Annotated in this window: 53 protein-coding genes, 1 tRNA gene and 1 pseudogene (1 of these 55 running past the window's edge); 28 read left to right on the forward strand and 27 right to left on the reverse strand. The window is 65.8% G+C overall.

Going from position 1 to position 53,266, the window contains the following annotated elements:
* The 6 genes from PHR85_RS07235 to PHR85_RS07260 all read left to right on the forward strand — a co-directional run.
* Nucleotides 1-1,368 carry the 3' portion of a site-specific recombinase gene (locus tag PHR85_RS07235; RefSeq protein ID WP_300052367.1) on the forward strand. 699 nt of this gene lie to the left of the window's left edge, so 1,368 of the gene's 2,067 nt are visible here — the last part of the coding sequence; its start codon lies beyond the left edge, outside the window; the stop codon is at nucleotides 1,366-1,368.
* A complete protein-coding gene (thiL, locus tag PHR85_RS07240) occupies nucleotides 1,355-2,326 on the forward strand; it encodes a thiamine-phosphate kinase (protein ID WP_300052370.1) in 972 nt (323 codons plus the stop codon). Before PHR85_RS07235 ends, thiL begins: the two co-directional genes overlap by 14 nt.
* Nucleotides 2,327-2,332: 6 nt before the next feature.
* Nucleotides 2,333-3,199 (forward strand): NUDIX hydrolase, encoded by an 867-nt coding sequence (locus PHR85_RS07245; RefSeq protein WP_300052372.1) that lies wholly within the window; start codon nucleotides 2,333-2,335, stop codon nucleotides 3,197-3,199.
* Nucleotides 3,200-3,213: 14 nt separating this feature from the next.
* Nucleotides 3,214-3,750: a phosphatidylglycerophosphatase A gene (locus PHR85_RS07250; protein ID WP_300052375.1), complete on the forward strand. Its 537-nt coding sequence runs from the start codon at nucleotides 3,214-3,216 to the stop codon at nucleotides 3,748-3,750.
* Nucleotides 3,751-3,766: 16 nt separating this feature from the next.
* The gene (locus PHR85_RS07255; protein WP_300052378.1) at nucleotides 3,767-4,273 is read left to right on the forward strand and encodes a CinA family protein; all 507 of its coding nucleotides are present in this window, start codon (nucleotides 3,767-3,769) and stop codon (nucleotides 4,271-4,273) included.
* A gap of 144 nt (nucleotides 4,274-4,417) precedes the next feature.
* Nucleotides 4,418-5,059 (forward strand): hypothetical protein, encoded by a 642-nt coding sequence (locus PHR85_RS07260; protein ID WP_300052381.1) that lies wholly within the window; start codon nucleotides 4,418-4,420, stop codon nucleotides 5,057-5,059.
* Between the two features lie 2 nt (nucleotides 5,060-5,061).
* Here the strand turns inward: PHR85_RS07260 and PHR85_RS07265 are convergent, their stop codons facing one another.
* The 4 genes from PHR85_RS07265 to PHR85_RS07280 form a co-directional block, all read right to left on the reverse strand.
* Nucleotides 5,062-5,640 carry a FlgO family outer membrane protein gene (locus PHR85_RS07265; protein ID WP_300052384.1) on the reverse strand — a complete coding sequence of 193 codons (579 nt, stop codon included), beginning with the start codon at nucleotides 5,638-5,640 and terminating at the stop codon, nucleotides 5,062-5,064.
* 41 nt (nucleotides 5,641-5,681) lie between these two features.
* Entirely contained in the window at nucleotides 5,682-6,326 is a 645-nt protein-coding gene (locus tag PHR85_RS07270) for a FlgO family outer membrane protein (protein WP_300052387.1), read from the reverse strand.
* A gap of 28 nt (nucleotides 6,327-6,354) precedes the next feature.
* The gene (locus PHR85_RS07275) at nucleotides 6,355-6,612 is read right to left on the reverse strand and encodes a hypothetical protein (protein WP_300052389.1); all 258 of its coding nucleotides are present in this window, start codon (nucleotides 6,610-6,612) and stop codon (nucleotides 6,355-6,357) included.
* 179 nt (nucleotides 6,613-6,791) lie between these two features.
* Nucleotides 6,792-7,595, reverse strand: coding sequence for a UPF0149 family protein (locus PHR85_RS07280; protein WP_300052392.1), 804 nt, complete (start codon nucleotides 7,593-7,595; stop codon nucleotides 6,792-6,794).
* A gap of 123 nt (nucleotides 7,596-7,718) precedes the next feature.
* Between PHR85_RS07280 and PHR85_RS07285 the strand changes: the two genes are divergently transcribed.
* Both PHR85_RS07285 and PHR85_RS07290 read left to right on the forward strand, forming a co-directional pair.
* Complete coding sequence (locus PHR85_RS07285; protein ID WP_300052395.1) at nucleotides 7,719-10,184, forward strand: Lon protease family protein; 2,466 nt, start codon at nucleotides 7,719-7,721, stop codon at nucleotides 10,182-10,184.
* 111 nt (nucleotides 10,185-10,295) lie between these two features.
* Complete coding sequence (locus PHR85_RS07290; RefSeq protein ID WP_300052398.1) at nucleotides 10,296-10,760, forward strand: hemerythrin domain-containing protein; 465 nt, start codon at nucleotides 10,296-10,298, stop codon at nucleotides 10,758-10,760.
* A 4-nt stretch (nucleotides 10,761-10,764) separates the two neighbouring features.
* Here the strand turns inward: PHR85_RS07290 and PHR85_RS07295 are convergent, their stop codons facing one another.
* Nucleotides 10,765-11,718 (reverse strand): LysR family transcriptional regulator, encoded by a 954-nt coding sequence (locus PHR85_RS07295; RefSeq protein WP_300052400.1) that lies wholly within the window; start codon nucleotides 11,716-11,718, stop codon nucleotides 10,765-10,767.
* Between the two features lie 377 nt (nucleotides 11,719-12,095).
* Here PHR85_RS07295 and benA point away from each other — a divergent pair, with 377 nt between their 5' ends.
* The 4 genes from benA to PHR85_RS07315 are packed head-to-tail and all read left to right on the forward strand — an operon-like array spanning nucleotide 12,096 to nucleotide 15,823.
* Nucleotides 12,096-13,460 (forward strand): benzoate 1,2-dioxygenase large subunit, encoded by a 1,365-nt coding sequence (gene benA, locus PHR85_RS07300; RefSeq protein ID WP_300052402.1) that lies wholly within the window; start codon nucleotides 12,096-12,098, stop codon nucleotides 13,458-13,460.
* Nucleotides 13,461-13,478: 18 nt separating this feature from the next.
* On the forward strand, nucleotides 13,479-13,967 hold the full coding sequence (benB, locus tag PHR85_RS07305) for a benzoate 1,2-dioxygenase small subunit (protein WP_300052405.1): 489 nt from the start codon (nucleotides 13,479-13,481) through the stop codon (nucleotides 13,965-13,967).
* A gap of 2 nt (nucleotides 13,968-13,969) precedes the next feature.
* Nucleotides 13,970-14,986 carry a benzoate 1,2-dioxygenase electron transfer component BenC gene (gene benC, locus PHR85_RS07310; protein WP_300052407.1) on the forward strand — a complete coding sequence of 339 codons (1,017 nt, stop codon included), beginning with the start codon at nucleotides 13,970-13,972 and terminating at the stop codon, nucleotides 14,984-14,986.
* A gap of 57 nt (nucleotides 14,987-15,043) precedes the next feature.
* Nucleotides 15,044-15,823 (forward strand): 1,6-dihydroxycyclohexa-2,4-diene-1-carboxylate dehydrogenase, encoded by a 780-nt coding sequence (locus tag PHR85_RS07315; protein WP_300052410.1) that lies wholly within the window; start codon nucleotides 15,044-15,046, stop codon nucleotides 15,821-15,823.
* Nucleotides 15,824-15,980: 157 nt separating this feature from the next.
* On the opposite strand, the gene PHR85_RS07320 is transcribed toward PHR85_RS07315, so the two are convergent.
* A complete protein-coding gene (locus PHR85_RS07320; RefSeq protein WP_300052413.1) occupies nucleotides 15,981-17,327 on the reverse strand; it encodes an aromatic acid/H+ symport family MFS transporter in 1,347 nt (448 codons plus the stop codon).
* A gap of 251 nt (nucleotides 17,328-17,578) precedes the next feature.
* Between PHR85_RS07320 and pcaD the strand changes: the two genes are divergently transcribed.
* Nucleotides 17,579-18,352 (forward strand): 3-oxoadipate enol-lactonase, encoded by a 774-nt coding sequence (gene pcaD / locus PHR85_RS07325; protein ID WP_300052415.1) that lies wholly within the window; start codon nucleotides 17,579-17,581, stop codon nucleotides 18,350-18,352.
* A gap of 109 nt (nucleotides 18,353-18,461) precedes the next feature.
* Here the strand turns inward: pcaD and PHR85_RS07330 are convergent, their stop codons facing one another.
* The 3 genes and pseudogenes from PHR85_RS07330 to cynR all read right to left on the reverse strand — a co-directional run bounded on the left by PHR85_RS07330 (nucleotide 18,462) and on the right by cynR (nucleotide 21,870).
* On the reverse strand, nucleotides 18,462-19,736 hold the full coding sequence (locus tag PHR85_RS07330; RefSeq protein WP_300052418.1) for a transposase: 1,275 nt from the start codon (nucleotides 19,734-19,736) through the stop codon (nucleotides 18,462-18,464).
* Nucleotides 19,737-20,213: 477 nt separating this feature from the next.
* Nucleotides 20,214-20,912: pseudogene (locus tag PHR85_RS07335) on the reverse strand (DEAD/DEAH box helicase family protein); the annotation flags it as partial.
* Nucleotides 20,913-20,991: 79 nt separating this feature from the next.
* The gene (cynR, locus tag PHR85_RS07340) at nucleotides 20,992-21,870 is read right to left on the reverse strand and encodes a transcriptional regulator CynR (RefSeq protein WP_300052420.1); all 879 of its coding nucleotides are present in this window, start codon (nucleotides 21,868-21,870) and stop codon (nucleotides 20,992-20,994) included.
* 132 nt (nucleotides 21,871-22,002) lie between these two features.
* Here cynR and PHR85_RS07345 point away from each other — a divergent pair, with 132 nt between their 5' ends.
* The 7 genes from PHR85_RS07345 to PHR85_RS07375 all read left to right on the forward strand — a co-directional run bounded on the left by PHR85_RS07345 (nucleotide 22,003) and on the right by PHR85_RS07375 (nucleotide 28,686).
* A complete protein-coding gene (locus tag PHR85_RS07345; RefSeq protein ID WP_300052423.1) occupies nucleotides 22,003-23,184 on the forward strand; it encodes a muconate/chloromuconate family cycloisomerase in 1,182 nt (393 codons plus the stop codon).
* A 29-nt stretch (nucleotides 23,185-23,213) separates the two neighbouring features.
* Nucleotides 23,214-23,492, forward strand: a complete 279-nt coding sequence (gene catC, locus PHR85_RS07350) for a muconolactone Delta-isomerase (protein WP_300052426.1) — start codon at nucleotides 23,214-23,216, stop codon at nucleotides 23,490-23,492.
* Nucleotides 23,493-23,514: 22 nt separating this feature from the next.
* Nucleotides 23,515-24,492 (forward strand): tripartite tricarboxylate transporter substrate binding protein, encoded by a 978-nt coding sequence (locus PHR85_RS07355; protein ID WP_300052430.1) that lies wholly within the window; start codon nucleotides 23,515-23,517, stop codon nucleotides 24,490-24,492.
* Between the two features lie 390 nt (nucleotides 24,493-24,882).
* Nucleotides 24,883-25,815 carry a dioxygenase gene (locus PHR85_RS07360; protein ID WP_300052432.1) on the forward strand — a complete coding sequence of 311 codons (933 nt, stop codon included), beginning with the start codon at nucleotides 24,883-24,885 and terminating at the stop codon, nucleotides 25,813-25,815.
* A 260-nt stretch (nucleotides 25,816-26,075) separates the two neighbouring features.
* Entirely contained in the window at nucleotides 26,076-27,632 is a 1,557-nt protein-coding gene (locus tag PHR85_RS07365; protein WP_300052435.1) for a PAS domain-containing methyl-accepting chemotaxis protein, read from the forward strand.
* 93 nt (nucleotides 27,633-27,725) lie between these two features.
* A complete protein-coding gene (locus tag PHR85_RS07370) occupies nucleotides 27,726-28,556 on the forward strand; it encodes a transposase (protein WP_300052437.1) in 831 nt (276 codons plus the stop codon).
* Nucleotides 28,441-28,686 carry a transposase gene (locus tag PHR85_RS07375; RefSeq protein WP_300052440.1) on the forward strand — a complete coding sequence of 82 codons (246 nt, stop codon included), beginning with the start codon at nucleotides 28,441-28,443 and terminating at the stop codon, nucleotides 28,684-28,686. Before PHR85_RS07370 ends, PHR85_RS07375 begins: the two co-directional genes overlap by 116 nt.
* A 67-nt stretch (nucleotides 28,687-28,753) precedes the next feature.
* Here the strand turns inward: PHR85_RS07375 and PHR85_RS07380 are convergent, their stop codons facing one another.
* A complete protein-coding gene (locus PHR85_RS07380; protein WP_300052443.1) occupies nucleotides 28,754-29,560 on the reverse strand; it encodes an IclR family transcriptional regulator in 807 nt (268 codons plus the stop codon).
* 107 nt (nucleotides 29,561-29,667) lie between these two features.
* Between PHR85_RS07380 and PHR85_RS07385 the strand changes: the two genes are divergently transcribed.
* Genes PHR85_RS07385 through pcaF form a run of 3 tightly spaced genes read left to right on the forward strand, consistent with a single transcriptional unit; the run spans nucleotide 29,668 to nucleotide 32,285 of the window.
* Nucleotides 29,668-30,381, forward strand: coding sequence for a 3-oxoacid CoA-transferase subunit A (locus PHR85_RS07385; protein WP_300052446.1), 714 nt, complete (start codon nucleotides 29,668-29,670; stop codon nucleotides 30,379-30,381).
* Between the two features lie 16 nt (nucleotides 30,382-30,397).
* Nucleotides 30,398-31,042: a 3-oxoacid CoA-transferase subunit B gene (locus PHR85_RS07390; RefSeq protein WP_300052449.1), complete on the forward strand. Its 645-nt coding sequence runs from the start codon at nucleotides 30,398-30,400 to the stop codon at nucleotides 31,040-31,042.
* 40 nt (nucleotides 31,043-31,082) lie between these two features.
* Nucleotides 31,083-32,285, forward strand: coding sequence for a 3-oxoadipyl-CoA thiolase (gene pcaF, locus PHR85_RS07395; RefSeq protein WP_300052452.1), 1,203 nt, complete (start codon nucleotides 31,083-31,085; stop codon nucleotides 32,283-32,285).
* On the opposite strand, the gene PHR85_RS07400 is transcribed toward pcaF, so the two are convergent.
* Together PHR85_RS07400 and PHR85_RS07405 are read right to left on the reverse strand one after the other, a co-directional pair.
* Nucleotides 32,286-33,680: an aminopeptidase P N-terminal domain-containing protein gene (locus tag PHR85_RS07400; protein ID WP_300052454.1), complete on the reverse strand. Its 1,395-nt coding sequence runs from the start codon at nucleotides 33,678-33,680 to the stop codon at nucleotides 32,286-32,288.
* Nucleotides 33,677-34,456, reverse strand: a complete 780-nt coding sequence (locus tag PHR85_RS07405) for a nucleotidyltransferase family protein (protein WP_300052457.1) — start codon at nucleotides 34,454-34,456, stop codon at nucleotides 33,677-33,679. The genes PHR85_RS07400 and PHR85_RS07405 overlap by 4 nt, the downstream gene beginning before the upstream one ends.
* A 112-nt stretch (nucleotides 34,457-34,568) precedes the next feature.
* Between PHR85_RS07405 and PHR85_RS07410 the strand changes: the two genes are divergently transcribed.
* The gene (locus tag PHR85_RS07410) at nucleotides 34,569-35,297 is read left to right on the forward strand and encodes a hypothetical protein (RefSeq protein ID WP_300052460.1); all 729 of its coding nucleotides are present in this window, start codon (nucleotides 34,569-34,571) and stop codon (nucleotides 35,295-35,297) included.
* A 24-nt stretch (nucleotides 35,298-35,321) separates the two neighbouring features.
* Here the strand turns inward: PHR85_RS07410 and PHR85_RS07415 are convergent, their stop codons facing one another.
* Nucleotides 35,322-35,798 (reverse strand): hypothetical protein, encoded by a 477-nt coding sequence (locus PHR85_RS07415; protein WP_300052462.1) that lies wholly within the window; start codon nucleotides 35,796-35,798, stop codon nucleotides 35,322-35,324.
* Nucleotides 35,799-35,838: 40 nt separating this feature from the next.
* A tRNA-Arg gene (locus tag PHR85_RS07420) sits at nucleotides 35,839-35,914 on the reverse strand.
* Between the two features lie 139 nt (nucleotides 35,915-36,053).
* On the opposite strand from PHR85_RS07420, the gene PHR85_RS07425 reads away from it, so the two are divergent.
* Complete coding sequence (locus PHR85_RS07425; RefSeq protein WP_300052464.1) at nucleotides 36,054-36,530, forward strand: c-type cytochrome; 477 nt, start codon at nucleotides 36,054-36,056, stop codon at nucleotides 36,528-36,530.
* A 72-nt stretch (nucleotides 36,531-36,602) separates the two neighbouring features.
* Here the strand turns inward: PHR85_RS07425 and PHR85_RS07430 are convergent, their stop codons facing one another.
* From PHR85_RS07430 to PHR85_RS07480, 11 genes are all read right to left on the reverse strand, one after another.
* Nucleotides 36,603-37,154, reverse strand: coding sequence for a DUF2946 family protein (locus tag PHR85_RS07430; RefSeq protein WP_300052466.1), 552 nt, complete (start codon nucleotides 37,152-37,154; stop codon nucleotides 36,603-36,605).
* A 12-nt stretch (nucleotides 37,155-37,166) separates the two neighbouring features.
* On the reverse strand, nucleotides 37,167-37,604 hold the full coding sequence (locus PHR85_RS07435) for a nuclear transport factor 2 family protein (protein ID WP_300052469.1): 438 nt from the start codon (nucleotides 37,602-37,604) through the stop codon (nucleotides 37,167-37,169).
* An 89-nt stretch (nucleotides 37,605-37,693) separates the two neighbouring features.
* Nucleotides 37,694-38,110, reverse strand: coding sequence for a F0F1 ATP synthase subunit epsilon (locus PHR85_RS07440; RefSeq protein WP_300052471.1), 417 nt, complete (start codon nucleotides 38,108-38,110; stop codon nucleotides 37,694-37,696).
* A gap of 121 nt (nucleotides 38,111-38,231) precedes the next feature.
* Entirely contained in the window at nucleotides 38,232-39,638 is a 1,407-nt protein-coding gene (atpD, locus tag PHR85_RS07445; protein WP_300052474.1) for a F0F1 ATP synthase subunit beta, read from the reverse strand.
* Between the two features lie 42 nt (nucleotides 39,639-39,680).
* Nucleotides 39,681-40,550 carry a F0F1 ATP synthase subunit gamma gene (gene atpG / locus PHR85_RS07450; RefSeq protein WP_300052476.1) on the reverse strand — a complete coding sequence of 290 codons (870 nt, stop codon included), beginning with the start codon at nucleotides 40,548-40,550 and terminating at the stop codon, nucleotides 39,681-39,683.
* Between the two features lie 33 nt (nucleotides 40,551-40,583).
* Nucleotides 40,584-42,140, reverse strand: a complete 1,557-nt coding sequence (gene atpA / locus PHR85_RS07455) for a F0F1 ATP synthase subunit alpha (protein WP_300052479.1) — start codon at nucleotides 42,138-42,140, stop codon at nucleotides 40,584-40,586.
* Between the two features lie 49 nt (nucleotides 42,141-42,189).
* On the reverse strand, nucleotides 42,190-42,720 hold the full coding sequence (locus PHR85_RS07460) for a F0F1 ATP synthase subunit delta (protein WP_300052482.1): 531 nt from the start codon (nucleotides 42,718-42,720) through the stop codon (nucleotides 42,190-42,192).
* A 20-nt stretch (nucleotides 42,721-42,740) separates the two neighbouring features.
* The gene (locus PHR85_RS07465) at nucleotides 42,741-43,211 is read right to left on the reverse strand and encodes a F0F1 ATP synthase subunit B (protein WP_300052485.1); all 471 of its coding nucleotides are present in this window, start codon (nucleotides 43,209-43,211) and stop codon (nucleotides 42,741-42,743) included.
* 99 nt (nucleotides 43,212-43,310) lie between these two features.
* The gene (gene atpE, locus PHR85_RS07470) at nucleotides 43,311-43,562 is read right to left on the reverse strand and encodes a F0F1 ATP synthase subunit C (protein WP_105728181.1); all 252 of its coding nucleotides are present in this window, start codon (nucleotides 43,560-43,562) and stop codon (nucleotides 43,311-43,313) included.
* 74 nt (nucleotides 43,563-43,636) lie between these two features.
* The gene (gene atpB, locus PHR85_RS07475) at nucleotides 43,637-44,521 is read right to left on the reverse strand and encodes a F0F1 ATP synthase subunit A (RefSeq protein WP_300052489.1); all 885 of its coding nucleotides are present in this window, start codon (nucleotides 44,519-44,521) and stop codon (nucleotides 43,637-43,639) included.
* Nucleotides 44,522-44,542: 21 nt separating this feature from the next.
* The gene (locus tag PHR85_RS07480) at nucleotides 44,543-45,073 is read right to left on the reverse strand and encodes an ATP synthase subunit I (protein ID WP_300052492.1); all 531 of its coding nucleotides are present in this window, start codon (nucleotides 45,071-45,073) and stop codon (nucleotides 44,543-44,545) included.
* A gap of 192 nt (nucleotides 45,074-45,265) precedes the next feature.
* Here PHR85_RS07480 and PHR85_RS07485 point away from each other — a divergent pair, with 192 nt between their 5' ends.
* Genes PHR85_RS07485 through lipA form a run of 3 tightly spaced genes read left to right on the forward strand, consistent with a single transcriptional unit; the run spans nucleotide 45,266 to nucleotide 47,248 of the window.
* Nucleotides 45,266-45,550 carry a DUF493 family protein gene (locus PHR85_RS07485; protein ID WP_300052495.1) on the forward strand — a complete coding sequence of 95 codons (285 nt, stop codon included), beginning with the start codon at nucleotides 45,266-45,268 and terminating at the stop codon, nucleotides 45,548-45,550.
* Between the two features lie 2 nt (nucleotides 45,551-45,552).
* Complete coding sequence (gene lipB / locus PHR85_RS07490) at nucleotides 45,553-46,230, forward strand: lipoyl(octanoyl) transferase LipB (RefSeq protein WP_300052497.1); 678 nt, start codon at nucleotides 45,553-45,555, stop codon at nucleotides 46,228-46,230.
* A gap of 34 nt (nucleotides 46,231-46,264) precedes the next feature.
* Entirely contained in the window at nucleotides 46,265-47,248 is a 984-nt protein-coding gene (gene lipA / locus PHR85_RS07495) for a lipoyl synthase (RefSeq protein WP_300052500.1), read from the forward strand.
* 8 nt (nucleotides 47,249-47,256) lie between these two features.
* On the opposite strand, the gene PHR85_RS07500 is transcribed toward lipA, so the two are convergent.
* Nucleotides 47,257-49,164 (reverse strand): TolC family outer membrane protein, encoded by a 1,908-nt coding sequence (locus tag PHR85_RS07500; protein ID WP_300052503.1) that lies wholly within the window; start codon nucleotides 49,162-49,164, stop codon nucleotides 47,257-47,259.
* Nucleotides 49,165-49,319: 155 nt separating this feature from the next.
* Entirely contained in the window at nucleotides 49,320-53,258 is a 3,939-nt protein-coding gene (locus tag PHR85_RS07505) for a DUF5801 repeats-in-toxin domain-containing protein (RefSeq protein ID WP_300052505.1), read from the reverse strand.
* Between the last annotated feature and the right edge of the window lie 8 nt (nucleotides 53,259-53,266).

Genomic DNA, 53,266 nt, shown 5'->3' on the forward strand with positions numbered 1-53,266 from the left:
CGGCTGCTGGACCAGACCCGGCTGGCCGCCTATTCGGTCTACGCCCACCTGGAGGAGCATGGCATCTCGGTCGGCATCGTGTTCCGGCTGCGCCAGCTGCGCGAGCGCGTGCTGCGCGCCACCACCCTGCTGGACTGCCTGCTGTCCGGGCAACGGCCACGCACGACGGCTCGCCTCGTGGCCAGGCTGGTGCGGGTCGGGCATGAGAGCCGCAGCATCCGGGCCTTGATTGCCAGCAGCACCCAGCTGACGGCCGCGCGCGTGGCCGAGCGCAGCGCCGAGAGTGGCGAGCACTACATCACGCGCAACTGGGATGAATACCGCGACATGCTGCTGCGCGCCGGTGGCGGCGGCGCCGTGATGGGCTTCACGACCTGGTGCAAGTTCCTGCTCGGCGGACTGGCGCTGTCGGCCTTCTGGGGCGGGCTGGCCGCTGGCATGAACTATGCGTTCGCCTTCGTGCTGATCCAGCTGCTGCACCTGACGGTCGCCACCAAGCAGCCGGCCGTGACGGCGCCAGCCATGGTCGCCAAGCTCAGGGATCTGCGCTCGCGCGAAGGGGTGCTGCGCTTCGTCGACGAGGTCGCGCACCTGTTCCGCTCCCAGGTCGCGGCCATCGTCGGCAACCTGGCGCTGGTGATCCCGGTCGTGGTGCTGATCAGCGCCGTCCTGTGGCTGACGACGGGCGCGCCGATGCTGACGCCCGAGAAGGCGCAGCATGTGCTCGACAGCCACCAGCTGCTGGGTCCGACCCTGCTGTTCGCCGCCACGACGGGCCTGCTGCTGTTCGCCAGCAGCATCGTCGCGGGCTGGGTCGAGAACTGGTTCGTGCTGCACAAGCTGGACTCGGCGATCGCCTACAACCCGACCATCACAAGTCGGCTCGGCAAACGCTTTGCCCAGCGCTGCGGCCATTTCATGCGCACCCATGTCTCGGGCCTGACGGCCAACATCTCGCTGGGGCTGATGCTGGGGCTGGTGCCGGCGATCGCGGGCTTTTTCGGGCTCCAGCTCGACGTGCGCCATGTGACCCTGGTCACGGGCCAGCTGACGGCCGCCGTGATGGCGCTGGGCTGGACGGTGCTGCTGGAGCCCGCCTTCTGGTCGGCGGTGGCCGCCACGCTGCTCGTCGGTCCGATCAACCTGGCCGTCAGCTTCTACCTGGCCTTCCGCCTGGCGCTCAAGGCCCGGAGTGTCAGTGACGTCAACCGCCAGCGCATCCAGAGCGCGATCCGGCATCGTCTGCGGCGCGCGCCACTGAGTTTCCTGTGGCCGGTCAGCGCCCAGCAGGAAGCCCAGGCCCATGCCGACATCGACATGACCCCGCCGGAAAACCACGAGGATGAGCCACCCCATGGGCGAGTTTGAACTGATACGCCACTACTTCCAGCGCCCCGGCGCCAACCCGCCCGGCGTGGTGCTGGGCGTGGGCGACGACTGCGCGCTGCTGCAGCCCGAGGCCGGCCAGCGGCTCGCGATCTCGACCGACATGCTGGTCGAGGGCCGGCATTTCTTCCCCGATGTCGATCCGGCCGCGCTCGGCCACAAGGCGCTCGCGGTCAACCTGAGCGACCTCGCGGCAATGGGCGCCCAGCCGCTGGGCTGCACGCTCGCGCTCGCGCTGCCGCGCGCCGACGAGGCCTGGCTGGCCGGTTTCAGCCAGGGCCTGTTCGCGCTGGCCGAGGCTGAAGCCTGTCCGCTGGTGGGCGGCGACACCACCAAGGGGCCGCTGAATCTCTGCATCACGGTGTTCGGCCAGGTGCCGCCGGGGCAGGAACTGCGCCGCAGCGGCGCGCGCGCCGGCGACGAGGTCTGGGTCAGCGGCACCGTAGGCGATGCTCGCCTCGCGCTCGAAGCGCTGCTGGGCGAAACCCCGCTGCCCCCCGACGTGCTGGCCCGCAGCCGCCAGCGGCTGGAACGCCCGACGCCCCGACTCGCGCTGGGACTGGCGCTGCGCGGCATCGCCAGCGCGGCGGCCGATGTCAGCGACGGCCTGTGCGGCGACCTGGGCCATATCCTGGCCGCCTCGGGCGTCGGCGCAGAACTCGAACTCGGCGCGCTGCTCGCCTCCAGCGCGCTGAGCGCCGACCTGCGCGCGCGACCGCGCCCGCAACTGCTGCGCTGCGCGCTGGCCGGCGGCGACGACTACGAGCTGATCTTCACCGCCCCCGCCGCCGCGCGCGAAGCCGTGCTGCAGGCGGCCCGTTCGGCCGACACGCCCGTGTCCCGCCTGGGTCGCATCACGACCGAAGCCGACCTGCGCTGGCGCGACGAATCCGGCCAGCCCCTGGATCTGGCCTTGGCCAGCTTCGACCATTTCGCCTGAAACCCCATGAACCCCACTGAAACCGAACGCCCGGCGCGCGACGCCGCCTCGCTGGTCCTGCTGCGCGACGGCGCCGACAGCCTTGAGGTGCTGCTGCTGCGCCGCCACGCCGACACCCGTGTACTGGGAGGCGTTTACGTCTTCCCCGGCGGCAAGCTGGACCCGGCCGACTGCAGCCCGGATGCCCTCGCCTCGCTCGACCTCGATGCCGAGCAACTGCTGGCGCGCTTCCACGAACCCGACCTGAGCCCGGAGAAGGCCGCCGGCCTGCACCAGGCCGCGCTGCGCGAGACATTCGAGGAAGCCGGTCTGCTGCTGGCCGAAGGCGCCGACGCCGAGGCCAGGCAAGCCCTGGCGGCCCGCCAGGCCGCCGGCGAATCGCTGGCCGACGCGATGGCCGCGCTGGGCCTGCGCTGGCAGGCCAGCGCCATCCAGCCCTGGTCGCGCTGGGTCACGCCCGACCATCCGGCGTCCGGCCCGCGCTTCGACACCCGCTTCTTCCTGGCCCGGCTGCCGGCGGGGCAGCAGGCGCGCCACGACGGCTTCGAGGCCACCGAGGCGGTCTGGCTCAGGCCGCGCCAGGCGCTCGAACGCCACGCCGCGCACGAGATCGACCTGGTGCCGCCCCAGCTCATGAGCCTGGTCCAGCTCTGCCGCCACGCCAGCGTCGACAGCGCCTGGAACGAGGCGCTGACCAGCCGCCAGCCGCATGTCCAGCCCGAAGCCCATGAGGTCGACGACGGGCGCATCCTCTGCTACCCCGGCGATCCGCTGCACAGCGTGCGCGAACGCGCGCTGCATGGTCCGACCCGGCTACGCTGTGTCGGTCGCCGCTTCGAGCCCATCGGGGGCTTCGACACCTGGTTCGACTGAACGATCCCATCACCATGGAAACTCCCTTCAAACCTTTTCCGAAAGCCGCTGCGGTCCAGCCCGACCGCCGCTTCCTGTTCTCGCGCCTGTCGCACCTGATCGCGCTGGGCTTCGGCTCCGGCCTGAGCCGACTGGCACCCGGCACCGTCGGCACGCTCTGGGCCTGGGTCGCCTTTCTGCTGATCGACCGGCTCGGGACGCCGGGCGACCCCGGCTGGGCGCTGATCATCGGCATCACGCTGCTGGCGGGCTGGTGGGCCAGCGTCGCCACCGTCAGCCGCACCGGCGTGGCCGACCCGGGCTACATCGTGATCGACGAGGTGGTCGCCTTCTGGCTGGTGCTCTGGCTGGCGGCGCCGGTCGGCTTCTGGGGCCAGTTCTGGGCCTTCTGGCTGTTTCGCTACTTCGACGCCGCCAAGCCCGGCCCGGTGGCCTGGGCCGACCGCGCCTTCAAGGGCTGGGGCTGGCGCGGCGGCTGGGGCATCATGTTCGACGACCTGGTCGCGGCCGGCTGCACCCTGCTCGTGATCGCGTTCTGGCGCTGGCTATGAACCGGGGAGGACGGGCATGCTGACTGATTCTCCCGACCTGATCCGGCAATGCGAAAGCCTGGCACAGGCGCTCAAGACCCGGGGCTGGACGATGGCGGCCGCCGAGAGCTGCACCGGCGGCCTGATCGCCGCCACCTGCACCGGCCTGAGCGGATCGAGCGACTGGTTCGAGCGCGGCTTTGTCACCTATTCCAACGCCGCCAAGACCGAACAGCTCGGCGTGGCGCCGGAACTGATCGCGGCGCGTGGCGCGGTCAGCGAGAAAGTCGCGCGCGCGATGGCGCTGGGCGCGCTGGAACACTCGAAGGCGCAGGCCGCGGTCGCCGTCACCGGCATCGCCGGCCCCACGGGTGGCGATCCCGACAAGCCGGTCGGCACCGTCTGGTTCGGCTGGGCCATGCAAGGGCGGGCCTGGACCGAGTGCCGGCGCTTCGACGGCGACCGCGATGCGGTGCGCGCGGCGACCGTCAGGCACGCGCTGCAAGGGCTGCAAGAGCGGCTCGCGCGCCCGCAGCACGGCTAGACCAGCCTGCAAGCACCGATTCACCCAGGAGGTGTGCATCAGCCCTCCCATGAGAGTCATCCCATTGACAGCCACCGAGCCGCGAACGATAAACAGCCAGTCTCGGTTTCGCTATTCTCATAGCAGTGCACAAGGGGTTGAGTCATGAAATTTGATTCGAGGCAATCAATCGCCATCATGGGTTTCGCAGGTCTGATGGCGGCTTCGCTTTCGGGCTGCGGGGGAGGCGGGGGAGCTGTGAGCGCAGGTGAACAGCAGGCACAGGTGACCAGCTTCGCGGTACCCGTCACCAAGGACAACGTGGGTGCCATCGTCGGCCAGGATTTCAGGTTCTCTAGCGGCATCCAAGCTGTCGACAAGGTGACCGGAGAAGCCATCTCCATCCCGCCGACCACGCTGACGGTCAGCGCTTCGGCCGAATCACCGTCCGGCTATGCCTTCAAGATGGCGTTCGAAGACGGCACCGACGTCAGTGGTAATTTCGGCTTCGGTTCCTGCATCTTCACGGTCGTCAAGTCGACCAGCTTGAACAAGTCCCTGACAGAAGGGGAAAAAGTCACGATCGATGCCTGCAAGGTCGGACTCAACGGTCAGTACGCGGTCACCAACCAGGAAGCTTTCAATGCCGAGATCATGGCCACGCTCGGAAGCTCAAAAACAGACGCGGTACGCGCACCCGTCAAGATCCTTGTCAAGGAAGACAAGGGCACCGTGATCATCAATGGTCAGAGCGTAGGCGACACCAGGCTGGAATTCGTGACGGGAAGCACAGGCGCCGGTGGTTGATTTCACTTGACCTTGAACACCAGCTTCTTCTGGCCGAAAGTGGGTTCCTCGCAGGTCCAGCTGACCTCCTTCGAGGAAACCGCCAGGAAGGTGGCCGTCTCGATATCGACCCGGCGCGCCACCAGCGTGAGCTTGTTGCCGTCGAGGTTGTAGGTGCCTATCATGGCCGCGGCCACCGGGATGTCCTGTTCGCGCACTTCGGTCGGGTTGCGCGTCAACGCCATCAGGCCGCCCGGATTGAGCCTGAAATTGCGCGACAGTTCGGCCTGACGGATCGGCACCTTGCATTGCGTGAAGAGGCTGGCCCGGAAAATGTCACCGAGGGCAACCCCCATGCGGTCGGGCTGGAAGGTCTGGATATCGACGAAATCGGGCACGACGATCGGATCCCGCTTCTGCAGGAAATGGTCGGTTGAAGGTACCGGCGGACAGATGCCGACCACCAGATCGTCGATGAGCTGGCGCGCATCGAGGTGCGGCAGGATCTCGCGGCTGGAAACCTGGCACTTGGCCAGCGGCAAGGTGCTGGTGCAACCCGCGAGCACCAGACCCAGAATGGAAACACCCAGCGATCGCCACATAACGCGCCCCCGCACAGCCAGAAGAAAAGACCCCACGCCGCTCAATTGGCCAGCTTGACCATGGGATTCGGCCGCGGCTTGTTGATCAGGCTGGCCAGGAAAGGATCGCCCTTGAAGCGGGTCTCGGCACTGGAAATCACCTGCCCGGTCTCGAAATCGATCACCCGCACGCTCAACAGGATGCCATCGGCCGAGGTGGTGTAGCTGCCCGTCACGATATTGGCCGCCGGCACCGACGAGCGCAGGCGCTTGATGTCGCGGCTGATGGCGAACTCGCCCTCGCCATTGATGATGAGATCGCGCGAGAGACGGATGTCGTTGATCTGCCAGCCACGGACATACAGCTCGTGCATCAGGTTCTCGCCAACCAGGCGACCGAAAGACGAGGTCTCCACCAGATTGTCCAGATTCGTGAAGCTGGTGATGACCGTCGATTTCTTCTTTTCCTCCGGGGCGACATTGCGCTCCAGCTGATCGGCGACAAAGATGATGCCACTCTTGTAGAGCCCGGCCGGAATACGACTGTGGCGGGTGACGATGGGTTCGTAAACGTAGTCCGATTGGCTCACGGAAGGCGTCTCGCGCACGACGTCCATGGCATCGACCCGCGTCACGCTCTGCGCTTGCACGGCGGACCAGAAGCCGACGAACAGTCCGGCAGCCAGGACAAATTTCTTGCAATTCATAGCCATCTTGATGTATCCAACCTCAGGCCTACTGCGGGGACGCCTGCACCTGGGCAAAAGACGAATGCGACAGGGTGTGGCGATCAACAGGCCTGGAACGACCTTCCGCATCCGCGGCCTGGAAGCGGTAGCTGACCGGATAATCGTTGTCGCTGTGTGGCCGCGCCACCGCATAACGGGAATCCGTCATGCAGCCGGAACAGGCCTGCGGCGGAAGCGGCGCGCAGGCATACAGCGGCAAGGCGATCAGCGGCGCACACCACTTCCAGTTTTGCAAGAAGGTCATCGGGGAAATCCCTATTCAGAAATCAAAAAAGGGCCGACCTGACAGCAGATCGGCACCTAGGCTGCCACTGATTCGCTCGCGCATCACAGGGATATCGGTCTGAAAAAAGTAGCGCCCATCGTTCTATTGACGACCAGAAATCCGGAAACTTGAGAACACCCGGACCAGATCGGTGCGGATCAGGCGCCGCAGCACTTCTTGTATTTCTTGCCGCTGCCACAGGAGCAGGGATCGTTGCGACCGGGTTCGTCGCCCTTGACCACCTGCTCGACGCGCGGGCCGATGCTCTTCCAGAGGTCGCGCAGGTCGTAGGCGGCCCAGATCGCGTCGCCATAGGCGTTGATGCGCTCCTGGCTCACGCTCGGCGGGCTGTTCTCGCCAAACATGCTGATGACGGGCTGGCCGTCGTCGTCCTCGGTCAGCGTGATGATGCGGTTGAGCGCGTCTTCCAGCCAGTCGCGCGCTTCCTTGTCGCGCGGGGCGGCCCATTCCTCGGGCCAGGTCTCGACCACGAACATGAAGCCCAGCGCCCAGACCTGGGCGAAACAGGGCAGCTCCTCGTCGGCCAGCTCGTCGGCCATCTCGGCGCGTTCTTCCTCGCTCATGGCCAGCACGGCGCCACGCACGTCCATCACCTCGGGCGCGTAGGCGCGCTCGTCCTCCAGGTTGTCGACCTGGGCGTCGAGCGCGACCACGACCTCGTTCCAGCGCCGGTTCCACAGGGTCAGGAACTGCTGGTACTGCTCGGGACTGGCGAACAGCTCGGGGCCGAACTGGCCGCTGTCCTCGTCGCCCATCAAGGCGCCGAAGTACTCGTCGGCCGGGATCTGGCGGCGGCAGCAGATCAGCGCGGCGATCGCACCCTCGCAGAATTCCCATTGCGGGACTTCATCGAGGCGCTCGCGCAGGCTGTCCAGGATCTGGTCGAGCGCGTCGAAGTCCTGGTCGTTCATCGGTTCAATGGCGGGAGTGGCGGTGTTCATTCCGGCAGTGTAACGGCCCGCCATGATGCCTGCCTAGGCGGCCGAGGGTGTTCAAGGCTAGACTCTGGACCACGGAGCCGGCGTGGGACCGTGGGGCCAGCCGCCGGACGATCAGGAGCTCGCATGACCGCCATCCGTCTCACCCCCGCCGAGCTGTGCCTGCGGGTCGATCCCGCCCGGCTCGGCTTCGCCGACACGGCCGAGCTGACGCGGGAAGAGCTGCCCTGGATCGGCCAGGAGCGCGCGCTGACGGCGGCGCGCTTCGGTCTCGGGCTTGAGCAGCCGGACTACCACCTGTTCGTGCTCGGCGACGTCGGCACCGGCCGCTCGACCCTGCTGCAGCAGGAGATGCAGGCCGCCGCCGCCGCCCGCCCGGCCCCGCCCGACCTGTGCTACCTGCACAACTTCGACGCGCCCGAGCGCCCGCGCGCGCTGCGCCTGCCCGCCGGCGAGGGTCGCCAGCTGCGCCAGTTCATGGTCCAGCTGGTCAAGTCGCTGCAGGCCGACATCCCCAAGCGCTTCGCCGAACCCGACTTCAAGGCCGCGCAGGGCCAGCTCGAGCACGGCTACGCCGAGCGCGAGGCCGCGGCCTACCAGGCGCTGTCGGCCTTCGCCGCGGCGCGCCACTTCGCGCTGCGGCGCGAGAGCGGCCAGCTGATCCTGACGCTGATCGGTCCCCAGGGCCAGGCGCTGACGGAGGCCGAGCTCGCCAGCCTGCCGCAGGAGGAGCGCGAGCGCTACGACCAGGGCGAGCGCGAGCTGCGCAACGAGGTCCTGCGCTACCTCGAACTGACCCAGCCGCTGGAGCGCGCGCTCGACGAGGGCGTGACCGCGCTGCGGCTGCAGGCCGTCAAACCGCTGCTGGAGCGCGCGCTGCAGGCGATCCGGCAGCAGCTCAGGAAGAACATCAAGGACACGCGCAAGCTCGGCGCCTGGCTCGAACAGGTCGTGGCCGATGTGCTCGAACACCTGCAGCTGTTCGAGAGCGGCGCGCCCGAGGACGAGCCCGATCGCAAGGAGGCACTCGCGCAGGTGCTGGCGCGCTACCGCGTCAACCTGGTGGTCGACAACGCCGGCGCGCGCGGCGCGCCGGTCATCATCGAGAACAACCCGCTGTTTCGCCCGCTGTTCGGCAGCATCGAGTACCAGTCCGAGAACGACGTGCTGGTGACGGATTTCTCGCGCATCCGCGCCGGCAGCCTGCTCAAGGCGCATGGCGGCTTCCTGATGCTGCACATGCGCGACCTGCTGGCCGACGAGCTGGTGTGGGAGAAGCTGCGCCGCTTCCTGCGCAACGGCCGGCTGCAGATCGAGGAACCCGGCACGGTCTATTCGGCGCAGGCCTCGACCTCGCTCGAACCGGAGGCGGTCGATGTCGATGTCAAGCTGGTGCTGGTGGGCTCGGACGAGCATTACTACGCGCTGCAGGAGGGCGACCCCGAGTTCGCGCGCCATTTCCGCGTCAAGGTCGATTTCGCCGACAGCTTCCTGGCCAGCGAGGCGACGCGGCGCGCCAGCGGCGTCTTCGTCGCCCATGTCTGCGCCCGGCTGGGGCTGCCGCATTTCAGCGCGGCGGCGGTCGCCCGCCTGATCGAGGACAGCCACCGCCAGGCCGAGGACCAGGCGCGCCAGTGCGCGGCCTTCTCGCGCACCGAGGCGCTGGTGGTGGAGAGCGCGGCGGTGGCGCGGGCACGCGGCGCGCGCGGCGTCGAGGCCGAGGATGTCGCCGCCGCGCTGCAGGCGCAGCGCCACCGGCACGACTACCTGGAGCAGCGCCTGCGCGAGACCATCGCCGACGGCGAGCGCATCATCGCGCTGGGCGGCCAGCGGGTCGGCCAGCTCAACGGCCTGACCGTGATCGACCTCGGCGACTACCGCTTCGGCCAGCCGATGAAGGTGACGGCGCGCACCGTCGCCGGCACCGAGGGCCTGCTCAACATCGAGCGCGAGGTCGAGCTGTCGGGCCCGATCCACGACAAGGCGGTGCTGATCCTGCAGAGCTACCTGTCGGCGCTGTTCGGCCATATCGCGCCGCTGGCGCTGAGCGCGTCGATCGTGTTCGAGCAGGAATACTCCGGCGTCGAGGGCGACTCGGCTTCCTGCGCCGAGCTCTACGCGCTGCTGTCATCGCTGGCCGGGCTGCCGCTGCAACAGGGCATCGCCGTCACGGGCGCGATCAGCCCCTTCGGCGAGGTGCTGCCGATCGGCGGCGTCAACGAGAAGATCGAGGGCTTCTTCGCGGTCTGCCGCGACTCCGGGCTCGATGGCCGCCAGGGCGTGCTGATCCCGGCGCGCAACCGCCGCCACCTGATGCTGTCGCGCGAGGTCGGCGCGGCGGTCGAGCAGGGCCTGTTCCACATCCACAGCGCCGGCCATGTCAGCGAGGGCGCCGAACTGCTGATGGGCCAGCCCTTTGGCACCGCACCCGACCAGCCCTGCCCGGTCGCGCTGTCCGGCCCGGCCTGCACGCGCGGCAACCCGACCAGCTATCCCGAGGACAGCATCCTGGGCCGCGCCGAGGCCACGCTGCAGGCCTTCCGGCGCGCCTGCCTGCGCGCGAGCAACCCGAAGGCCTGGCGCCGGCGTTGAAGCGGCAGCCAGCAGCGCGGGAAAACGGCCCCGGCTGGTTCATACTTCAGGCCCAGAAGCGGTCCGGCGCCCTTGCGCCACCGCCATCCGCCCCCATAACCGATTCGAGACATGACGACCGAACAACCGACCCCCGACCAGCAGCCCCTGCACTGGAACGACCTGTACCTGCTGGGCTACACGCCCATCGACGAGGTGCACGAGGAATTCGTCGGGCTGGTCGGCCGCATGCAGACAGCCGCCGATGCCGAGCTGGCCGGCCTGCTGGCCGAATTCACGCGCCACTGCGAGCAGCATTTCGAAATGGAAAACTGCTGGATGCTGGAGACCGACTTCCCGCCGCGCGACTGCCACATCGACGAACACGCGGCCGTGCTGGGCTCGGTGCATGAGGTCGGCGAACTGTTCGCCAAGGGCGAGCTCGGCGCCGACGTGGTGCGCGATCTGGTCGAGCATCTGGCCGACTGGTTCCCCAGGCACGCCGACCAGCTCGACTCGGCGCTGGCGCACTGGATGAGCAAGAAGCGTCTGGGCGGCAAGCCGGTGGTGCTGCGCCGCGGCCTGCAGCTGCGCTGAAGGCTCAAGGGCTGCCGCGCGGCCCGGTCGGCACCGTGATCGACCTGGGCTCGGGCTCCAGCTTTTCAGCCTGCTGCAGCCGGTAGACCTCGTCGATCAGCTCGCGCAGCAGCGCGATGTCCTCGGACTGGTCGTTCAGGCGCGTGCTCATGATGATGGGCGAGGTCGCGTTCGGCTCCAGCAGCGGGCGATAGACCACCTCGTCGGGACGCAAGCGCTGCGCGCTGGCCGGCACCAGGCACAGCCCCATGCCGGCGGCGACCAGGCCGAGCGCGGTCTGCATTTCCTGCACTTCCTGCACCTCGGCCGGCTCCAGGCCCAGGTCGCGGAACAGCGACAGCACATGGTCGGCGTAGCTCGGGCGCGGTTTGCGCGGGTAGACCAGCTGGGGAAAGGCGGCCGCCCGCGCCAGGCTGACCGGCCCGCGCTCGCCGGCGAGGGGATGCTCGGTGGGTATGGCCAGCACCAGCGGCTCCTCGCGCAGCACCTCGCGCCGGAGGCTGGGGTCGTCGAAGCGCACGCGGCCGAAGCCGACATCGATCTGGCCGGCCTTGAGCGCCTCGCCCTGCTCGACCGTGGTCTTCTCGACCAGCACCAGCGGCACCTGCGGCTTGCGCGCGCGGAACAGGCGCGCGATGCGCGGCAGCGCGCCGTACATGGTCGACGGCACGAAGCCGATCACCAGGCGGCGGTCGACCTGTGACAGGCGGCGCGTCATCGCGATGGTCTCGTCGAGCTGTTCGAGCATGCGCACCGCGCGGCCATGGAAGAAGCGGCCGGCCTCGGTCAGCGCCAGCGGCCTGGCCTCGCGGTCGAGCAGCTTGAGCCCGAGCTCCTCCTCCAGCTGCTGGATCTGCCGGCTCAGCGGCGGCTGCGAAATGTAGAGCCGCTCGGCGGCACGGGTGAAGCTGCGCTCCTGCGCGACCGCGACGAAGTACTTGAGATGCCGAAAATCCATGCCAATACTTTCTAGGTATTGGGTGATTCTAAAACAGTCTTTGATCTGGGTCAGGGTTTCTCCATAAGATCTACACTGGAAAACAAGCAAGCCCCTGGAACGCAGCCGACCGGATAAAGAGCCCGGAAGCCGCAGCAGCAGGGGGAGCAGACGGTGCCGCGACGATGGCCACCGCAGGAGACAAGATCAGCGACCACGGGCCACCGCCTCACCGGGGGTTCCGCGCCCCGCAGCGTCGCACCGTCACCTGCCAGCCGCGAAGCGTGCCGCCCGCACTGTCCGGCAGGGATCCCCCTCCTGCCAGACCTGCCTGCCACCCCAGCCGTTGCGGTCCATGCCGCAGCGGGCCAGAGCCACAAGTCCAACAGGAGATATTTATGAGCCAAGAAAATCTGCGCGAGCGCCTGGAAGGCATGCTGGTCGATGACCACGACAAAGGCCTGCACCGCGTCAAGCGTTCCGTCTTCAACGATCCGGAACTGTTCGACCTCGAGATGAAGCACATCTTCGAAGGCAACTGGATCTACCTGGCTCATGAAAGCCAGATCCCGAACAACAACGACTACTTCACCACCACCATCGGCCGCCAGCCGGTGATGATCACCCGCAACCGCGCCGGCGAGCTGAACTGCTTCATCAACGCCTGTGCCCACCGTGGCGCGCAGCTGGCCCGCTTCAAGACCGGCAACAAGGGCACCTTCACCTGCCCCTTCCACGGCTGGACCTTCAACAACTCCGGCAAGCTGCTCAAGATCAAGGACCCGGACAACACCGGCTACCCCGAGACCTTCAACAAGGAAGGCAGCCACGATCTGACCAAGATCGCCAAGTTCCAGTCCTACCGCGGCTTCCTGTTCGGCTCGCTGAACGCCGACGTCCAGCCGCTGGAAGAGCACCTGGGTGAATCGCGCAAGATCATCGACATGATCGTCGACCAGTCCGAGCAGGGCCTGGAAGTGCTGCGCGGCGCCTCGACCTACTGGTTCGAGGGCAACTGGAAGCTGCAGGCTGAGAACGGCGCCGACGGCTACCACGTGACCGCCGTGCACTGGAACTACGCCGCGACCCAGGCCGCCCGCAAGGAACGCGAAGCCGGCAACGACCAGATCAAGGCCATGAGCGCCGGCGGCTGGGCCAAGAAGGGCGGCGGCTCCTACTCGTTCGACAACGGCCACCTGCTGCTGTGGACGCGCTGGGACAACCCGGAAGACCGTCCGCTCTACCCGCAGCGCGAGCAGCTGGCCGAGCGCGTCGGCGCCAACACCGCCGAGTGGATGATCAACAACTCGCGCAACCTGTGCCTGTACCCGAACGTCTACCTGATGGACCAGTTCAGCTCGCAGATCCGCGTGCTGCGCCCGATCTCGGTCGACAAGACCGAAGTCACCATCTACTGCATCGCGCCCAAGGGCGAGAGCGCCGAGGCCCGTGCCCGCCGCATCCGCCAGTACGAGGACTTCTTCAACGCCACCGGCATGGCCACGCCTGACGACCTGGAGGAGTTCCGCTCCTGCCAGCAAGGCTACAACGGCGCCGCCGCCGAGTGGAACGACATGTCGCGCGGTGCCGAGCACTGGGTGCGCGGTCCCGATGCCGAAGCCGACAAGATCGGCCTCAAGCCCATCCTGTCCGGGGTCAAGACCGAGGACGAGGGCCTCTACGTCGCCCAGCACACCTACTGGATGGAGCAGATGCGCAAGGCGGTCGACGCCGAAGAAGCTGCCCAAGCCAACGCGAAATAAGAACTGGAGAGCAACAGCATGACCACCTCTTACGAAAATGTCTGCGCCTTCCTGTACCAGGAAGCCCGCCTGCTCGACGACCGCGAATGGGACGCCTGGATCGAGATGTACGATCCGCAGGCGGAGTTCTGGATGCCCTCCTGGGCCGATGACGGCGAGCTGACCACCAATCCGCAGACCGAGATCTCGCTGATCTACTACCCGAGCCGTGGCGGCCTGGAAGACCGCGTCTTCCGCATCCGCACCGAGCGTTCGAGCGCGACCATTCCCGACACCCGCACCTCGCACAACATCAGCAACGTCGAGATCGTCGAGCGCAATGGCGACGTCGTGAAGGTCCGCCACAACTGGTTCACGCTGAGCGTGCGCTATAACGTGACCGACACCTTCGCCGGCACCAGCTTCCTGACGATCGACTTCTCGGGCGCCAAGCCGGTGATCAAGTCCAAGAAGGTCGTGCTCAAGAACGACTACATCCGTCACGTCCTCGACGTCTACCACCTCTGATCATGTCGACTTTCAAGATCGCCCTCAACTTCGAGGATGGGGTCACGCGCTTCATCGACTGCAAAGACAGCGAGACCGTGGCCGACGCCGCCTATCGCCAGAAGATCAACGTCCCCATCGACTGCCGCGACGGCGCCTGCGGTGCGTGCAAGTCGAGCTGCGAATCGGGCTCGTTCGACATGGGCAGCAACTACATCGACGACGCGCTGACCGAGGAAGAACTCCAGCAAGGCTTCGTGCTGACCTGCCAGATGCGGCCCAAGAGCGACTGCGTGGTGAGCATCCCCGCGTCCTCGGCCGTCTGCAAGACCGCCCAGACCAGCCTGACCACGACCATCAAGGAGGTGCGACTGGTCTCCGACAGCACCATCGCGCTGACCGTGGCCGGCGACGACATCGCCAAGCTGTCCTTCCTGCCGGGCCAGTACGCCAACCTGCAGGTGCCGGGCACCGACGCGCACCGCGCCTACTCCTTCAGCTCGATGCCCAAGGACAAGGAGGTCTCGTTCCTGATCCGCAACGTGCCGGGCGGCCTGATGAGCAGCTACCTGACCGGATCGGCCAAGCCGGGCGACACGCTGGTGCTGAACGGCCCCAAGGGCAGCTTCTACCTGCGCGACATCACCCGCCCGGTCATGATGCTGGCCGGTGGCACCGGCCTGGCGCCCTTCACCGCCATGCTCGACAAGATCGCGGCGGCCGGCGGCAGCCCGTTCCCGGTGCACCTAGTCTACGGCGTCAACACCGACACCGACCTGGTCGACATCGACAAGCTGCAAGCCTTCGCCCAGGCGATGCCCAATTTCAGCTACGCGCTGGTCGTGGTCGACCCCAACAGCGCGCAGCCGAAGAAGGGCTATGTCACCAACCACCTCGAAGCCGGTCAGCTGCACGACGGCGAGCTCGACATGTACCTGTGCGGCCCGCCGCCCATGGTCGAGGCCGTCAACCAGTACCTGCGCGACCAGGGCATCAAGCCCGTCAGCTTCCACTACGAGAAGTTCGCGGCCAGCGCCTGATCGCTGACCACCCCCCCAACAGCCCGTGCCAACGGGCTTTTTTCTTGCGGAACCCCAATGAGCAAACGATTCAAGAACAAGGTCGCCGTGATCACCGGCGCGGCACAGGGCATCGGCCAGGGCGTCGCGCTGCGCATGGCCAAGGAAGGCGCCAAGCTGGTGCTGGTCGACCGCTCCGAACTGGTGTTCGAACTGCGCGACCAGCTCGAGAAGAAGAAGGTCGACGTGCTGGCGCTGACCGCCGACATGGAAAAGTCCGGCGACTGCAACCGGGTCATGAAAGAGGCGGTCGAGAAGTTCGGCCGCATCGACGTGCTGGTCAACAACGTCGGCGGCACGATCTGGGCCAAGCCGTTCGAGCATTACCAGGAAGACGAAATCGAGGCCGAGGTGCGTCGCTCGCTCTTTCCCACCCTGTGGTGCTGCCACGCGGTGCTGCCCCACATGCTCAAGCAGCAGAGCGGCGCCATCGTCAACGTCTCGTCAATCGCCACCCGTGGCGTCAACCGCGTGCCCTACGGCGCGGCCAAGGGCGGCGTCAACGCGCTGACGGCCTGCCTGGCGCTGGAGACCGCCGAGCGCGGCATCCGCGTCAACGCCATCGCCACCGGCGGCACCGAGGCGCCGCCGCGTCGCATCCCGCGCAACGCCGCCGAGCAGACCGCGCAGGAAAAGGTCTGGTACCAGATGATCGTCGACCAGACCATCAACTCCAGCCTGATGAAGCGCTACGGCACCATCGACGAGCAGGTCGGCGCGATCTGCTTCCTGGCCTCGGACGAGGCTTCCTACATCACCGGCATCACGATGCCGGTCGGTGGCGGCGACCTCGGCTGATCCAGCCCAGGCACCCAAGCGAAAGGACCGGCGCGGGAAACCGCCCGGTCCTTTTTTCGTCCGCTGCGATGCCAGCGGGCGGGCGACAGACGAAAAAAAACCGCCCAGGCGAACGGACGGTTTTTTTCCAGGCCGGCTGAGCCGGCCTTCGGCGAGATCAGGCGTTCGCTGTGGCGAGCTTGGCAACCGGCTTGGCCGAGGCGTTGCGCGCCATAGGCAGCACCAGCGTCAGCACCGCGCCGACCGCCGCGACGCCGGCCAGGATCTGGAAGGTGGTGTCGATCGGCAGTTCGGCCTGCTGCATGTAGCCGATGAAGACCGGGCCGACAACGCCACCGAGGCGGCCGAAGCCCGCGCACCAGGCCACGCCAGCGCCGCGCACGTTGGTGCGGTAGTAGTTGGAAACCAGGCCGTAGATCAGCACCTGGGTGCCGCTGGTGCCGAGGCCGACGACCGCGACGATCGCGAGCAGGCCAGCAACCGGGAAGCCCATCGTCATCAGGAAGATGGCTGCGGCACCGATCGCGAAGCAGGCGACGACCACCGACTTGGCGCCGAAGCGGTCAGCGACCTTCGACGCCAGCAGCGCGCCGAGCACCGCGCCGCCGTTGAGAATGAGCAGGAACTGCAGCGAACCCTTGGTGTTGAAGCCGGACTTGCTCATCAGCACGGGCAGCCAGGTGTTGAGCGAGTAGACCAGCAGCAGGCCGAGCGCGCTCATCAGGCCGAGCAGCACGGTGGGGGCCAGGTAGTCTGCGAACAGGCCGACGAAGCCCTTGCGGCTGCCGGTGGCGGCCGGCGCATCGGCATGAACCGGATGCGCCTCGGGCAGCGGAATGCCGGTGCGCTCGGACAGCGCGCGCGCTTCTTCCATGTGGCCGTGCGAAGCCAGCCAGGCGACCGATTCGGGCATCTTGAAGTAGGCCAGCGGCAGCAGCGTCACGAAGGGCAGCGCGCCGAGCCAGAACATGCCGCGCCAGCCGATGTGCTCCAGCAGCATGATCGCCAGCAGCGCGGCCAGCAGGCTGCCCAGCGGGATGCCCGAATAGACGATCGCGTTGCACAGGTTCTTCTTGTCCTTGGGCGCGTATTCGGCGACCAGCGCGCCGGTGGTCGCGACCAGGGCGCCGACGCCCAGGCCGGTGATGAAGCGCAGCAAGCCGAAGCCCGAAGTGGTCTCCATCATCGCGGTGATGGCCATGCCGATCGAGAACCAGGCGTAGGAGCCCAGCATCACCTTGCGGCGGCCGATGATGTCGCCAACGGTGCCGGCCATCAGCGCGCCGACCAGCACGCCGAACAGCGCGTAGCTGCCGAGCTGGCCGGCGAGCGCGGGGGTCACGTTGCCGATCTGCGAGGGGTCACGCAGGAATTGCGACACGACGGCGCCATAGACGACGAGGTCGTAGCCATCAAAGATCAGGCCGACGGTGGCCAGCGATACCACCCAGAGGATGGTGCGCAGGCGGCGGGCTTCTTGCGCGGATGGGTCAGGAGTTGCCATGAGGTATCCAGTTGGAAAAAACGTGGCTGAGTTTAAGGTCGACCAATACCAATTAGGTATAAGTAAAAACCCGGATTATTTGACATAGATCAGGAAAATTCAGCCAAAACAGGCGTTTTTCGACCTAATTCCCACCTCAAAGCAATACTTTATAAGTATATATACAGTCCAAAAAGGTATTCCATCGCCAATCCATCCAGCCGGGATGGGCCGTAACATAAGGCGTTTTCCTCATCTTTTCCCCTATCGCCATGCCTCAACTCAACACCGTCCGCCAAGGCCAGGGTCCCCTGGTCGTCCTGAGCCACGCCCTCGGCTGCGACCTGACCATGTGGGACGGCGTCGCCGCCGCGCTGCAGGACCGCTACACCGTGCTGCGCTACGACCAGCGCGGCCATGGCCAGACGCCCGCCACCGAAGGCCCCTACAGCATGGACGACCTGGCCGATGACGCGGCCGAACTGATCCGCGCCCAGGGCGCCGGCCCGGTGCATTTCGTCGGCCTGTCGATGGGCGGCATGACCGCGCAGGCGCTGGCCGCGCGCCACCCCGAGCTGGTGCGCAGCATCGTGATCGCCAACTCGGCCGCCAGCTACGACGAGGCCGCGCGCGCCATGTGGCAGGCCCGCATCGACACCGTGCTGGCCAACGGCGTGCCGCCGATCGCCGACGGCGCGCTGCAGCGCTGGTTCACGCCCGAATTCCGCGCCGATGAAGCGGGCGGCGGTGCCGCCCGCGTCGCCAAGCTGCGCGCCGTGCTGGAAGCCACCCCGGCCCGGCCCTATGCCGCCGCCTGCGCGGCCGTCGCGGCCATCGCGCTCGACGAAGGCAACGCACGCATCGCCTGCCCGACGCTGGTGATCGCCGGCAGCCGCGACGAGGCGACCCCGCCCGCCATGTCGCAGGCCATCGCCGCCCGCATCCCGGGCGCCCGGCTGGCCAGCCTGGACGCCGCCCACCTCAGCGCGGTCGAGCAGCCGGAGGCCTTCGCGGCCCTGCTGACCGGGTTCTGGGCCGGACTGTAAGCCGGCCTAGGCCAACATGACGAGCCCGCTTGGTGCGGGCTTGTCCTTTTGCGTGAGTGGTCGCTACGACGCCCAGCTTACGCTGCTGCTTGTTGACATCCTCCCCCGCCTAAAGGCGGAGGATTCCTACGGCGCCCATTGCAGGCGCTGCGCCTGAACAAGTCGCTTCGGTGGGTTCCTGCTTCACCGAGGCAGCACGCCTTGCCCTTGCGGGCTTGGCGCGGCTGACTTCCTCTCCACAGGCTGTAACGCGGTGTCCCCGCGCCAGTATGTTGATCGCGCCGATGTGATCGGCATGGCCCTCGTGCCCGCACTGCACACACCGGAAAACCGCCTGGGTCTTGCGGTTGTCCGCGCTGACACAGCTGCAAAGCGGACAGGTGCGGCTCGTGTTCTGCGCTGGCACGACGATGAGCAGGCCGCCATTCCAAGCCAGCTTGTAGTCGAGTTGGCGACGGAACTCGAACCAGCCCTGATCCAGGATGGCCTTGTTCAGGCCGGACTTGGCCCTCACGTTCTTGCCCGGCTGCTCGGTGCTGCCTGCCGCCGACCTGGACATGTTCCTTACTTGCAAATCCTCGATGCACACCATCGCGTGGTTCTGGCTGATGGCACTCGTGGCCTTGTGCAGGTAATCGCGGCGGGCGTTGCCGATGCGGGCGTTGATGCGCTGGACTCGGGCCTTGGCCTTCTTCCAGTTGCTGCTGAATTTGACTTTTCGGCTCATCGCCCGCTGGTAGCGGCGCAAGCGTGCCTCGTGCTTCTTGAAGCTGTTGAGCGAGGCCAGGAACGAACCATCGCTGAACGTAGCGAAGCGGGCAATCCCCACGTCGATGCCGATGGCGCTGCTGGACTTCGGGACAGGTTGATCGACTTCGCGCTCGGTCTGGATCGACACGAACCATTTGCCACCCGACAGGCTCACCGTCGAGTTGCACGGCGCCCCCAGCAGCGGACGCGACAGGCGCAATCGCATCCAGCCCAGCTTGGGCAGGAAGATCCGGGCGTTGGCTGCATCGAGCTTGAATTGCTTGGCGTCCGGGTAGCGAAAGCTGTCACGCTGGCACTTCTTCTTGAACCTGGGGAAGGCCGCACGCTTGGCGAAGAAGTTCTTGTACGCCCGCTCCAAGTCCTTGAGCGCATGTTGCAGCGGGTGAACAGGCGCCTCCTTGAGCCACGGGGTTTCTGCTGCGTTGCGCCACGCAGTCAGGTGCTTGGCCATCGCCACATAGCCGATGAACTGGCCGCCCGCCTCGTGATTGGCCTTCTGCAACGCCAGCGCCTGATTGAAGACGAACCGGCACGCCCCAACGAAGCGGCGCATCTGCCGCTCCTGCTGCCCGTCCGGCATCAGTTCGTACTTGAAAGCCTGGAGGCGTTGCATGACAAAAGTATAGTTTGATGGCCAAGTTGTGCAAGAACTTCGAGGCAGGCGCGCACATCGCCGTCATCCAGCCGTACATCGAGCAGCAGCAGATGCAGCACTGACGGCCCCAAGGACACCTGCGGCGTCCGCGCTTTCCTTCCCCGCCCTGAAGGACGGGGTTTGACGCGCATCTCGATCAATTGCGCCAGCAAACGCGACGACGCTGGCTTCGTCATTCGCCAGGACAACCTCAACGCCCGCACTCAGGAGATCGTCACGGATTTCCTGATAGGCAGGATACGCCTTTGACCCTTCCAAGGGGGGGCAATCGGGAACAGCACATGCGAAGGCAATGCGCAGCGCTTGCGCAGTCGCTTCACCTTGTCCACCCACTGACCGCCATGAGTCATGGATGCGGGTCGGATCGTCCTGTGCCAGGTACAGAGGCTTGATGATGCGGTCAATTTGCTGGCCGGTTCGCCGAACGAACGGGAAGTTGACCATGGTCTGGTCAATCAGGATGTTGCGGTCCGCCAGGTACAGGATGCGCTTCTTGGTCTTGCTTTTCCAGAGGCGCCAGATGATCTGGAAGGCGGTGTAGGTCTTGCCGGTGCCGGTGGCCATGACCAGCAGCGCGCGGTTCTGGCCGCTGGCAATCGCCTCCACGGTGCGGTTGATGGCGTTGAGCTGGTAGTAGCGCGGGGTCTTGCTGGGCGAGTAGTCGAACGCCGCCACACGCTGCACCTCGTCGGTCCAGCCTTTCCAGGCGCAGTAGCGCTGCCACAGCTCTTGCGGCGAGGGAAACTCGTCCAGCGCCAGGTTGCGCTCCAGCACGCCATCGGCCAGCGTGGCATCGCGGAAGACGAAGCCGTCGCCGTTGCTGGTGAAGGCAAAGGGCACGTCGAGCAGCTCGGCGTAGTTGATGGCCTGCCACATGCCTGCTCCAACAGCGTGTTTGTTGTCCTTGGCTTCCAGCACCGCCAGCGGGATGTCGGGCTTGTGGAACAGCGCATAGTCGGCGCGCAGCACGGTGGACTTGTCGCGCTGGGCCTTGTGGCCGCGCACCACCACGCAACCGGCACGCAGCGGGAACTCGCGGTACAACTGATCCATGCCGTTCCAGCCGGCCGCCACCATCGCGGGCCGGATGAACTTGTCGCAGATGTCGCTTTCGGAGAGTTGTTTCTTGTTCATGCCTTGAACCCGTGCCGGAATTTGACTTGGATTATTGATCAACATTCCGAGCAGGCAAGGAAATCGCCACCGATATTGCTCAATCCAGCGGCGTCGCGCGCAGCAGCGCCGCGAACTCGCGCGCCGCCGCGCTGCGCGAGGCGCCGCGCCGCCACAGGATGCCGGCGTGGCGCAAGATCTCGGGTCCACTCAACGCGATCGCGTGGAGGTCGGGGGCCTGGCGTGCCGCGCGCTCGGGCACGATGCTGGCCAGGTCGCCGTAACGGCAGACGCCCAGCAGCGACTCGACCGAATCCAGCTCGACCCGCACCAGCGGCGCCACGCCGGCCTGGCGCAGCCGGTCGTCGATCAGGCGCCGGGTCGCGAAATTGCGCGGCAACAGCGCCAGCGGCACGCCGGCAAGCCCGGCCAGCTCCAGCCCGGCGCGACCGGCCAGCGGGTGCCGCGGCCCGACGACCAGCAGCAGGCGCTCGTCGAACAGCACCTCGGCCTCGATATCGTCGCTCTGCGCCGGGTGAAAGGCGATGCCGAGGTCGAGCTCGCCATCGAGCAGCTGCTGCTCGATCGCGCCCGCGCGCAGGTCCTGCACCTCGACCTTGACCTTGGGATAGGCGCGGCTGAAGGCCGCCACCGTCGCCGGCACCACGGTGTTGAGGAAAGTCGGGAAGGCGCCGACCTTGAGCTGGCCCGACTGCAGCCCGCCGAGGTCGGCCAGCGCCATGCGCCCGGCCTCGATCTCCTGCAGCGCGCGGCGCGCATAGACGCGGAACTCCGCCCCCGCCTGCGACAGCTTGAGCCCGCGCCCCAGGCGGTCGAACAGCGCGACGCCGAGCTCCTGCTCCAGCTGGCGCAGCCCGTGCGAGAGGGTGCTCTGCGTCACGAACAGGTTCTGCGCCGACTGCGTCAGGTGCTCGGTGTCGGCGATGTCGAGGAAGTAGCGAAGTTGTCTTATTTCCATGCCAGGATTGATATCTTCCGAATATCGTTCGATGGTATCGAATGATTTCATGGAAATAAATCATTTGTCCACAGCAGTCACTCGACTTACGCTTCGGAGATTCTTGAACCACCTACCGACAAGACCTCTGACATGACCGCCCGCTACCCCATCGAGCGCATCGAAGCGCGCATCCTCGACATCCCCACCATCCGCCCGCACAAGCTGTCGTTCGGCGCCATCAGCCGCCAGAGCCCGGTGATCGTCCAGCTCTGGCTGGCCAACGGCGCCTGCGGCTTCGGCGAGGCCGCCACCATCGGCGGCCCGTCCTGGAACGAGGAGTCGCCCGAGTCGATCAAGCACGCGATCGACGGCTACCTGGCACCGGCGCTGATCGGCCTGGACGGCGCCAGCTTCGGTGGCGCGCTGGCGCGCATGGACGCCTTCTGCAAGGGCAACTACTTCGCCAAGAGCGCGGTCGAGATGGCACTGATCGACGCCTATTCGCGCACGCTCGGCCTGCCGGCCTACCAGCTGCTCGGCGGCAAGCGCATCAAGAGCCTGCCGCTGGCCTGGACCCTGGCCAGCGGCGACGTCAACAAGGACCTGGAGGAAGCCCAGCTGCGCCTGGAGCAGAAGCGTCACCGCATCTTCAAGATGAAGATCGGTGCCCGCACCCCCGAGCAGGACGTGGCCCATGTGTCGCAGATCGCGCGCGGCCTGCAAGGCAAGGCCACGCTGACGGTCGACGTCAACCAGGCCTGGGACGGCAGCACCGCGCGCCGCTTCCTGCCGCAGATGATCGATGCCGGCGTCACGCTGATCGAGCAGCCGGTGGCCAAGTGGAACGTCGAGGCGCTCAAGACCCTGAGCGAGACGCTGGGCCACCGCGCCAGCATCATGGCCGACGAGACCGTCTGCAGCCCGCAGGACGCGATGATGCTCGCGCGTGCCCAGGCCAGCCAGGTGTTCTCGCTCAAGGTCGCCAAGCACGGCGGCCTGCTGCGCACCAAGGAAGTCGCCGCGGTCGCCGAGGCCGCCGACATCGCCTGGTACGGCGGCACCATGCTCGAAACCTCGATCGGCAGCGCCGCCTCGGCCCATGTGTTCTCGACCCTGGGCAACAAGCACCACGGCTGTGAGCTGTTCGGCCCGCAGCTGCTGGTCGACGACATCGTGACCGAGCTGATGCCGATCGTCGACTTCGAGCTGCAACTGCCCGACGGCCCCGGCATCGGCGTCGAGATCGATCCGGCCAAGCTCGATCGCTTCGACCGCGCCCGCGCCGGCCTGACCGCCACCCACATCGACCTGGGCCAGAAGGTCGCCGCCTGATCCCCCCCATTTCAAACAAGGAAAAAACGATGCTGTATCTGGTTCGCATGGATGTGAATATCCCCAACGACCTGCCGGTCGAACAGGCCAACGAGATCAAGGCCCGCGAAAAGGCCTACTCCCAGGAGCTGCAACGCGACGGCCGCTGGAAGAACCTGTGGCGCGTGGTCGGCGAATACGCCAACTACAGCCTGTTCGACGTCGAGAGCAACGACGAACTGCACACCCTGCTGTCGCAGCTGCCGCTGTTCCCGTTCATGAAGATCCAGGTCACGCCGCTGGCCAAGCATCCGTCGGCGATCGCCTGATCCCGCGCCGGAGAGCAAGCACATGAAATGGAACCGCATCCTGCTCGCCGCCAGCCTCGTGCTCGGTGTCAATGCCTGGGCGCAGGCCCCCGCCGCCAGCGACTGGCCGACCAAGCCGGTGCGCTGGGTCGTACCCTTTCCGCCCGGCGGCGCCATGGATGCGATCGCCCGCGCGCTGGGTGACAAGGCCGGCAAGGCGCTGGGCCAGTCCTTCGTGATCGAGAACAAGGCCGGCGCCGGTGGCAATATCGGCGCCGACCTGGTGGCCAAGGCGCCAGCCGATGGCCACACCATCATGATCACCTCGATCGGCATGGCGACCAACAAGCCGCTCTACGGCAAGCTGAGCTACGACCCGGTCAAGGACTTCGCCCCGGTCAGCCTGCTGGCCGTGGTGCCCAACGTGCTGGTCACCAACGCCACCCAGCCCAACGTCAAGACCGTCGCCGACCTGGTGACTGCAGCACGCAAGGCGCCCGGCCAGCTGAGCTATGCCTCGGCCGGCAACGGCACCTCGATCCACCTCGCGGGCGAGCTGTTCACCTCGCTGACCGGCACCGACATGCTGCATGTCCCCTACAAGGGCAGCGGTCCGGCGGTGGCCGACCTGCTCGGCGGACAGGTCAACTACATGTTCGACAGCATCACCTCGGCGCGGTCGCACCTGCAGTCGGGCAAGCTGCGCGCGCTGGCGGTGACGACGGCCAAGCGCTCCCCGGCGCTGCCCAACGTGCCCACCATGGCCGAAGCTGGCGTGGCGGGCTACGAGCTGTCGCCCTGGTTCGCGGTGTTTGCCCCTGCCGGCACGCCCAAGCCGGTCATCGACAAGCTCAACCGTGCCCTGCGCGACGCCATGAAGCAGCCCGACGTGGCGGCGCGCTTCGAAAGCATGGGCGTCGAAGCCGTCGGCTCCAGCCCGGAGCAACTCGCCAGCCATCTGGCGCGCGAAAGCGCGCGCTGGGGCAAGCTGATCACCGAGCGCGGCATCCGATCCGACTGAGCCGTTCGCCAAACAGGCAGCAGGCAATACGCCGGCCCGGAGCAATCCCGGCCGGCGTATCGCTTTCCAGCCTGGGCAGATGGTGCACAGGCCAGCGCCCGCTGGCTGCTCATGCCCGGACAAGCCCATGCCTTTGAGGTCTTGATCCGAATGCGTCCTCCGTGATGTTTCCGGGCTTTAGCCATAAGGGTTAACCCTAAGCCGCTGAAGATTGCAAGCCAGACGACGATCATCATGCTTTTTGGGTATAGATCAAGTCTGAAACAGTCTTTGATTTCGCCCTCGTCCTGACCCAGAATTGATTCCGCAGACCAATCGACCGAAGCAACAGCAAAAGCGATTGCCTGAAGCCCCACCGTCTTGTGACGCCCCAACCATCAGGAGATAACCATGACCAAGAACGAATACACCAAAGAAAGCCTGCTCGAGCTCGTCAACACCGTCAAGATCGCTGAAGGCGACGAGCGCGTGCGCGCCATCGTCGGTCGCATCACCGCCGACCTGTTCAAGACCATCGACGAATTCAAGGTCACCCCCGATGAGTTCTGGGCGGCCACCGACTGGCTGGCCCGTCTGGGCGCCCTGGGCCAGATCGGCCTGATCACCGCCGGCCTGGGCTTCGACCGCCTGCTCGACATCATGATGGACGAGGCCGACGAAGCCGCTGGTCTCGCCGCCGGCACCCCGCGCGCCATCGAAGGCCCGCTGTTCGTTCCGGGCGCTCCGCAGTCCAACTACGAAGCCCAGCTCGACGATGACTCCACCCTGCGCGGCAAGGGCAAGGTCATGGTCGTCGAAGGCACCGTGTTCGACTTCGAAGGCAAGCCGGTCCCGAACGCCGTGATCGACGCCTGGCATTGCAACGAAGTGGGCGGCTACTCGCATTTCTTCCCGGGCATGAAGGAGCACGAACTGCGCCGCAAGATCGTCGCCAACGAGCAAGGCCAGTACCGCTTCCGCACCACCATCGCTCCGGGCTACGAAATCCCGCCGAACGGTCCGGTCCGCGAGCTGTTCACCGCCCTGGGTCGCCACGGCAACCGTCCGGCTCACATCCACTTCCACGTGGTCAAGCCGGGCAATCGCACCCTGACCACCCAGGTCAACATCCCGGGTGACACCTTCATCGACGACGACTTCGCCTTCGCCACCCGCGACGGCCTGGTGCTGGACATCGAGCACGACGTCAACCCCGCTGGCTACGAGTCGCTGGGCATCACCGCTCCTTGCGAGCGCGCCCGCTTCGACTTCAAGATGCAGAAGGCTGTCGCCTCTGACGACACCGACCCGCGCACCCGCATGGCCAAGGCCCTGAACAAGTAATCGAAGCGCCCGGAACTGGTTCCGGGTTCGATGAAAACCGAAACGCCGGCTCCGCTTGATTGCGGGCTGGCGTTTTTTCTTGCCTAGGGTAAGGACATGAGGCATGCAACGGCTGAGTAACGCCAGCTACCGAGCGTCTCTGCCCGGGTTGCAGCTCCAGGAGTAAATGCAGTCCCCTTGTGCTGGTTTGGTCAAAAACTATCGATTTACATATTCAAATTTTTTTAAATAAATATTTCAATAGTTGTAGGAAGTTTGGCATGAAGAATAATCAACCGGTGACACAGCGCGAGTATCCGCTTGCCGATGACACGCTCATCATGTCGATCACGGACCCGGAGAGCCACATCGTTTACGTGAATCCGGACTTTGTTGCGGCGAGCGGATTCGAGCACGCGGAGCTTGCCGGCCAGCCGCACAATCTGGTGCGCCATCCGGACATGCCACCGCAGGCGTTCGCGGACATGTGGCGCACGATCGCGAGTGGGGAGTCGTGGGTCGGGGTGGTGAAGAACCGGCGCAAGAACGGGGACCATTATTGGGTGCGCGCGAACGCGACGCCCATAGGACAGGACGGCACGATAACGGGTTACACCTCGGTCAGGGTCAAGCCGACGAGGGCAGAGGTGGAAGCGGCTGAAGCGCTGTACCGGAAGGTGAGCGAGGGCCGTACTGGCCAGTTGGCGTTCCACAAGGGGTTGGTGGTGCGACGCGGGTTGCTGGGATGGCTGTCCTGGAGGCAGATGATGCCGGTACGCTGGCGCATACGCCTTGCGATGGGAGGCGCCCTGATGATAGCGGCGCTCGGGGTGTCATTGGCGGCGGGAAGGTTTTCCCTTGACGGAGGCTTGGCAATGGTCCTGGGCGGTTTGACGGGGTGCTTCTGGCTTGAGCGTCAGATCGCCCTGCCGCTGGGCAAGATCCTGGAGGAGGCCAGGCGTGCGGCATGTGGACAGCCCTGCAGAGCCGAGGGCTTGAACCGTGTCGACGAGATCGGCATGCTGATGCGCAACGTCCATCAGGCCAATCTCAATCTGCAGTCGCTGATCAAGGACGTGACGCTCCGTTCGGAAGCTGTCGGCAGCAGCGGGACGGCGATTGCGCTGGCGAGCGCTGATCTTTCGCTTCGTACCGAGAGCCAGGCCAGTGCGCTTGAACAAACGGGCGCATCGATGGAGGAACTGTCATCGGCCGTGCGCCATAACGCGGACAACACCAGACAGGCAACCGAACTGGCGCATACAGTCAGTGAAGTCGCGACTCGCGGCGGCGATGCGGTGGCTCAGGTGGTGGAGACCATGCAGGGGATCAACGAAAGTTCCCGGCGAATCGCTGACATCATCGGTCTGATCGACGGGATAGCGTTTCAGACCAATATCCTTGCGCTCAATGCCGCAGTGGAAGCGGCACGGGCGGGCGAACAGGGCAGGAGCTTCTCGGTTGTCGCCAGCGAGGTGCGTGTATTGGCAGCACGCAGCGCGGAGGCGGCCAAGGAAATCAAGGCATTGATCACCGACAGCGTTGGGCGCGTGGGGCGGGGGGCCGAGCAGGCCAAACGGGCGGGTGCGACCATGACCGAGGTGGTTGGCGGTATCCGGCGCGTGACGCAGATCATCCGCGATATCAGCATCGCGACCGATGAGCAGAGTGGTGGGGTGGCGCAGGTGAGCACCGCCATCATGCAGATGGAGCGCGTGACGCAGCAAAACGCCTCGATGGTGCATGACATGACGGCGGCGGTCGAAACGCTACGGATTCAGATGACAGGTCTGGACTTGGCAACCCAGGTGTTCAACCAGATGGCTGACCAGAACTGAGCGGCAAGCCTCGGGGTTCAGCCCGAGGTTCGAGCGATCAGGCCGGCACGGCCCGTGGTCCGCTGCGCGGTTCCATGCCCTATGATATTCGCCGTGAACACGACCAAGACCCTCCGGCTGCGCCTGAAGGACAAGCACGCCCGCGTGCTGCGTCAGATGGCGCGCGAGGTCAATCAGGTCTGGAACCACATCAACGAAATCTCCGCCCGGGCCGCACGCCCTTTCTCGGGCCAGCCGCGCTACCTCTCGGGCTACGACCTGCAAAAGCTCACGGCCGGCTTCAGCCAGTGTGAGGGCATCTCGGTCGGCAGTGGCACCGTGCAGGTGGTCTGTGCGGAATACGCCACTCGGCGCAAGCAGTTCAAACGCTCACGCTTGCACTGGCGGGTGTCGAACCCTAAATCATCGAAATACTCGCTGGGCTGGATTCCGTTCAAGATCGGTCACGCCCGCTACAAGGCCGGCCAGATCCAGTTCGCCGGCCAGCATTTCAGTCTGTGGGACAGCTACGGTCTGGCGGACCACGAACTCCGCAGCGGCTCGTTCAGCGAGGACAGCCGGGGCCGCTGGTACTTGAATGTCGCCGTCGAGATCCCGGAACTCGTCGGTCCGCGCCTGCCCGGCCCGACCGCCTGCGTCGGCATCGACCTCGGGCTCAAGGACTGCGCCACCACCTCGGACGGACAGAGACTCGAAGGTCGCTGGTTCAGGGCGCAGGAGTACAAGCTCGCCACCGCCCAGCGGGCGAGAAAGAAACGGCGCGTCAAGGCAATCCACGCTCGACGCGGGCTGGACCATGTTGAAGACGATGTTGGAGTACAAGAGCCATCAGGCCGGTATCGTCTTCGAGGTAGTCAACGAAGCCTATTCAACCCAGACTTGCTCGTGCTGCGGGATCATTCCCCCCAGCAGTCCGAAAGGTAGGGCTGGTTTGCGAATAAGAGAATGGGCCTGCAGCGCCTGCGCCACGGTCCACGACCGGGACGTGAACGCGGCCAGGAACATTCTCGCGGCCGGGCATGGCCGTCTCGCAGGAGGAATCCCCGTCCTTTAGGGCGGGGAGGATGTCAACTCAAGATGTCGACACAGGGAGCGCTCTTGCAACCGTCGTGATGGTGCGCTCAGCGCGTCCCGCGCGCGCGCAGCAGACGCGAGATGGTCTGCGCCGCCTCGCGCAGCGCCGGCAGCATCTCGCGCTGCATGGCGGCGGGGTCGGTGCGATTGGCCTGGCCCGAGATATTGAGTGCCGCGACGATCTCGCCCGCAGCGCTGAAGACCGGCGCCGCCATCGAGATCAGGCCCTCCTCCAGCTCCTGGTCCACCAGGCACCAGCCCTGCTCGCGCGCGCGCCGGATCTCGCGCATCAGCGCGTCGGGGCCGGTCAGCGTGTGGCGGGTGCGGGCCTTGAGCTCGCTCGCGCGCAGCCGGCTCTCGGCCTCGGCATCGGGCAGGCCCGCCAGCAGCAGGCGGCCCATCGAGGTGCAGTAGGCCGGCAGGCGCGAGCCGACGCCGAGGTTGAGCGACAGGATCTTGTGCGTGTGCACCCGCATCACGTAGACGATCTCGTGGCCGTCGAGCACCGCCGCCGAGCAGGACTCGCCGGTCTGGTCAGCCAGGCGCTCCATGACCGGCTCGGCGATGTTCCAGATCGGCATCGACGACAGGTAGGCGAAGCCCAGGTCGAGGATGCGCGGCGTGAGCCGGAACAGCTTGCCATCGCTGTGCACATAGCCCAGCGTCTGCAGCGTCAGCAGGATGCGCCTGGCGCCCGCGCGGGTCAGCCCGCCGCGCGCCGCCACCTCGCTGAGCGTCTGCTCGGGCGTGGCGGCGCTGAAGGTCCGGATCACCTGCAATCCACGGGCGAAGGACTGCACATAGCTGTCGCCCGGTTGCGGGGCCGCGTCAGATCTTGTTGCGATATTTGCCATGATCAAAAAAAAGTTCTAGAATTCATTATACGAACACTTGTTCTTATGTAGAACAAATTTATCGGTACAAGACCCGCGCCAGCGGGACACACAACAGGAGCATTCCAGTGATCAACAAGATTTCCGCCTCGGTCGCCGAGGCCATGTCGGGCATCCAGGACGGCGCGACCGTGCTGGTCGGCGGCTTCGGCACCGCCGGCATCCCCAACGAACTGATCGACGGCCTGATCGAGCAGGGCGCGCGCGACCTGACCGTGGTCAACAACAACGCCGGCAACGCCGACACCGGACTGGCCGCGCTGCTCAAGACCGGCCGCGTGCGCAAGATCATCTGCAGCTTCCCGCGTCAGGCTGACTCCTGGGTCTTCGACGAGCTGTACCGCGCCGGCAAGATCGAGCTCGAACTGGTGCCCCAGGGCAACCTGGCCGAGCGCCTGCGCGCCGCGGGCGCCGGCGTCGGTGCCTTCTTCACCCCGACCGGCTTCGGCACCGAGCTGGCCAAGCACGCCGACGGCACGCCGAAGGAAACCCGCCACATCAACGGCAAGGACTACGTGCTCGAGTACCCGATCCACGGTGACGTCGCGCTGATCAAGGCCGAGGCCGGCGACCGCTGGGGCAACCTGGTCTACCGCATGGCCGCGCGCAACTTCGGGCCGGTCATGGCCACCGCCGCCAAGCGCACCATCGCGACCGTGCACGAGATCGTCGAGCTGGGCCAGATGGACCCCGAGAACATCGTGACCCCGGGCATCTTCGTGTCCCAGATCGTGAAGATCGAGCGCGTGGCCACCCAGGCCGGCGGTTTCAAGCAAGCCTGAATCGGAGACTAGAACAATGAGCAACTACACCAAGCGCAGCAAGCAGGAACTGGCCCAGCGCGTCGCCCTGGACATCTTCGACGGCGCCTACGTCAACCTCGGCATCGGCCAGCCCACCCTGGTGGCCAACTACCTGCCCGAAGGCATGGAAGTCGTGCTGCACAGCGAGAACGGCATCCTGGGCATGGGCGCGGCACCGGCCGCCGGCGCCGAGGACTACGACCTGATCAACGCCGGCAAGCAGCCCGTGACGCTGCTGCCGGGCGGCAGCTTCTTTCACCATGCCGACAGCTTTGCCATGATGCGCGGCGGTCATCTCGACATCAGTGTGCTGGGCGCCTTCCAGGTCTCGGCCACCGGCGACCTGGCCAACTGGAGCACCGGCGAGGCAGGCGCCATCCCCGCCGTCGGCGGCGCGATGGACCTGGCCGTCGGCGCCAAGCAGACCTGGGTCATGATGGACCTGCTGACCAAGAAGGGCGAAAGCAAGGTCGTCCAGGCCTGCGGCTACCCGCTGACCGGCATCGGCTGCGTCAAGCGCATCTACTCCGACCTGGCCACGCTGGAATGCACCCCAGACGGCCTCAAGCTGATCGACAAGGTCGACGGCCTGGAGCACGCCGAGCTCGAACGCCTGATCGGCCTGCCGATTCAGGCATGATGTCAGTCTGACACCCAACCACCACCCTAGAGAAGAGACTATGAACGAAGCCTATATCTGCGACGCGATCCGCACCCCCTTCGGCCGCTACGGCGGTGCCCTGTCCGGCGTGCGCGCCGATGACCTCGGCGCCGTGCCGATCAAGGCCCTGATGGAGCGCAACCCGCAGGTCGACTGGAAGGCCATCGACGACGTGATCTACGGCTGCGCCAACCAGGCCGGCGAGGACAACCGCAACGTCGCCCGCATGTCCGCCCTGCTGGCCGGCCTGCCGGTCGAGGTCCCCGGCTCCACCGTCAACCGCCTGTGCGGCTCGGCCCTTGATGCAGTCGGCTCGGCCGCGCGCGCCATCAAGTCCGGCGAAGCCCGCCTGATGATCGCCGGCGGCGTCGAAAGCATGAGCCGCGCGCCCTTCGTCATGCCCAAGGCCGAGTCCGCCTTCAGCCGCTCCAACGCGGTCCATGACACCACCATCGGCTGGCGCTTCGTCAACAAGCAGATGAAGGCCCAGTTCGGCGTCGACTCCATGCCCGAGACCGCCGAGAACGTCGCGGTCGATTTCAAGATCGAGCGCGAGGCACAGGACCTGATGGCCTACACCAGCCAGCTGCGCGCCGCCGCCGCCATCAAGGCCGGCCACCTGGCCCGCGAGATCTGCCCGGTGATCATCCCGCAGAAGAAGGGCGACCCGGTCGTGGTCGATACCGACGAGCACCCGCGCGCCACCACGCTGGAAGCGCTGGCCAAGCTCAAGGGCGTCGTGCGCCCTGACGGCAGCGTGACCGCCGGCAACGCCTCGGGCGTCAACGACGGCGCCTGCGCCCTGCTGCTGGCCAACGCCGAAGCCGCCCAGCAATACGGCCTGACGCCCAAGGCGCGCGTGGTCGGCATGGCCACCGCCGGCCTGGCACCGCGCATCATGGGTTACGGCCCGACCCCGGCGGTGCAGAAGCTGCTGGCCCAGACCGGCATGACGCTGGACCAGATCGACGTGATCGAGCTCAACGAAGCCTTCGCGGCCCAGGGCCTGGCCGTGCTGCGCGGCCTGGGTCTGGCCGACGACGACGCGCGCGTCAACGCCTGGGGCGGCGCGATCGCACTGGGTCACCCGCTCGGCGCCTCGGGCGCCCGCCTGGTGACCACCGCCATCAACCGCCTGCACAACGTCGGCGGCCAGTACGCGCTGTGCACCATGTGCATCGGTGTCGGTCAGGGCATCGCGCTGATCATCGAGAAGGTCTGATCACCCCCGCATCAACGCCTCGATCTCGTCGCCGTCCACCGGCACGCCGCGCGTGATCAGCTCGCAGCCGGACTCGGTGACGATGGCATCGTCCTCGATCCGGATGCCGATGTTCCAGAACTCCTTCGGTACATCGGCCGCCGGGCTGACGTAGAGGCCGGGCTCGATGGTCAGCGCCATGCCGGGGCGCAGGACGCGGCTCGGTCGGTCCTTGATCAGCTCGCCGCTGAGCGGATCGCGCCGCTCGATGCTGGCGACCGATCCCGGCTCGACATAGCTGCCGACGTCGTGCACGTCCAGCCCCAGCCAGTGGCCGGTGCGGTGCATGTAGTGGCGGAAATAATGCCGCTGCTCGATCACGTCGTCGAGGTGACCGACGTCATCCCTTTTCAGCAAGCCGAGGTCGAGCATGCCCTGCGCCAGCACCCGCACCGAGGCGTCGTGTCCGTCCTGGAAGCGCATGCCGGGCCGGGTCGCCGCGATGGCGGCTTCCTGTGCCGCCAGCACCAGATCGTAGAGCGCGCGCTGCGGCCCGGAAAAGCGCCCGTCGGCCGGGAAGGTGCGCGTGATGTCCGAGGCATAGCCGTCGAGCTCGCAGCCGGCATCGATCAGCACCAGCTCGCCCGGGCGCACCGGCGCGACGTCGGCGCGGTAATGCAGCACGCAGGCGTTGGCGCCGGCCGCGACGATGCTGCCGTAGGCCGGGTATTGCGAGCCCTGCTGGCGGAACTCGTGCAGCAGCTCGGCATCGAGGTGGTACTCGCGCACCTCCTGGCCGGCGCGGATCATCGCCGCGCTGCGCTGCATCGCGCGCACATGGGCCTGGGCGCTGATCTGCGCCGCGCGTCTCATCACGTCGATCTCGTGCGCGTCCTTGAACAGCCGCATCTCGTCGAGCGGCACGCAGAGGTCGCGCTGCGCGTCCGGGCAGAAGACACCGAAGCGCGCGCGCGCCCTGACCTTCTGCAACCAGCCGTCGATCCGGGTCTCCAGCCCGGCATGGGTCGCGAACGGATACCAGAGCTGCTGGCGGTTCTCCAGCAGCTTGGGCAGCCGCTCGTCGAGCTCATGCACCGAGTACGCCTCGTCGACACCCAGCGCGGATGGCGCCGCTTGCGGCCCGAGCCGGTAGCCGTCCCAGATCTCGCGCTCCAGATCCTTGGGCTGGCAGAACAGCGTGGTGTGGCCCTCGGCCGTGATCACCAGCCAGCCGCGCGGCTCGGTGAAGCCGCTCAGGTAGTGGAAATAGCTGTCGAAGCGGAACAGGTACTCGCTGTCGCGGTTGCGCTGGCGCTCGGGCGCGGTCGGGACGATCGCGACGCCGCCTGCGCCAAGCTGGGCGGCCAGGCGGGCACGGCGTTCGACGTAAACGGATTGATGGGGAATGGCAGTCATGAAATCACCTCTTCGTTGAGTCGGGCCAGCCGCTCGGGCGTGCCCACGTCGGTCCAGTCGCCGCGCCAGAGCTCGGCGCTGACCTGGCCGGCATCCATCGCGGCGCGCAGCAGCGGCGCCAGCGGGGCGGCAATGCCCTGCGGATTGCCGGCCGGGATGTCGCAATGCGGCATCTCGAAGAACTCGCGCCGGTACAGGCCGATGGTGCTGTAGGTATGGCGCGGCCCCGGGTGATCGGGCGGCAGGTTCAGCGCCAGCCCCTCGCACGACAGGCCGAAGTCCCCTTTAAGGTTGTGCGCCGGATTCGGCACCAGCCAGAGGTGCGCCAGCCGGCCGCTGGCGGCGAAACGCCGCATCGCCTCGGGCGCGAAATCGAAACCCGGCACATGGACATCACCCGCGACGACCCAGAAGCAATCGGCCAACGCGGGCAGCGCGCGCGCGATGCCGCCAGCGGTCTCAAGCGCACCACCGAAGTCGCGCGCCTCCATCGAATACCGCAGCTCCAGGCCCGTTGGCGACTCGCCTGCAGCCTGCGACGGCCAGCGGGTGCCGAAGCGCGCCGGGATCTGCTCGCCCAGCCAGGCCGTGTTGACCAGCGCCTGGCGCCAGCCAGCCCGCGCCAGCGCGTCCAGATGCCACTGCAGCAGCGGCTTGCCCTGCACTTCCAGCAGGGGCTTGGGGGTATGGTCGGTCAGCGGGCGCATGCGCTCGCCGCGACCGGCGGCCAGCACCATGGCCTGCGCGCGGCCAGGGGCCGCAGGGGCTGAAGTCATCGATTTATCCAGAGATCAGCCGCAAGGGCCGGGGCCGATCATTCTGTCACGACCCGCCGCTGGACGCCCGGCACCCACCCGCTGATGCTGCGGAAAAAACAGGGAGAGGCAGATGCCGGACAAGACCGAAAACGGGAATCCGCTGGCCGGGCTGATCGCGACCGGCAAGGACCTGGTGGCGCTGCTGCGCGACGCCCTGCTGTTGCTGCTCGGCGTGCTGCTGATCCTCTGGCCAGCGGCGATCAACGACATGCTGGTAACCGCGGGCTTCCAGGAGGGCAGCGTCGCCGGCCTGCAGTGGAAGGCCAGGCTCACGCAGTCCGATGTCAGTCTGCTCAAGGCCCAGGCGCTGATCGCCGACCTCAAGGACCAGAACGAGCGCCTGAACCAGGCGCTGTCACAGGCCCGCACACCGGGCGCCACCCCATCAAACGAAGGCGCCAGCCTGGAGCGGCTCAACCAGGCCCTCGCGGCCAAGACCGACCGGGTCCAGTCGGCGCTGTCAACCAGCGTCTCGGCCAACTCGGCCCTGGTGCAGCAGGCGCAATCGCAAGCCGGCCAGAGCACGACCTGGGGCGTGGTCTATGGCGGCGACCGCACGCTGGCCGACGCCCGCTACGAGGTCGAGACCATCGCCTCGAAACTGGGCCTGGCCAACGCCGAGGCCTACCTGCGCCAGGGCAGCTACCGCAGCGTCGCCACCAGCACCGACCGGCTGCAGGCCGCGCAGATGCTCAGGAAGGCGCAGGAGCGGCGAGCCGATGCCTACCTGGTCGACATGTCCAGCTGGTGCCCGGACCCGGCGCGCAAGGACGGCTACCTGGAATGCCAAGCGCCCTGAGCCTGCGGGCCTGGGCGTGGTGCTTCAGCGCGGCCGCTCGAAGCCGGAATCCACCCAGGCCTGCGCGCTGGTGACATTCAGCTTGAAAGCCGGCGACACCGGCACCCGGGCCAGTTCCTCGCCGAACTCGTCCTGGGCGCTCAGCGTGGCGCTGGCGCCCTCCTCGTCCGGCACGATGCACAGCGCGACCCGGACGCGATGCCCATCGGCCGTGACCATCACGTTCTTGTTGAGCTGGGCATGCAACTGCTGCTCGTGGCGACGCAACACCTCGGTCGCGGTCTTGACCAGCGTGTTGAACGCCGCCGTATCGAGGGGCTTGGGATTCCTCTTGTCGCGGCCCATGGTCCAGGGTCCCACCAGCGCGGGCTCGTCCTCGCCGCGCAGCAACATGGCCACGGCCCAGCCGTCGTCGTCCTCGTTCTTGATGACGCGCGCGGTCCAGCGCCCGTCGCTCCACAAGCGCGCTTCCTGGATGATGTCGGGGCTGTCGTCTGTCATGCAACAAAAACGCCACCGCGAAGGGTGGCGCATGTAATGGTGGCGCGGCTGGCGGGGATCGAACCCACGACCCTCGGCTTCGGAGGCCGATACTCTATCCACTGAGCTACAGCCGCTTGCGGTGAACGCTAACTGTCCATTCTAGCAGTCCTGATGAGGGCTGGCGGGCCTTGCTTGGCTATAATTTGATCAGCATTCCCGCCTGTCGGGAAGACGTTTTCCACACTTAAACGGCACAAGCCCACCGAGGACAACATGAGCGATTTCGCGAACGCGCTTCAGACCGGCCACCCCAACGCCCGCCACGGCTGGACCCTGCCCATGATCGGAGCGGTCGGCTTGGCGCTGCTGCTCGGCGGCTGCGGCAAGACCGCCAGCAACAGCATCGAGGAAGACGCCGCGATGGCCCAGCGCCTGCAGCGCGTGGGCACGGTCGAACTGCAAGTCGCCACGGCGGGTGGCGCGCCCAAGACCGGCGAGCAGGCTTTCCAGGCACAATGCGCCGCTTGCCACGCGACTGGCGCGCTGGGCTCCCCGAAGTTCGGCGATGCCGCCGCCTGGGCACCGCGCATTGCCACCGGCCAGGCCGCGCTGACCAACTCGGCGCTCAAGGGCAAGAACGCCATGCCGCCGCAGGCTGGCGGCGCCCTGAGCGACCTCGAAGTCTCGCGCGCCGTGGCCTACATGGCCAACGCCGGCGGCGCCAAGTTCGCCGAGCCCAAGGGCGAATAAACCGGCAGCGGCCGCCATGGCTTGCCAGAAACAGCCGGCTGTCCTGCCGGCTTTTCTTTTGCCTGGGTTCGGTTACAGGGCCTGGCCCTGCGCGGCTTCGGCTTGCGGGCTGAGCACGAAGCCGAAGCGATCCGGCAGTTCCAGCGCCAGGCAGTCCTGCGGCTGCCAGCGCCCCTGCTCCACCCAGTCGGCCGCCAGGTGCATGTCCTGGCTCTGCACCAGTCCCAGCCCCAGCTCGGTCCGGACATAGAGCCGACCCCGCTCATCGAGCCAGCTGTCGAGGTAGCTCGCCGGCAGGCCCGTATGGCTGAGCAGCGACCCGTCGGGCTGCAGCCGCCAGACCCAGGGCGCCGCGTCGAGCTCGACGTAGACCCGCTGCGGGCCGTTCTGGAAGAACCAGCGGCCACGCTCGTCATGCTCGTAATTGCGGCCGATGAAGCCGATCAGCTTCTCGTGCTCCAGGCGCTGACCGCGCCCGGCGGGATCTGGCCCGGCAAAGGCCCCGGCCCGCTGCACCGCGTCATCGCGCATATGCCAATGCCCGCGGGCATCCAGCCCCAGCCAGCCGTAGCAGTCGGGCACATTGGGCCATTTGACCAGTGCGGCCTTGACAATCTCATCCATCGTTCACGCTCCTCAATGCAGGGTATGACCTTGCTCGGTGATCTCGGCCAAGGCCTCGACATTGGCGGGGCTGGAGTGATGCACCAGCAGGCGCCAGCCCTGGCCAGTCCTGACGTAGACATTGGAGGCCAGCAGATAGGCATGACGCAGGCCCTCGCCTGTCATGACCTCCAGCCGCTCGACCACGCTGTGCACGCTGCAACCGGGGCCGCTGTTGCGTTGCACCTGCTGGACATGCATGCGCACCCCCCCCTCGCCCAGCAATTCACGGAACGACTCGCGCACCGCTCGCAGCCCCACCAGGCGGACGCCACCCGGGTGGATGCAGACCACCTCCTCGTCATCGGCCCAGCAGGACATCAGGCGTTCGAGGTCACCCGACCGCCAGGCCGCGTAGAAAGCTTGCTCGAGTTCGTCGACTTCGGGATCGTGGGGCGTGAGGCTGCGCATGGCGCCGATTGTGCCCGAGCGCGGCGCCTCCGCGGAAATGCAAGAACCGCCCGAAGGCGGTTCTTGCGTAGCGGGAAGCAGTCGAAGACTTACTTCTTCTGGCGGAACCGGCGCAGCGCGGCGATCTGGGCCGCCATGACGGTGAGTTCGGACTGGGCCTTGGCCAGGTCGACATCGCTCTTGGCGTTCTTGAGCGCTTCCTCGGCCGCCTTGCGCGCCTCGTTGGCCTTGGCCTCGTCGAGGTCATGGCCGCGAATCGCGGTGTCACTCAACACCGTGATGCACTTGGGCTGGACTTCCAGGATGCCGCCGGCGACGAACACGAATTCCTCGCTGCCGTCTTCCTTCTCGATCCGCACCGCACCGGGCTTGATGCGCGTGATCAGCGGGATGTGACCGGGCAGGATGCCCAGTTCGCCTGCCTCGCCCGGCAGCGCCACAAACTTGGCGCGACCGCTGAAGATAGCCTCTTCGGCGCTCACTACCTCGACTTGTATCGTGCTCATCATTACTCCTTGTTGAATCCGACTTAAAGCAAGTAGTCGGGTGTCTGGTAGGCGCCGCGCGCCACCGTACTGAGGGGTACGGCAAGCACGGCAACGACGCCAGGCGCCCGAATACGAAGCTTTACGCCAGCTTCTTGGCCTTTTCGAAGGCTTCGTCGATGGTACCGACCATGTAGAAGGCCTGCTCCGGCAGATGATCGCACTCACCGGCGGTGATCATCTTGAAACCACGGATGGTTTCCGACAGCGGCACATACTTGCCCGGCGAGCCGGTGAAGACTTCGGCGACGTGGAACGGCTGGGACAGGAAGCGCTGGATCTTGCGAGCGCGCGCCACGGCGAGCTTGTCTTCCGGCGCCAGTTCGTCCATGCCCAGGATCGCGATGATGTCGCGCAGTTCCTTGTAGCGCTGCAGGGTGCCCTGCACCGAACGGGCGGTCGCGTAGTGATCCTCGCCCACGACCAGCGGGTCGAGCTGGCGGCTGGTGGAGTCGAGCGGATCGACGGCCGGGTAGATACCCAGCGACGCGATGTCACGCGACAGCACCACGGTCGAATCCAGGTGGGCGAAGGTGGTGGCGGGCGACGGGTCGGTCAAGTCATCGGCCGGCACGTACACGGCCTGGATCGAGGTGATCGAGCCGACCTTGGTCGAGGTGATGCGCTCCTGCAGGCGGCCCATTTCCTCGGCCAGCGTCGGCTGGTAGCCCACGGCGGAAGGCATGCGGCCCAGCAGCGCGGACACTTCGGTACCGGCCAGGGTGTAGCGGTAGATGTTGTCCACGAAGAACAGCACGTCCTTGCCTTCGTCACGGAAGGACTCGGCGATGGTCAGGCCGGTCAGCGCGACGCGCAGACGGTTGCCCGGCGGCTCGTTCATCTGGCCGTAGACCATGGCGACCTTGGACTCGCCCAGGTTGTCCAGGTTCACGACGCCCGAATCGGCCATCTCGTGATAGAAGTCGTTACCTTCACGGGTACGCTCACCCACGCCGGCGAACACGGACAGACCGCTGTGCGCCTTGGCGATGTTGTTGATGAGCTCCATCATGTTCACGGTCTTGCCGACGCCGGCGCCACCGAACAGACCCACCTTGCCGCCCTTGGCGAACGGGCAGACCAGGTCGATCACCTTGATGCCGGTCTCGAGCAGTTCCTGCGAGGGCGACAGCTCGTCATAAGCCGGGGCCTTGCGGTGGATCGAAGCGGTCAGCTCTTGCGAGACTTCGCCGCGCTCGTCGATCGGGTTGCCCAGCACGTCCATGATGCGGCCCAGGGTGGCCTTGCCAACCGGAACAGTGATCGGAGCGTGGGTGTTGGTCACCAGCATGCCGCGACGCAGACCATCGGACGAACCCAGAGCAATGGTACGGACCACGCCGTCGCCGAGCTGCTGTTGCACTTCCAGGGTCAGTGCAGAACCTTCCATCTTCAGTGCGTCATAGACGCGCGGCATCTGGTTGCGCGGAAACTCCACGTCCACCACGGCGCCGATACACTGAACAATCTTGCCTTGAACTTGAGCCATGATTGAAACCTTAAATATTCTCTAGATTCTGTGAACCCGGCCTCAAACGGCCGCGGCGCCTGCCACGATTTCCGACAGTTCCTTGGTGATCGCGGCCTGGCGGGTCTTGTTGTAGACCAGCTTGAGCTCGTTGATCACGCTACCGGCGTTGTCGGTCGCGGCCTTCATGGCCACCATGCGCGCCGACTGCTCGGACGCCATGTTCTCGGCCACCGCCTGGTAGACCTGAGACTCCAGGTAGCGCACCAGCAGCTCGTCGATCACCGTGGCGGCGTCGGGTTCGTAGATGTAATCCCAGTCGTGGCCCTGCTTGCCCTGCTGCAGCTCGGAAGCGGTCAGCGGCAGCAACTGCTGCACCACGGCCTCCTGCTTCATGGTGTTGATGAAGCGGGTGTAGCACAGGTACACCGCGTTCACGCGACCTTCGGCATAAGCATCGAGCAGCACCTTGACCGGGCCGATCAGCTTTTCCAGATGGGGGGTATCGCCCAGACCGGTGACATGCGAAACGACCTTGGCGCCGATGCGGTTCAGGAAAGCCAGGCCCTTGTTGCCGATGGCGACCGCTTCCGCGGCCTGGCCCTTGGTCTGGAAGTCCCTGAGCTGGTTCGTGACCAGACGCAGCACGTTGGTGTTCATGCCGCCGCACAGCCCCTTGTCGGTCGTCACGACGATCATGCCGGCGGTCTTCGCATCGGCGTTGACCTGCATGAACGGATGCTGATACTCCGGGTTGGCCTGACTCAGGTTACCGGCGATCTGGCGCACCTTCTCGCTGTAAGGCCGAGCCTGGCGCATGCGATCCTGCGCCTTGCGCATTTTGGAGGCGGCCACCATTTCCATGGCTTTGGTGATCTTCTTGGTGTTTTCCACCGATTTGATCTTGCCGCGTATTTCCTTGCCTGCTGCCATTGATGCTCCTTAAACGGTCGCTTGACGCGCCGCTCAGTAAGTGCCGGTCTTCTTGAACTCGGCGATCGCGGAGTTCATTTCAGCTTCGGCGTCCTTGTCCATGGCCTTTGCCGCTTCCAGCTTGGCCAGCAGGGCAGCGTGCTTGTGCTTGAGGTGGGCGTGCAGACCCGCTTCGAAAGGCAGCACCTGGTTGACAGCGATGTCGTCCATGTAGCCCTTGTTGACCGCGAACAGGGTCGCGCCCATCAGGCTGATCGACAGCGGTGCGTACTGGGCCTGCTTGAGCAGCTCGGTCACGCGAGCGCCGCGGTCCAGCTGCTTGCGGGTGGCCTCGTCCAGATCGGAAGCGAACTGCGCGAAGGCAGCCAGTTCACGGTACTGGGCCAGGTCGGTACGGATACCGCCGGACAGGCCCTTGACCAGCTTGGTCTGGGCCGCGCCACCGACGCGCGACACCGAGATACCGGCGTTGATCGCGGGACGGATACCGGCGTTGAACAGGTTGGTTTCCAGGAAGATCTGGCCGTCGGTGATCGAGATCACGTTGGTCGGAACGAAGGCGGACACGTCACCGGCTTGCGTTTCGATGATCGGCAGCGCGGTCAGCGAACCGGTCTTGCCCTTGACGGCGCCCTTGGTGAAGGCTTCGACGTAGTCGGCGTTGACGCGAGCGGCGCGCTCGAGCAGGCGGCTGTGGAGATAGAACACGTCGCCCGGGTAGGCTTCGCGGCCCGGCGGGCGGCGCAGCAGCAGCGAGACTTGACGGTAGGCCACGGCCTGCTTGGACAGGTCGTCATACACGATCAGCGCGTCTTCACCGCGGTCGCGGAAGTACTCGCCCATGGTGCAGCCGGCGTAGGCCGACAGGTACTGCATCGCAGCGGATTCGGAAGCCGAAGCGGCGACAACGATGGTGTACTCCATCGCGCCAGCCTGCTCGAGCGCACGCACCACGTTCTTGATCGAGGAAGCCTTCTGGCCGATCGCGACGTAGATACAGGTGACGCCCTGGCCCTTCTGGTTGATGATGGCGTCGATCGCGACGGCGGTCTTGCCGGTCTGGCGGTCGCCGATGATCAGTTCGCGCTGGCCACGGCCGACGGGAACCATCGAGTCGATCGACTTCAGGCCGGTCTGCAGCGGCTGGTCGACGGACTGACGAGCGATCACGCCCGGGGCGACCTTCTCGATCACGTCGGTCATCTTGGCGTTGATCGGGCCCTTGCCGTCGATCGGTGCGCCCAGCGCGTTGACCACGCGGCCGATCAGCTCGGGGCCGACCGGCACTTCCAGGATGCGGCCGGTGCACTTGACCGTGTCGCCTTCGGAGATATGCTCGTACTCGCCCAGGATCACGGCGCCGACGGAGTCGCGCTCGAGGTTCAGCGCCAGGCCGAAGGTCTGCTGACCGTCCGGGGTGACCGGGAACTCAAGCATCTCGCCCTGCATGACGTCGGACAGGCCGTGGACGCGGACGATACCGTCAGTCACGGACACCACGGTACCCTGATTGCGCACGTCGGCAGCGGGGGCCAAGCCTTCGATGCGGGACTTGATCAGTTCAGAAATTTCTGCGGGATTGAGTTGCATGACTCTTTCCTTCTTTCGTATAGGTTTGCGCTTCGGGACACACCGCGGCTCACGCCGTCAGGGCCGCTTTCATTTGTTCCAGGCGGGCTTTGACCGTCAGGTCCAGCACCTCGTCGCCCACGACCACGCGAACACCGCCAATCAGCTCGGGCTGCAGCACGAGCTGCAGCTTGAGCTTGCGGGCGAAACGCTTTTCAAGGACGCCGGCCAGATCGGCCAGGGCCGCGCTGTCGATGTCATAGGCGCTATAGACCACGGCATCCGAAGTGCCCAGCTGCGCATTCGCGAGAGCGCGGAACTGGCGGGCAATCTCGGGCAACACGGCCACGCGGCCGTTCTCGATCACGGTCAGCAGGAAGTTGCGGCCGATTTCGGGCAGCGTCTGCTTGCAGACACCCGAGACGAGGTCGAACACCTGCTGGGCGCTGACCTTGGGGTTATCGGCAAATTGCAGCAGCTGCTCATTGCCAGCAATGGCAGCCAGCTCTTCGACCCACTGCGCGGTGGCAGCGGCGTCGGCCTTGGCGGCCTTGAACAGCGCTTCAGCGTAGGGGCGGGCAATGGTGGCAAGTTCAGCCATGGTCAACCTTTATGCGCTGGTCAAAGTTCGGTCTTCAGGCGGTTCAACAGCTCGGCATGCACGCCGGCGTTGACTTCGCGCTGCAGAATCTGCTCTGCGCCCTTGACGGCCAGGCTGGCGACCTGCTCGCGCAGGACTTCGCGGGCCTTGACCACCTGCTGCTCGGCATCGGCCTTGGCGGCGGCAATGATCTTGGCGGCTTCGTCATTGGCGCGGGCCTTGGCTTCGTCGATCGTGGCCTGGGCACGCTGCTCGGCGTCGGCGAGGCGGGAGGCGGATTCGTTGCGCGACTTGCTCAACTCTGCCTCGACACGCTTGTTGGCGACGGCCAGCTCGGTCTTGGCTTTGTCGGATGCAGCCAGACCTTCGGAAATCTTCTGCGCGCGCTCATCCAGGGCCTTGGCAATCGGTGGCCACACGAAATGCATCGTGAACCACACCAGAACCGCAAAGACGATCGCTTGCGCAAAGAGGGTTGCATTGATGTTCATCGCAACGCCTTTCTGTGTGTTATCGGGAGTTGAAACGCATTGGCTGTGACGCGCGCCCCGGCTTCAGGGCCGGAGCACGTCCTTCCTCACAGCAAACTATCAGGCGGCGATGACGAAGGGGTTCGCGAAGGCGAACAGCAGGGCAACTGCGACACCGATCAGGAAGGCGGCGTCGATCAGACCAGCCAGAATGAACATCTTGGTTTGCAAGTCGTTCATCATTTCAGGCTGACGAGCCGAAGACTCGAGGAATTTGCCGCCCATGATCGCGATGCCGATAGAAGCGCCGACGGCACCCAGAGCGACGATGAGACCACAAGCCAGAGCAACCAGACCCAGAACGTTTTCCATGATGAATCCTTTGAAATGAGAGGAAGGTTAAGAAAGAAAAGCTACGAGAAACACAGTGCGCGGGTTACGCGAACTCAGTGCGCATCATGCGCTTGACCCAGATAAATCAGAGCCAGCATCATGAAGATGAACGCCTGCAGGGTGATGACCAAGATATGGAACAGGGTCCACACCGTACCGGCGACCAGGTGCCCGACGAATAACAGGCCACCGCCGAGCGAGAGCGTGGCATAGCCACCCAGCAGCGCGATCAGCATGAAGACCAGTTCACCCGCGAACATGTTGCCAAACAACCGCATGCCGTGCGAAACAGTCTTCGCCAGGAATTCGATCATTTGCATCAGGAAGTTCACCAGACCCAGCGGAATGGCAAACAGAGGATTCTTGCTGGTACCGAACGGCGCGCTCACCAGTTCGTGGCTCCAGCCGCCCAGACCCTTGATCTTGACGTTGTAGAACAGGCACATCAGCAGCACCGACACCGACAGACCCAGGGTGGTGGACAGGTCGGCGGTCGGGACGACGCGCAGGAAGGCGTGATGCGGATCATGACCCTGCGCGGCGTAGACGCCTTCCCAGAGCTTGGGCAGCAGGTCCAGCGGCAGCATGTCCATGAAGTTCATCATGAAGATCCAGACGAACACGGTCAGCGCCAGCGGCGACACCAGCTTGCGGCTTTGTTCGTTGTGGATCAGACCCTTGGCCTGGTTTTCCACCATTTCGACCAGGATCTCGATCGCGGCCTGGAACCGGCCCGGCACGCCGGCGGTGGCCTTGCGCGCGCCCAGCCACAGCACGAAGACCGACAGCAGGCCCAGCAGCGCCGCGACCACGATCGAGTCGAGGTTCAGGTAGCTGAAGTCAACGATGCCCGACTGCTTGTCACCGTGATTAGTCAGGTGCGTCAGGTGGTGCTTGATGTATTCGCCCGGGGTTGGGCCCACGCCTTCAATCGCCATGTTTGATTCAGCCATTAATAGTCACAAAATTTTCGACGTCCGAGACGCTCGACGGGAACGCATCCAGAGTTCCAGCCAATACGCCTTGAGCGCCACCACCAGCCCGGCCACCAGGGCCAGCCAGCTCAGTCCGGGGACCAGCCTGGGGGCCTGCCACATCATGGCAAGCGCCAACAACAGCTTGACCCCTTCCCAAAAGAACAATCCTGCCAGCGACAGTCCGGACGCTCCGGGAAACAGCCGCCGCACCATCCTGGCCAGCCCGCTCGAAGTCAGGCCGTAAGCCATCAGGGCGGTGGGCAACAGGATGCACAAGACACCGTAGACAGCAGATCCGACGACTTCAGTCCGGCGCGTCAACAGCCACGCCAAGGGAGCCAGCAGCAGCCCGAGCAGCAGTTGCCACAGGACCAGGCTCCAAACCGACTCGCGCGGCTGACGCTGGCGCCACTCGGCGGCTTCATCGGCGGTCAGACGCTTGAATTCTGGCTCAGGCACCTCATCTACTTCATCATCGTAGACAGGGCGGCGGTTTTCCGGCTCGTTCTTCATCACGCGTGCTCCACGCAAGTCAGGCCCAGCCCGTCCCCGCAAAGCCTCCCATTATACGTAGCAACCCTAGGTCCGAGTCAAGTCTTTTGTAAGACTTGGGTTGGACGCGCCTTACGTTTGCTGCACTGCAACATTCTACCGAGTGAGGATAATCTATTTTTAGTGACTCCTGCTTACACATACGTGACAACCATGGACATCAGCCATCCCATTCCGCCCGAGCAATCCCTGATCGAGTACCCCTGCCGCTTCCCCATCAAGGTGATGGGCGCGCATGTCGAGGGCTTCGCGTCCGCGATCGCGCAGGTCGCCACCCAGTTCGAACCGGACTTCGACGCCGGCACGATGGAGCACCGCCCGAGCAAGGGCGGCAACTACCTGGGCCTGACGATCAGCGTCCATGTCACCAGCCGCGAGCAGCTCGACGAGCTCTACCGCACCTTGACCACGCACCCGATGGTCAAGATCGTGCTGTGAACATGCCGGGCCTCGAAATCAGCCGACTCGGCCGGGTCGACTACCTGCCCACGGTCGAAGCCATGCAGCGCTACACCGCCGAGCGCGGCCCCGGCAGCCCGGACCAGCTGTGGCTGTGCGAGCATCCGCCGGTCTTCACCCAGGGACTGGCCGGCAAGGCCGAGCATGTGCTGGCCGCGGGCGACATCCCGGTGGTGCAGACCAACCGCGGCGGCCAGGTGACCTACCATGGCCCCGGCCAGGTGATGGCCTATCCGCTGATCGACCTGCAGCGCGCCGGCTACTACGTCAAGGAATATGTCTACCGGCTGGAGGAAGCGGTGATCCGCACGCTCGCGCACTGGAACGTGACCGGGCACCGGGTCGCCAGCGCGCCCGGCATCTATGTGCGGCTCGACGACCCGTTCTCGCACGCGGCGCTGACCGGCCCGGCACCGGGCGGCGATCCCTTCCGCGGCCTGGGCAAGATCAGCGCGCTGGGCATCAAGGTGCATCGCCACCGCACCTACCACGGTCTGGCGCTCAACGTCGCGATGGACCTGGAACCCTACGACCGCATCAACCCCTGCGGCTATGCGGGCCTGAAAACTGTCGATCTCCTTACAATCGGTGTCCAGGCCGCGTTCGACGACGTGGCCGAGGTGCTGGGCCAGCAGCTCCGCGCCCTGCTGCCCGCCTGACGGGCTTTCTCTTATCCCCAGCCGGAACATCCAGATGTCGAGCAATCCCGTCGTTCACCAGGCCCAAGACGCCGAGAACTACAACGCCAGCGCCAAGCAAAAGAGCCACGCCAAGACCGCGCGCATTCCGATCAAGATCGTGCCGGTGGAGGAAACGCTCAGGAAACCGGACTGGATCCGCGTCAAGGCCGGCAGCCCGAGCACCCGCTTCTACGAGATCAAGGACATCCTGCGCCAGAACAAGCTGGTGACGGTGTGCGAGGAAGCCTCCTGCCCCAACATCGGCGAATGCTTCGGCAAGGGCACGGCGACCTTCATGATCATGGGCGACAAGTGCACGCGGCGCTGCCCCTTCTGCGACGTCGGCCACGGCCGCCCGGATCCGCTGGACGCCGACGAGCCCGGGAACCTGGCCAAGACGATCGCGGCCATGAAGCTCAACTATGTCGTGATCACCAGCGTGGACCGCGACGACCTGCGCGACGGCGGCGCCGGCCACTATGTCGCCTGCATCCAGCAGACGCGCGCGCTCTCGCCCAGGACCCAGATCGAGGTGCTGGTGCCCGACTTCCGCGGCCGGCTGGACAAGGCGCTCGACATCCTGGCCGAGGGCCCGCCGGACGTGATGAACCACAACATGGAGACGGTGCCGCGCCTCTACAAGGAAGCGCGCCCCGGCGCCGACTACGCGCACTCGCTCAAGCTGCTGAGGGACTTCAAGGCCCGCTTCCCGAACATCCCGACCAAGAGCGGCCTGATGGTCGGCCTGGGCGAGACCGACGAGGAAATCCTCGAGGTCATGCGCGACATGCGCGCGCACGACATCGACATGCTGACCATCGGCCAGTATCTGGCGCCGAGCGGCCACCACCTGCCGGTGCGCCGCTACGTGCACCCCGACACCTTCAAGATGTTCGAGCAGAAGGCCTACGAGATGGGCTTCTCGCACGCGGCGGTGGGTGCCATGGTGCGCTCCAGCTACCACGCCGACCAGCAGGCACAAGCCGCCGGCGTCTGACGCCGGGATCAGCGGCCGCCAGGCTGGCGGCTCTTGCCGGCGTCGGATGTGACGGGAGTCTTGACGGGGTCGCTGTCCTTGGGCTGGGTCGCCTGGTAGCCCGCCGGAATGATCCTCATCTCGATCCGGCGGTTCTTGGCGCGACCTTCGGCCGTTGAGTTGCTGACGAGCGGCGTGGACTTGCCGCGACCCTCGGCACTCACCTTGCCTGCGGATATCCCCTGGTTGACGAGGTAGGTCTTGACGGCGTTGGCGCGCCGCTCCGACAATTTCTGGTTGTAGGCATCGGTGCCGATCGAATCGGTATGACCGATCACGATGATGATCTCGATGTCCAGGCCCTTGATCTGGCCGATCATGTTGTTGAGTTGCGACTGACCTGCCGGCTTGAGGACGGCCTTGTCGAAATCGAACAGCGCATCCGCCAGAAAGGTCACACGGGTCGGAGCCGTGCGGGAGATCTGCGCCGGCTGCGAAACGGGCTGGGAACGCGACTCCGCGATCTTTTTTTCCAACTGAACGGTCTCGGGCGCCTCCAAGGGGCAAAGCTCCTCAAGCGGCAGCTGCGGGTGGCGGTCCTGGCCGGCGTCCTGCAGGCTGGGCTGGCCGGGGCGCCCGATGCCGAGCGCCGCGGTCAGCTTGCCCATGCCGGACAAGGTGCGTGCTTGCGCGATGATCTGGTCATAGCGCGCGTTGATATGGGCGCGGTTGGCCTCGAACAGCTCATTTTGCGTGTCGAGCAGGTCGAGCAAGCTGCGCTGACCGATCTCGAACTGCTGGCGGTAGGCCTGCAGCGCTTTTTCGGTCGAGAGCCGATGCGTGTCGAGGTAGCCGAGCTGCTCCTTGAGCTTGACCATGTCCTGGTAGGCGATGGACAGGGTCTGTCGCACGTCGCGGCAGGCCTTTTCCTGCAGGTCGCGGGCCTGGAACTGGTATTCGACCGCCCGCTTTTCGCGCGCCTGGTCATAACCGCCGCGGTAGAGGTTGTAGTTCAGCAGGACCTCGGCCACCTGGTCGCGCTGCCGGCCAGCCACGCTGTCCGTGCTACGGCCCCAGCTCTCGCGGATGCGGAAGTCCACCCGGGGCCAGTAGGCCGACTGGCGGGACTCGACCTGAGCGCGGCTGGCGCGCACGTTCTCGTAGGCGGCGTTGATGGTCGGACTGCTCGGCAGGCCCCGCTGCAGCGCATCGATCGCGGAAGTAGGAAGGCCCTGCAGCTTGAGTCCATCGGGCAGGCGGGCGATCTTGAGCAAGGGCTTCTCACCCATGATGCGGAGGTAACGCGCGCTGACGTCATGCAGATTGGATTGCTCGGTCAGCAGGTTGGACTCGGCCAGCGCGATCCGCCCGTTGGCCTGCTCGAGGTCAACCCGCCGGCCGACGCCAGCAGAGGCCTTCTGCCAAATCTGCAAGGCGGTGCTCTTGTGCTCGAGATAGTTGCTGCGCGCTTCCTCGACCAGTTCGGTATGGCGCGCGACGTCAGCGTAGGCGCGGAGCGCCTCCAGGCTGATGTTCTCCGAGGTCTCGATCAGTTCGTAGTAGCGCACCAGCTTGGCGTAGCCCAGACGCTTGAGCTCGCTGCGGGTGTACATGCCATCGAACAGCATCTGCGTCAGTCTCAACTCGCCGCCGGCGCGCGTGTAGTCGGTCTCGCTGCCGGCCGAGGAGGCATCCTTGCGCTCAAGGCCCACGCCCAGCGTCATGTCGACCTGGGGCTTGTAGCCGGCGGTGCCTGCCTCGCGATCGGCCCCCGCTCCATTGAACTCACGCCAACGCGCCTGCACCTCGGGATTGCTGACGACGGCCTTCTGCGCCGCCGCCACCAACAGGGTCGGCAAGGCCTGCGCCAGGACAGCGCTACCTGTCAGGGCCAGAACCGCGCCGGCCCCGGCATTCAAAATCAGACGTTGCTTCATACACCACCCTGTTATGACATGGCGCGCCACATCCCCGGCATGCCAAGCCTCCTCAAACGGCAGAACACTATAGCAGCACGCATATCTTTTCCATTTGACAAACATGACGACGGAAAGCCCGCGGTCAAGGCGATCGGACTCTCGTGAACTTGCCATCAGGGATCGAGCTTCAGATTGCCCTGCTCGACCAGCTTCTTGATGAGATCGGCATCGGTCGCGCCCGAGTAGCCCGACAGAACCAGGCCCAAGTCCGTCGTGCTGGAGAAATTATCGAACACGATCTTCTGCGTGACGCCTCCCGAGCCAGCCCCGTCGGGGTCAACGAGCAGGGCCAGCTTGCCGCCTTCGGTGCCGAAATTCAGGTAGGCGCCGAGGTTCCAATCCGCGCCCTCGGTCCCATGCTCTCCGGTCAGGAGGTCGCGCAGGTCCAGGGCGTCTTGCTCGGTGGGATCGAAGTCGACGACATGGTCGACGGCTGGAGTTGCAATCGTCGCCTGATCGCCCAGTTGCCACTTGAACACGTCGGCACCGAGATCACCGGTCAATGTGTCATTGCCCTGACCGCCAATCAGGATCTCATTGCTGCTGGAGCCTGTCAGGCTGTTGTCGGTAGCATCACCGAGCAACACATGCAAGTCGATGGGCAGGGTCGAGCTCGCAAGGTCAGAGTCGTTGTCGATCAACGTGTAGCCGACATCGACACCAACATTCCCGGAGCTATTGAACGAGAGATCGTAACGGCCGTCGTCCATGTCAACGGCGAACTGCCCCTCCCCCGCGGCGAAGTTCACCACCAAGCGGTGATCCGTGGTGAAGGAGACACTTTGGCGGTCCACGCCTCCGGTGAAATCAATGGTGTTCGTGCTGGTGTTCCAGGTATAGGTCGTGCCCTCCAGGACAATCGAGTGGACATGGCCACCGTCGGTCCCGAACCCGTTGCCGTTGACGAGCGACAGGTATCCGCTCGTATCGACTGCTTGCCCGCTGGCGAAGGAGTTGGCCACGGGACCGTCATCGTCGAAAGTCAAGAACGATGAGCTCGTGGTGATGAGCGCGGTCTCAAGGGTAATCGGGCTGGCATCGCCATCGGCATCCTTGCGCACGACTCGATACGTCAGCCACACCTCATCACCATTTGTCGTCAACAAAGGGGAAGATTCGTCGTGCAAAGTGGTATCGCCGTGACGGATCGCCTCGTACAAGGTGGTGCGCAGCTGATGGACCGGATCACCGCTCGAAGCGGTGTTCACGATCTCGATCTTGAACACCGGGCTGCCTCCATCAGCGTCACGGCCGACGATGACGCCTCCTTCCAGGAAAAGCGTGATCTGGCCGCCCGCCGTGGACGACAGATTGGTCGCCAGGCCATCGGCGGTAAAGCCTGTAAAGCTCGGCTGGTAAGTGGTGCTGCCAGGCCCGTCCGAGCCATAGGAGCCCGACAAGCTAAACAGACTGGCAAACCCTCCGCTGATCTGGGTTTCGACGCGCGCCAGCCAGCCACTGCCGTCATCGGTATTACCGGGGTACATTGACACCTCGGCAGGGGCATAGCGGTCGACGCCAACGGTCTCATCCAAGTTGACCTGCGGCATGAAGGCATTCTTGTCGTCCCCAGTCGAGAAAGGGCGGTCGTCCACGATATTGAAGGCCCCCCTCAGGTCCAGGTTGTGCGTCGCCGAGTCGCCGTCCGCATCGGTCGCCGTGGCGCGCAGCACCAGGGCGCCTGCCGCCGTGGTGAGCGTGGAGGTGTCGTTGCCCGTTCCGCTGTGGTAGATGGCTGCCTTCTGCTCAAACTTCACCTCACCGGTCAAGTTGTCGAACGTGATGGTGAAGTAGCTGGTGCCGCCAACGCTGCCTGTGACCACGTTACCCGCTTGGTTGAGCAAGATCTGGCTGCCCCGTGCGCCACCCACGCCCAGGGCGTACAGCCCGGAGCCGACATTGCTGCCGTTGAGCGCCAGGGCGTAAGCCGTCGTACCCGCAACGTCGGCACCATAGCTGATGGACGAGCTGAAGTTGTCCACTAAATTGGCCGTGGCAATGTTGGGCAGATTCGCTTCGTTCACCGTCAGGCTATCGGCATTCAGCACGTTGGTGATGCTCGGGCCGTCGTCCTTGAAGCTGATGGCGTGGCCCAGATTGATCGAGTTCGAGCCCGTGTTGGTGTCGCCATCCTTGTCCGTGATGGTGTCGGTGCGCGTCAGCGTGATCAGCTCATCCGCGCTCAGCGACCGGCCTTCGTCCGGATCGGTCGTCGGGTGCACGATGGCGCGCACCTGGTCCAGCGTCAGCGAGGCGCCGCTGTGGCTCACCCGGAACGCCACCGCGCCGGCCGCATCGGGCGTGTTCGTGGCGCTGCCCACGCGGCCCACCACGTCGTTGCCCGACAGGTACAGGTAGATGTGATTGCCCGTGGCCATGTCCACCAGTCCACTGTCCACGCCCACGCTCTGGATGCCCAGCGCGAAGGTCGAGCTCACCGTGCCCGCGCCGTCAGCGCCGTACAGCGGCAGGTTGCCAAAGCTGCTGGCGAAGCTGACCGTGGCGTTGCTCGCCAGGTTCGTCTCGTCCACCACCAGCGAGGCCACCGCCGGCGCGCTCGCGCTGACCGTGATGCTCGGGCCATCGTCCTTGAAGCTGATGGCGTAGCCCAGATTGATCGAGTTCGAGCCCGTGTTGGTGTCGCCATCCTGGTCCGTGATGGTGTCGGTGCGCGTCAGCGTGATCAGCTCATCCGCGCCCAGCGACCGGCCTTCGTTCGGATCGGTCGTCGGGTGCACGATGGCGCGCACCTGGTCCAGCGTCAGCGAGGCATCGCTGTGGCTCACCTGGAACGCCACCACGCCGGCCGCATCGGGCGTGTTCGTGGCGCTGCCCACGCGGCCCACCACGTCGTTGCCCGACAGGTACAGGTAGATGTGATTGCCCGTGGCCATGTCCACCAGTCCACTGTCCACGCCCACGCTCTGGATGCCCAGCGCGAAGGTCGAGCTCACCACCGTGCCCGCGCCGTCAGCGCCGTACAGCGGCAGGTTGCCAAAGCTGCTGGCGAAGCTGACCGTGGCGTCGCTCGCCAGGTCCGTCTCGTCCACCACCAGCGAGGCCACCGCCGGCGCGCTCGCGCTGACCGTGATGCTCGGGCCGTCGTCCTCGACCGTGACAGTGAGCGTGCCCTCATCGACGGGATTCACACCATCCGAGATTCTCACCGTCAGGCTCAGGCTGGCGGTATCCTCTCCAGCGGTCCCCAGATCCGCTATCGAGTGCCGAATAGGTCGCAGCAGTTCGACGCCATAGGGAACAGTGACTCCGGAACTGCCGACGTCAATCGATCCATTGTTCAGCGTCACACGGATGACCGCTTCACCACTGGTGGCGTCAGAGCCGATCAGCACGGCATGGTTGGTGCCGTCATAAGCCCAGGAGAGGCTGGTTTCGCCCACCGTCGAGAGACCAGGATTGATCAGCTCGACCGTCAGGGGCGCGACACCGTTGCGAGTGATGTCCAAGGTGCCCGCCGGATCCCTTGTGGCTAAATCCGTGCTGTCATTGCTCGGCAAGAGTTGCGAACCAGAAGCATCCGGGAGACCTCCGGGCAGGCCCTCTTCGGAGACATGGGATTGACCATCGCTTATGAGCGGGCTCACGTCGTTGTCTGTGATCGTGGTCGTCACCGTCGGCGTGCTCACCGTCGCCATGCCGCTGGCCAGCTGGAGCGTGAAGGCTTCGGGCCCCTCGACCAGCAGGTCCTCCAGCGTGGCCAGGCCGAAGCTCGCCAGCGTGGCGCCGGCGGCCAGGTCGGCCGCGCCCGCGGTGGCCGTCACGGTGATGACGCCGTTGGCGTCCGCCGCGCCGCTGACCAGGCTCACGCCCGCGCCCGCCACCAGGGCCGCCTGGAGCAGCGCCGTGAAGTCGATCCCCTCCGTCGCCTGGCCCGAGGCACTGTCGAGCGTGAAGGTCACGCTCTGGCCGGCGCCCAGTCCCGTCGCGCCCAGGGTGACCGCGTAGTCCGTGGTCGTGGCGCCCTCGGCCACCGTCGCCGGCCCCGTCAGCGTGAGCGACAACGGATCGTCGTCCTCGATCGTGGTCGTCACCGTCGGCG

Source organism: Malikia sp. (genome assembly GCF_028687635.1).
Taxonomy (GTDB): Bacteria; Pseudomonadota; Gammaproteobacteria; order Burkholderiales; family Burkholderiaceae_C; genus Malikia.

Coding starts and splice junctions, on each gene's coding strand:
- atpE (WP_105728181.1), bottom strand. CDS start 43,562: ATGGAAAACGTTCTGGGTCTGGTTGCTCTGGCTTGTGGTCTCATCGTC.
- PHR85_RS07295 (WP_300052400.1), bottom strand. CDS start 11,718: ATGGATTTTCGGCATCTCAAGTACTTCGTCGCGGTCGCGCAGGAGCGC.
- PHR85_RS07440 (WP_300052471.1), bottom strand. CDS start 38,110: ATGAGCACGATACAAGTCGAGGTAGTGAGCGCCGAAGAGGCTATCTTC.
- PHR85_RS07290 (WP_300052398.1), top strand. CDS start 10,296: ATGACGACCGAACAACCGACCCCCGACCAGCAGCCCCTGCACTGGAAC.
- PHR85_RS07460 (WP_300052482.1), bottom strand. CDS start 42,720: ATGGCTGAACTTGCCACCATTGCCCGCCCCTACGCTGAAGCGCTGTTC.
- atpD (WP_300052474.1), bottom strand. CDS start 39,638: ATGGCTCAAGTTCAAGGCAAGATTGTTCAGTGTATCGGCGCCGTGGTG.
- PHR85_RS07250 (WP_300052375.1), top strand. CDS start 3,214: ATGGAAACTCCCTTCAAACCTTTTCCGAAAGCCGCTGCGGTCCAGCCC.
- PHR85_RS07480 (WP_300052492.1), bottom strand. CDS start 45,073: ATGAAGAACGAGCCGGAAAACCGCCGCCCTGTCTACGATGATGAAGTA.
- benB (WP_300052405.1), top strand. CDS start 13,479: ATGACCACCTCTTACGAAAATGTCTGCGCCTTCCTGTACCAGGAAGCC.
- PHR85_RS07400 (WP_300052454.1), bottom strand. CDS start 33,680: ATGACTGCCATTCCCCATCAATCCGTTTACGTCGAACGCCGTGCCCGC.
- PHR85_RS07280 (WP_300052392.1), bottom strand. CDS start 7,595: ATGAACACCGCCACTCCCGCCATTGAACCGATGAACGACCAGGACTTC.
- PHR85_RS07465 (WP_300052485.1), bottom strand. CDS start 43,211: ATGAACATCAATGCAACCCTCTTTGCGCAAGCGATCGTCTTTGCGGTT.
- lipB (WP_300052497.1), top strand. CDS start 45,553: ATGCCGGGCCTCGAAATCAGCCGACTCGGCCGGGTCGACTACCTGCCC.
- PHR85_RS07245 (WP_300052372.1), top strand. CDS start 2,333: ATGAACCCCACTGAAACCGAACGCCCGGCGCGCGACGCCGCCTCGCTG.
- PHR85_RS07265 (WP_300052384.1), bottom strand. CDS start 5,640: ATGTGGCGATCGCTGGGTGTTTCCATTCTGGGTCTGGTGCTCGCGGGT.
- PHR85_RS07355 (WP_300052430.1), top strand. CDS start 23,515: ATGAAATGGAACCGCATCCTGCTCGCCGCCAGCCTCGTGCTCGGTGTC.
- PHR85_RS07365 (WP_300052435.1), top strand. CDS start 26,076: ATGAAGAATAATCAACCGGTGACACAGCGCGAGTATCCGCTTGCCGAT.
- catC (WP_300052426.1), top strand. CDS start 23,214: ATGCTGTATCTGGTTCGCATGGATGTGAATATCCCCAACGACCTGCCG.
- atpG (WP_300052476.1), bottom strand. CDS start 40,550: ATGGCAGCAGGCAAGGAAATACGCGGCAAGATCAAATCGGTGGAAAAC.
- PHR85_RS07360 (WP_300052432.1), top strand. CDS start 24,883: ATGACCAAGAACGAATACACCAAAGAAAGCCTGCTCGAGCTCGTCAAC.
- PHR85_RS07410 (WP_300052460.1), top strand. CDS start 34,569: ATGCCGGACAAGACCGAAAACGGGAATCCGCTGGCCGGGCTGATCGCG.
- PHR85_RS07435 (WP_300052469.1), bottom strand. CDS start 37,604: ATGCGCAGCCTCACGCCCCACGATCCCGAAGTCGACGAACTCGAGCAA.
- PHR85_RS07425 (WP_300052464.1), top strand. CDS start 36,054: ATGAGCGATTTCGCGAACGCGCTTCAGACCGGCCACCCCAACGCCCGC.
- PHR85_RS07285 (WP_300052395.1), top strand. CDS start 7,719: ATGACCGCCATCCGTCTCACCCCCGCCGAGCTGTGCCTGCGGGTCGAT.
- PHR85_RS07380 (WP_300052443.1), bottom strand. CDS start 29,560: ATGGCAAATATCGCAACAAGATCTGACGCGGCCCCGCAACCGGGCGAC.
- PHR85_RS07270 (WP_300052387.1), bottom strand. CDS start 6,326: ATGAATTGCAAGAAATTTGTCCTGGCTGCCGGACTGTTCGTCGGCTTC.
- PHR85_RS07330 (WP_300052418.1), bottom strand. CDS start 19,736: ATGCAACGCCTCCAGGCTTTCAAGTACGAACTGATGCCGGACGGGCAG.
- pcaF (WP_300052452.1), top strand. CDS start 31,083: ATGAACGAAGCCTATATCTGCGACGCGATCCGCACCCCCTTCGGCCGC.
- PHR85_RS07255 (WP_300052378.1), top strand. CDS start 3,767: ATGCTGACTGATTCTCCCGACCTGATCCGGCAATGCGAAAGCCTGGCA.
- pcaD (WP_300052415.1), top strand. CDS start 17,579: ATGCCTCAACTCAACACCGTCCGCCAAGGCCAGGGTCCCCTGGTCGTC.
- PHR85_RS07390 (WP_300052449.1), top strand. CDS start 30,398: ATGAGCAACTACACCAAGCGCAGCAAGCAGGAACTGGCCCAGCGCGTC.
- benA (WP_300052402.1), top strand. CDS start 12,096: ATGAGCCAAGAAAATCTGCGCGAGCGCCTGGAAGGCATGCTGGTCGAT.
- lipA (WP_300052500.1), top strand. CDS start 46,265: ATGTCGAGCAATCCCGTCGTTCACCAGGCCCAAGACGCCGAGAACTAC.
- PHR85_RS07430 (WP_300052466.1), bottom strand. CDS start 37,154: ATGGATGAGATTGTCAAGGCCGCACTGGTCAAATGGCCCAATGTGCCC.
- thiL (WP_300052370.1), top strand. CDS start 1,355: ATGGGCGAGTTTGAACTGATACGCCACTACTTCCAGCGCCCCGGCGCC.
- atpA (WP_300052479.1), bottom strand. CDS start 42,140: ATGCAACTCAATCCCGCAGAAATTTCTGAACTGATCAAGTCCCGCATC.
- PHR85_RS07260 (WP_300052381.1), top strand. CDS start 4,418: ATGAAATTTGATTCGAGGCAATCAATCGCCATCATGGGTTTCGCAGGT.
- PHR85_RS07345 (WP_300052423.1), top strand. CDS start 22,003: ATGACCGCCCGCTACCCCATCGAGCGCATCGAAGCGCGCATCCTCGAC.
- PHR85_RS07405 (WP_300052457.1), bottom strand. CDS start 34,456: ATGACTTCAGCCCCTGCGGCCCCTGGCCGCGCGCAGGCCATGGTGCTG.
- PHR85_RS07320 (WP_300052413.1), bottom strand. CDS start 17,327: ATGGCAACTCCTGACCCATCCGCGCAAGAAGCCCGCCGCCTGCGCACC.
- PHR85_RS07485 (WP_300052495.1), top strand. CDS start 45,266: ATGGACATCAGCCATCCCATTCCGCCCGAGCAATCCCTGATCGAGTAC.
- benC (WP_300052407.1), top strand. CDS start 13,970: ATGTCGACTTTCAAGATCGCCCTCAACTTCGAGGATGGGGTCACGCGC.
- PHR85_RS07375 (WP_300052440.1), top strand. CDS start 28,441: ATGTTGGAGTACAAGAGCCATCAGGCCGGTATCGTCTTCGAGGTAGTC.
- PHR85_RS07275 (WP_300052389.1), bottom strand. CDS start 6,612: ATGACCTTCTTGCAAAACTGGAAGTGGTGTGCGCCGCTGATCGCCTTG.
- atpB (WP_300052489.1), bottom strand. CDS start 44,521: ATGGCGATTGAAGGCGTGGGCCCAACCCCGGGCGAATACATCAAGCAC.
- PHR85_RS07315 (WP_300052410.1), top strand. CDS start 15,044: ATGAGCAAACGATTCAAGAACAAGGTCGCCGTGATCACCGGCGCGGCA.
- PHR85_RS07415 (WP_300052462.1), bottom strand. CDS start 35,798: ATGACAGACGACAGCCCCGACATCATCCAGGAAGCGCGCTTGTGGAGC.
- cynR (WP_300052420.1), bottom strand. CDS start 21,870: ATGGAAATAAGACAACTTCGCTACTTCCTCGACATCGCCGACACCGAG.
- PHR85_RS07500 (WP_300052503.1), bottom strand. CDS start 49,164: ATGAAGCAACGTCTGATTTTGAATGCCGGGGCCGGCGCGGTTCTGGCC.